This is a genomic window from Melghirimyces profundicolus (assembly GCF_003054245.1).
Classification (GTDB): domain Bacteria; phylum Bacillota; class Bacilli; order Thermoactinomycetales; family DSM-45169; genus Melghirimyces; species Melghirimyces profundicolus.
In genome coordinates, this window is the sequence record NZ_QBKR01000019.1 from 1 (window position 1) to 56,445 (window position 56,445).

Sequence of the window (56,445 nt, forward strand, 5' to 3'; positions counted from 1 at the left end):
ACAAGTCTCGCCTGGGTCGCTCGCTCCCCGGTCTCGCTATGCACTCACAGAGCACAAGTCTCGCCTGGGTCGCTCGCTCCCCGGTCTCGCTATGCACTCACAGAGCACAAGTCTCGCCTGGGTCGCTCGCTCCCCGGTCTCGCTATGCACTCACAGAGCACAAGTCTCGCCTGGGTCGCTCGCTCCCCGGTCTCGCTATGCTGTCCTGCAGAGATGCAGGAACTGTCCGCTCCGAATCATCCTGCTGCGGGCAGGGGCAAAACGCCTTCGGATGCAACACAGAGAAGCTTTTGCCCCTGAACGCCCTTGCAGGCTGATTCTCCGCCGGGCAGGACAGCAAAGTCTTATTTTGGGTAAACGCTTCCCCTTTTCTCGAAACGAACATAAAATCACAACGCTTATAGGGGTTGGCAGGAAAGGGGGGAATGCCGTGAAACGCTTGTTGAAACTGGTTTTTCCCGTCGTCTTTTTGGGGACGGTCCTGTTCGTGATGATCGGATTCCGTCATTTGGAAACCCTGGACGCACAGGAGTTGCGGGTGATCGAGGAGTTTCGCAAGCGGATGAAACTGGAGGCTCAGGGAGGAGCGCTGGACGAAGGGCGAAAACAGACGGTGGGAGAGTGGCCTCTGTCCGTCAACGCTCATGGTTACTTCGGGCCGGATTATCAGACCCATCCGGCCGGAGACGGGTCGGGTATCTTCACTTGGACATTCCGGGTGAAACAAGCCGGAAATTATCAGATCTTCGTGAATTACGCCTCGGCCCCCGATCGGGCGAGTAACGCCCCTTATACGGTTTACTACCATGGAGGGCAATCAAAGACGGTGATCGTCAACCAGAAGACCGGCGGCGGTCAATGGGTGTCTTTGGGGACCTTTCCTTTTCAAAAAGGGGATCAGGGGAAGGTGGTCCTGACGAACCGGGCCGATGGGTTTGTCATCGCCGACGCGGTAAAGATCGTCGGAACCCAAAACACTTGGGCGCGCCTGATCCTGGATAACCGGAATGCTTTGAAGACGGCTTCCGGTTCCGGCGGCAGATGAAGAAAGTCCATACCAAAACGCCGACCTCCCCGGGAGGCCGGCGTTTTTTCTATCCCGCGTAACGCATCAGCACTCGGTCCACTTCAGAGCCGTAGGTCTCGCCGAAGAGGTTCAGGTGAACCAGAAGGTAATAGAGCTGGTAAAGCGGCTTTCGGTCTTCGTATCCGGGAAGCGCCGGACAAATTTCCCGGTAGGCGTCGTAAAAGCGGGTGGGAAATCCGCCGAAAAGTTCGGAGAAGGCGAGATCGACTTCGCCGTGTCCGTAATAAACCGCGGGATCGATCAGGCAGGGAAGGCCGCCGGGTCCGATCATCCAGTTGCCCCCCCACAGGTCCCCGTGGAGCAGGGCGGGTCGGATGGACGGGATGTCCAGCCAACGGTCCAGGCGGTCCATCAGACGTGTCAGCATCCGTTCCCGACGGGAAGGGAGCCGGTTTTGTTTCCGGGCGATTTCCATTTGGGGCCGAAGTCTTTGTTCCCGGTAAAACTCGGTCCAGCTTCCGTGAGGCGTGTTTCGTTGGGGCAGAAGTCCGATGAAATTGTCCGATTCCCATCCGAAGGACGAAGAGGACAGGCAGTGGATGGCGGCCAGGCCCTGTCCCAAGGCTTCTGCCGGATCCGGGCCGGAAGAGGCATTTTCCGGCTCCAGCCAGTTCATCAGGATCCAGCCGACCCCGGTTTGTTCGGGACCCCGGTGGTCGATCACAGTGGGAATGCGGACCGGACCGCCGCCCCGGGCGAGAGCTTCCAGGCCTTGGCGCTCAGCAGTGAAAAGTCCCGCCGGTGCTTTGTCCCGGTACTTGAAAAAGTACCGGTTTTCCTTTGTTTCCAGGCGGAAGGCCTCCCCGATGTCCCCGCCGGTGACCGAGCGGGCGTGGAGAATCGGGCCGGGATCCCCTGCTTTTTGTCGAAGGGCTTCTTCCGCGGATTCCTTTAAAGAGGCGGGAAGCATCAGAGATCTTCCCGCTCCCGGAGCATGCGGATGATCCCCCGGCAACCGGACTCCACCAGGGAGTAGGTTTCTTCAAAATCCCCGGTGTAATAAGGGTCCGGAACTTCCTTGTACCGGGATTCGGGAATGAAATCCACCAGCCGGTGGACGCGGGCTCCCGTTTCTTCGGCCAGCCGGTTGACATCCCGGTAGTTGCTCTCGTCCATCACGATGATGTAGTCGAATTCCGACAGGTCCTTCTTCTCAATCTGGCGGGCCCGGATGCCCTTGTCGGAGATCCCGCGTTCGGCCAAAAGGGACCGGGTTCCATGGTGGGGGGGTTCTCCGGCATGCCAACCACCGGTACCGGCGGAATCCACCCGAACCCGGTCATCCAGCCCTTCTTCCCGCAATTGGTGTCGCAACACCGCTTCCGCCATCGGGGAACGGCAGATGTTGCCCAAACAGACGAACAGCACGGAAATCAATGCAAACGCTCCTTTCCTCCGGCGGGTTTTTCATAAAATGATCTTAACATTAAACCGAACCCGAATGCACGGAGGGATCCCGATCCCTATTCGATGGCAGCACTTTAAAAAAACTTAATAAAATTCAGTCTTGCAAAGCGGGATTGCCCCCTTTATAATGTCCTTTATAAAAAAACATATGTCTTTATCAGGAGGACGGATGGATGAGCCGAGAGGAAGAAACCTATTTTCTCATCCGTTCCGATATGCTTCCGGAAGCGATCCTGAAAACGGTGAAGGCCAAGTCCATGATCGCCTCCGGGGAAGCCCGGACCGTGCAGGATGCGGTCGATCGGGTCGGGATGAGCCGCAGTTCTTTTTATAAGTACAAAGACGGGGTCTATCCCTTCAATGCCCTGATGAAGGAGAAGATCGTCACGGTTACCCTTACCCTGGAGCACCGGTCGGGGGTGCTCTCCGGGCTGTTGTCCTACCTGGCACAGAAGAAGGGGAACGTGTTGACCATTCACCAGACGATTCCATTGCAGGGGGTGGCCAGCGTCACCCTGTCCCTGGATACGGGGCAGGTCACGGAAGAGATCACGTCCCTGATCGACGGCCTGAACGAGTTGGATGGAGTGCTCCGGGCGGCTTTGGTCGCCAGGGGCGAATAAAGAGACATCATGACCGAGGGGTGGAGAAAATGGCGGAAGAACCGATCCGGGTGGGATTGATGGGCCTCGGAACCGTTGGGTCCGGAGTGGTCCGGCTGATCGAAGACCATCAGAACGACCTCTGTCACCAGACCGGTCAGGGAGTTTCCATCGAGAAAATCCTGGTCCGGGACAGGCAGAAGGAGCGGAAAGTGGCCGTGGATCCCTCACTGTTGACGGAACGGCCCGAAGAGATTCTGAAGAATGACCGCATCGATCTGATCGTGGAAGTGATGGGGGGGATCGAACCGACACGGTCGTATCTCCGGGAAGCCTTGGAAAACGGCAAACACGTGGTGACGGCCAACAAGGACCTGATGGCCCTTCACGGAGCGGAGCTCCTCTCCGTCGCCGCGCGAAAGGGTTGTGACGTATTTTACGAAGCCAGCGTTGCCGGCGGAATTCCCATTCTCCGGGCGTTGGCGGAGGGATTTTCGTCCGACCGGATCACCAAGATGGTGGGAATCGTCAACGGAACGACGAATTACATCCTGACAGAGATGGCCCGCAAAGGAACCCCCTTTCAAAGCGCCTTGGCCCGGGCGCAAGAACTGGGATACGCGGAATCGGACCCCACTTCCGACGTGGAAGGGATGGATGCCGCACGTAAAATGGCCATTTTGGCCACTCTCGGGTTTCATATGGACTTGTCTTTGGATGAAGTGACGGTTCGGGGGATCTCCGGAGTGACACCGGAGGACCTTCGATTTGCAGCACAACTGGGTTATGTGTTGAAGTTGGTGGGAATCGCCGCGCGGAACGGGGAGAAGGTGGAAGTGGTTGTGGAACCGGCTTTGCTTCCACAGGCTCACCCCCTCGCCGCCGTGGACGGGGTGTACAATGCCGTCTGCGTTTACGGGGAAGCGGTGGGAGAGACGATGTTTTACGGCCCCGGTGCCGGGGCCATGCCGACCGCCACCGCCGTCGTCTCCGACCTGGTCACCGTCGTGAAGAACATGCGTTTGGGCGGGAACGGCCGGGCGATCGTGGCTCCCTACCGTGAAAAGCGGGTCAAAGGGGCTGACGAAATTTTCGCCAAATACTTTCTCCGCCTTCGGGTGGAAGATGAAGCCGGGGTGCTCGCCAAGCTGACGCTGATCTTCGCCGAAGCGGGAGTCAGTCTCGAGAAGGTGCTTCAGGAACCGGGGTGTAGTGGCGATGAAGCGGAAATCGTCTTGGTCACCCACACAGCCAGCCGGGACCGATTGGATGAAGTGTTGCTCCGGATGGAGGAGCTGCCGGCTGTGCGCAGGATCATGAGCCATTACCGTGTGGAAGGGGGAGAGTGATGAGCCAAGACGGTCTGATTGCCCGCTACCGTTCGTTTTTGCCGGTGACCAAAGAAACGCCGGCCCTCACCCTTCACGAGGGAAACACCCCGCTCATCCGGGCACACCGTCTCTCCGAAGAGTGGGGAATCGATCTTCGTTTCAAAGCGGAGGGATTCAATCCCACCGGTTCTTTCAAGGACCGGGGGATGGTCCTCGCGATCTCGAAGGCGGCGGAAGCCGGAAGCCAGGCGGTCATCTGCGCCTCGACGGGCAATACCTCGGCATCCGCTGCAGCCTATGCCGCCCGCATGGGGATGCGCTCGATCGTGGTCATCCCCGACGGCCATGTCGCGCTGGGAAAACTTTCACAGGCGGTGGTCTATGGAGCGGAGGTGCTGGCCGTACGCGGAAACTTCGATCAGGCACTGGAGATTGTTCGGGACTTGGCGGAAACCCATCCCGTCACCTTGGTCAATTCCGTCAACCCTTTCCGCATTGAAGGCCAGAAGACGGCAGCCTTTGAAGTGTGCGAACAGTTGGGTGACGCCCCCGACATTCTGGCCATCCCGGTGGGCAATGCGGGGAACATCACCGCTTACTGGAAGGGATTCAGGGAATTTCAGCAGGCCGGCCGCAGCCGGAAACTTCCGCGGATGTGCGGGTTTGAGGCGGAAGGAGCGGCGGCGATCGTCCGGGGGAAACGGGTGGAACAACCGGAGACCATCGCCACCGCGATCCGGATCGGAAATCCGGCCAGTTGGAAACCGGCGTTGGCCGCGGCGGAAGAATCCAAAGGAATGATCGGCAGCGTGAGCGACGAAGAAATCCTGGAGGCTTACCGGGACTTGACCCGGAAAGAGGGCATTTTCGCCGAGCCCGCTTCCGCCGCCTTGTTGGCGGGAGTGAAACAGCTTCGGCGTGCCGGCAGGATTCCGGATCAGGCTCAAGTGGTCTGCGTCCTGACGGGGAACGGACTGAAAGATCCCGCCACCGCCATGGAAGCGGTACCGGTCAAACCCAAGGTGCTTCCCTGCGACCGGGAGGCGGTGTTAGAGGCGATCCGGGAAAGGAAGGAGGCTCACCATGGATCCGTTTCAACCCTTTGAAGTGAAAGTGCCCGGAAGCACCGCCAACCTGGGGTCCGGTTTCGACTCCATCGGGATGGCGGTCGACCGCAACCTAAGGCTGCGGGTTTCCCCGTCGGAACGCCTGTCCGTCACCGTCCGGGGAGAAGATTTGAAGAACATCATGAAGGACGGGGACAATCTCATTCTGGAAGTGATGAGAGAAACCTGCCTCCTGTCGATGAAATCCCTTCCGCCCCTACATTTGGAAGTGGAAAGCGACATTCCGTTGATGCGGGGACTCGGAAGCAGCGCGGCTGCCATTGTGGCGGGTCTGGTCGCGGCCAATCACCTTTTGGGCCGTCCTTTCGACCGGCAGACTTTATTTCAACAGGCGGTAAGGAGGGAGGGGCATCCCGACAATGTCGGTGCCTCCCTGTTCGGGGGTGTGGTGATCTCTTCCTGGGACGGAGAGAAAGCTTACGCCGTCCGGACACCCGTTCCGCCGTTTTATTTGGTGGCGGCGATCCCCGGGGTTCCCCTGGCCACCGCCCGCGCCCGGGAGGTGCTTCCTGATACCCTGAGTCACCGGGAAGCCGTCCTGGGCAGCAGCCGCGCCAACCTTTTGACAGCGGCTCTTCTCACCCGGGACTGGGAAGCGTTCCGGGTCGGTTTGATGGACCGATTCCACCAGCCGTTCCGCGCCCCCTTGGTCCCGGGGCTGAACCGGGTGCTGAATGAGGCCGTGGAACACGGGGCCCTCGGTGCCGCACTGAGCGGTGCGGGCCCCACGGTGGTGGCCTTCGCCTTGGATCCGGAACCCGTCCGGCAGTTTATGGAGAGGGTGTTCGAAGAAGAGGGAGTGCCGGCGGAAATCATGGTGCTCCGACCGGGCGAAGAAGGGGCTCGTGTCCGGTTGACAGACAAACATGATCGTAGTACATTGATTGGAAATTTAAAAGGAGCGAGACGATGAACGAACCGGCAGCCTATCTCGGACCGCGGGGCACCTTCACTCATGAAGCGGCCCAAGCCTTGTTTCCCGAACCCCATTTCCAGAATACACCCTGTGACTCCATCCCGGATGTGCTGACAGCTGTGGACCGGGGAGAATTCAACTTCGGAGTGGTTCCCGTGGAGAATGCCATCGAAGGGTCCGTCAACCTGACCCTGGATTGGTTGGTGCACCATGTGGACGTCCGGATCACCGGAGAACTGGTCTATCCCATCACACAAAACCTGATGGTTCATCCGAACCATGCGGGACGGCCGCTCCGCGGGTTCACACGGGTGGTGTCCCACCCTCAGGCGGTGGCCCAGTGCCGATCCCATTTGAGGAAACATTTGCCTGAAGCGCGGGTCTCTTATGTGGACAGCACCGCTGAAGCGGCACGTCATGTGGCGGCCCATCCGGAAGAAGCCTGGGTGGCGATCGGGCCCCGGAGTGCAGGGGCTCTTTACGGGTTGTCCATACTCGAATCCGGCATCCAGGATTACCCCAACAACTTCACGCGTTTCATCGCTGTGGGAAACGCCTGGGATCACCCATTGGCGGATCCGGCGGGGATGAAGAGCAGCCTTTTGGTCACCCTTCCCTCCGACTTTCCCGGAGCGCTGCACCAGGTGCTGGCCTCTTTTGCCCGCCTCGGGGTGAACCTCACCCGGATCGAATCCCGGCCCACGAAGAAAAAGCTGGGAACGTACCACTTTTTCATCGATGCCGAACAGGGGGCGGAGGAGAGCGCCATCGACAAGGCCGTCGGGGAAGTGGAATCCCGGGGATGTCACGTACGGCGTTTGGGGTCCTATCCCTGTTACAGTTTCGACAAAATCAACGGCATGCGCCCGGTTGACAACGGTCTTTAAAGGACCTATAATCATCTTTAAATTTAATATTTTGAATGATTGGTTTGATCAGGAGGATACCTAGGGTTCCGCTTTGCATCGGCAAAGGTCTGGTCCGAGCGGTATCAACGCCGGCCCCGGCGTACACCGTGGGGAAAAAAGCCCCTGGCGGCAGGTTCTGATTTTGGTTCAGCCTGCGCAGGGGTTTTCGTTATAGCCAATATTTTTGAATATCCGGGGGTGCGATCCATGGAAGAGCGTTGGGTGTACATGAATGGGAAATATGTGAAGAAGAGCGAGGCCACAGTCTCCATTTTCGATCACGGATTCCTGTACGGGGACGGAGTGTTTGAAGGGATCCGGGTCTATGACGGGAACGTTTTCCGTCTCCGGGAGCATCTGGAGAGACTGTATGAGTCCGCCCGATCCATCCTTTTGGAAATTCCTTATTCCATCGAGGAACTGGAGGAGGCGGTGGTGAAGTCGGTCCGGAAAAACCGGCTGACCAACGCCTACATCCGCCTGGTGGTTTCCCGAGGGGTGGGAGAGCTCTGTTTGGATCCCACCAAATGTTCTGATCCCCGGGTCATCATCATCGTGGACCAGGTAAAGTTGTTTCCGCAGGAGATGTACGACAAGGGGCTCGAGATCGTCACGGTTCCCACCCGGCGGAACGTTCCGGATGCCCTCAACCCGAAAATCAAATCTCTCAACTATCTGAATAATATTCTGGTCAAAATCGAAGCGAACCGGGCCGGGGTGGGGGAAGCCCTGATGCTGAACAGCGATGGTTACGTGGCTGAGGGTTCCGGGGACAACGTCTTCATTGTGAAACGGGGCACGCTCTACACGCCCCCGGGATATGTCGGTGCCCTCGATGGAATCACCCGCCGTGCGATCATGGACCTGTGTGACCGGCTCGGTTATGAGGTGAAGGAGCAGCCCTTCACCCGCCACGATGTTTTTGTGGCGGACGAATGTTTCCTCACCGGAACTGCCGCCGAGGTGATCGCTGTGGTCAACGTGGACGGCCGCCCCATCGGTGACGCCAAGCCGGGACCGATCACCCGCCGGCTTCTGGAAGAGTTTCGGAAGCTGGTCAAGGTCGACGGAGTTCAGGTTTATCCCGAGAAGGATGAAAAAACCAGGTCGGAATCCTATCCCAAAAAAGAAGTGGTCAGCCCGGCCGGCTGACAAGATCACCCCAAAGCCCCGCTCCCGTTCACGGGAGCGGGGCTTTTCAGTGTCCTCAACGGCGAAAACCTAATTTTGGAAAATAAAAAGAAATGAAAAAAATGTGAAGCTTGGAAAGGAGTTTCACCTTTCCAGGTAGAATCCTTATCTGGCGATCCAAAAGGGAGAGGAAAAAGCGGGAACCACCCGGAGCGAAGGGGGGTTTCCCTTTCCGGGTCCCGGATCGCCTCGGACTACATATCTTGGTGGGAAAGGGGTGCCCATGCGTGAAAATGGGGAAAACGCTGACCGGCTTGTTGTCGGCCGCCCTTATTCTGGGGGCCGTCGGAGCGCCGGCCGCCTCGGCGGCTCCCGTGGGCGACGGGAAGGCCGAGGAGCAAGAACACCGTTTCGTTGACTGGGGGACAGTGGATGTGGAGAGACTGTCCAAAGCGCTGATGAAGAGGGGGGAAATCGATAAAGAGACCACTCCCGAAGAAGTGGAGAAAGCCGTCAAACGGTACGTGGAAAAGAGAAAGATCCCCCATGGGATCGACACCTCCACCAAATGGGGAAGCAAGGCCGAAAAAGGCCTGAAATCCGTTCAGTCGAAGAATATCAAAAAAGCGAACCGAAAAGGCAACTGGAGCGATCGAATGTACAACAGGGCTCATAAGGATAATATTGTTCTGGCCCTGATTGAATTCCCCGATTATCAACACAACTCGATTGAACAGGAAGAAGGCAGCCTGTACACCAAGGATTTCAGCCCGGAACACTACGAAAAAATGCTCTTCAACCCCAAAGGGTACACCACCCCCGAAGGGCTGGATCTGATGACGATGGCGGAGTATTACCTGAAACAGTCCGGCGGCACCTGGACCGTGGACGGGACCGTCACGCCCTGGATCCAAGCGGAACAGGACGCGGCTTATTATGGGGGGAATAACCAGTACCACAACGACAAAGCTCCCCGGGAACTGGTTCACGAAACCCTGGAACAGGTGGGAAAAGCGGTCCAGGGGAACGAAGAAAGATATGACCAGCGGGATCCCTATGACCTGGACGGCGACGGAAACGTCATGGAACCGGACGGCCTCCTGGACAACCTGATGCTGGTTCACTCCGGAATCGGTGAAGAAGCCGGCGGAGGGGAACTGGGAGAAGACGCCATCTGGTCCCACCGCTGGACATTGAAGCAGCCGACGGAAATCCCGGGGACCTCCCTGAAAGCCTACGATTACATGATCCAGCCGGAAGACGGGGCGGTGGGGGTGTTCGCCCACGAATACGGACACAACCTCGGGCTCCCGGATCTGTATGACACCATCCGCTCCGGGCTGGGCTCTCCGGTCGGGTCCTGGTCGCTGATGTCCGCCGGCAGCTGGAACGGAAAGATCCTCGGGACCGAACCCACCGGTTTTGATCCGTGGTCCAAAATGTATCTCCAGGCCACCTTCGGCGGGAAATGGATCACCCCCGTTGAAGTCGATTACGAAGACATTCAGGGCAAGCAACAGGTTTTCCTCAACCAGGCCAGCAGTCTCAATCCCCGACGGACGGTGTTGAAAGTAAACCTTCCGGATGTGGAGAAAGAGCCCCCCACCCAGCCCCAGTACGGGGACCACGCTTACTTCTCCGATTACGGGGATGACCTCAACACCAAGATGACTTCCGGTGAGATCGATCTGACGGGCGCCGACTCAGCGGCGTTGAGCTTTGACAGCTGGCGCCAGATTGAGACCGGCTACGACTATCTCTACATTCATGTAATCGACACCGCCACCGGCGAGAAGACCCAACTCAAAGCCTACGACGATACCACCGGCGGCGAGTGGATCAAGGAGGAGCTGGACCTTTCCGACTTTGTCGGGAAAAAGATTCAACTGCAGTTCAACTATGTGACGGACGGCGGCTTGGCCATGGACGGCTTCTATGTCGATAACATCGCGGTGGAGGCCGACGGAAAAACCGTGTTTGAAGACGACGCCGAAGGAGAGCCCAAATTCCAGCTGGAGGGTTTCAAACACTTCGACGGCAGCGGGGAGATGTTCCCCAGTTACTACTTGGTGGAATGGCGCACCCATCACGGAACAGATAAGGGGCTGGCCCATTTGCGCCGGGGCAGCAGCTTCATCACCTACGATCCGGGAATGCTGGTCTGGCATTACGATGGACGTTACGCCAAAGGAGCGGATAACCACACCGGCAACCATCCCGGGGAAGGGTTCTTCGGCGTAGTGGATGCCCATCAGCGCGTGCACTACTGGAACAACGATCCGGACAGCCCCGCCACCGACCGGTACCAGGTATTGGATGCCGCTTTTGGTTTTAATGAAACCTCGGGTGTGGACATCGAAAACTATTACACCTATGGTGACATGCACTATCCGTCGCTTCCCGGAATCCCCGTTTTCTATGACGGGAACGACTATTCCATGCCGGGCGCGGAAGATGTGGGCAAAATCCTTCCCCAGCTGGGGCTTCAATTCGAGTTGAAGAAGGAGCTCAGGAAAGGAAAGAGTGCCCTGATCGAAGTTTCCAAGCGGTGAACAAGCCCCCGGCCCCGGCGTTCGGCTTCGGTTGAACGCCGGGGTTTGTTTTGCATCCCATGTGACTTTCCATGCGGGGAGTGAGTCACGGATTGACATCGGGTACGAATCAAAGGTATGATCGGAACAGCTGAAGCCCTTTTTGAAAGGGCTTTCTGTTTGGAGGGCAACTTGTATATACAAGTATGCAAGATTTTGAACTTCCCGGGTTTAAACCGGGGATACGAAACGTTGAAAATGAAACGGGAGCGTGAAGGACCGTGCTGAAGAGCCGAAGAATTCCATTTGATTTCTTCCAGCGGGTCGGCCGTTCCATGATGGCCGTCGTGCTGATTCTGCCGCTGGTCTCCATCCTGATGGGGCTGGGGGGGGTGCTGTTGAATCCCAATGTCCACCAGATTCTGCCGTTCCTGGCCGGAGACGGATTCCAGGCGGCCGGGGAGCTGATGCAGAGGGCCGGACAGGCGGTCTTCAACAACCTGCCGGTTCTGTTTGCCGTCGCCATCGCCATCACTTGGACCGGAGCGGGGATGGCCGGGTTTGCGTCGTTGATCGCCTTCTTCATCATGCATACCGTGCTCGGAGCCCTGATTGATATCACCGGTTTGAAATTGAACGAAAAGATGATGGGGGACGAGCTGGGGATCGAAACGATGCAGACCGGGGTGTTCGGCGGCATCCTGATCGGATTTCTGACCGCCTGGCTGTATAACAAATTCCATCGAACCGAACTCCCCGACGCGATCTCGCTCTTCAGCGGGGAGCGTCTGGTGCCGATCATCGCTTCCTTTGCTGCCATCGGTGTGGCCGTTGTCTTTTATTTCATCTGGCCTGCGGTGGGGATGGCCATCCTGACTCTCGGCCAGTATGTGGCCACTCATACCAACCCCTTGGTGGTCGGTCTGTACGGGGGGATCGAGAAACTGTTGATCCCCTTCGGCCTGCATCACATCTACAACACGCCCCTTCTCTTCACGGAGATCGGAGCCCATTACGAAACATTGGACGGCTCCCGGGTGGTCGGAGATCAGAACGTCTATATCGCCCAGGTGATCGACAAGCTGCGGGATCCTTCCGTGGCCATCACCGGAGGCACTTACATCGCCGGGAAGTTCATCCCTGTCATGTTCGGGTTGCCGGCGGCTGCGCTGGCGATGATCCGGGTGGCCCGTGAGGACCGGAAGGCGAAAGCCCGCTCTCTGTTGATCGCCGCCGCGGTGACGGCTTTCCTCACCGGGATCACCGAACCTCTGGAGTTCACCTTCCTGTTCGTGGCTCCACTCCTGTACGGAGTTCATGCTCTGCTGACGGGACTGGCTTTCGGTCTGGCCAATTTTCTCGGCATGAAAGCCGGCTTTGCCGGCGGATCGGGCTTGATCGACTTCGTTCTCTTTAACGTGTTGCCCAACCCTTCCAACGCATGGATTCTGACCATCGGTCTGGGTCTGGTGTTCGGAGTCGTCTATTACTTCGTCTTCCGTACCCTGATCCTGGCTCGGGACTTGAAGACGCCGGGGCGGGAAGAAGAAGGGGAGGAAACCCGCTTGTTCACCAAGGAAGAAGCCCGGGAGAAGATGGGAATTACCAAGGGCGGACACCGGAAGGCGGACGAAAAAGCTGATGACAGCCGGGCCGCCCGCATCCTGACCGCTTTGGGCGGAAAGGGCAACATCACCAAACTGGACGCCTGCATTTCCCGGCTTCGCGTCGGGGTGAAGGACCGCGACCGGGTGGACGAGGCAGCCCTCAAACAAGAGGGGGCCTCCGGTGTCCTGCGCGTGGCCGACGGGGTGCAGGCCGTCTTTGGTACCCGCTCTTCCGTCATTAAGGAAGAAATCCGCGAGCTGCTGGAGAAGGAGGAATAAGATGAAGGAATGGTGGAGAAAAGCGGTGGTCTATCAAATCTATCCCAAGAGTTTCAAGGATACCACCGGAAACGGGACGGGGGATCTCCCCGGGATCATCGAAAAGCTGGACTACCTGAAGGAGTTGGGGGTGGACGTTCTCTGGTTGACCCCCATCTATGCCTCTCCGCAGCGGGACAACGGTTATGATATCAGCGATTACTACCGGATCCACGAGGAATACGGGACCATGGAGGATTTTGAGAACCTCCTCCGAGAAGCCCACGAACGGGGATTGAAGATCATGTTGGATATCGTGGTGAACCACACTTCCACTGATCATCCCTGGTTCCGGGAAGCCCGGAAATCCAAAGACAACCCCTACCGGGACTTCTACATCTGGAAAGAAGGGAAAGACGGAACCCCCCCCACCAACTGGCGCTCCAAATTCGGCGGATCCGCCTGGGAAAAAGAGGAATCCACCGGTGAATACTATCTCCACCTCTTTGACGTGACCCAGGCGGACCTGAACTGGGAGCATCCCCCCGTCCGCCGGGAAGTCTACGAGATGATGCGCTGGTGGCTGGACAAAGGCGTGGACGGATTCCGGCTGGATGTGATCAACCTGATCTCCAAGGATCCGCGTTTTCCGGATGACGATGGATCGGTACCCCCGGGGGACGGACGGAAGTTTTACACCGACGGACCCAGGGTACACGAGTATTTACAGGAGATGAATCGGGAAGTCTTTTCCCGTTACGACATGATGACGGTGGGCGAAATGTCCTCCACAAGCATTCCCGAGTGCATCCGGTATACCCGTCCCGACCGCCGGGAGCTGAATATGACCTTTAATTTCCACCACCTGAAAGCAGACTACCCCGGAGGAGAGAAATGGGTCCGGGGAGAGCTGGATTTTCCCGCTCTGAAGCGGACCTTGGCCGAATGGCAGACGCGGATGAGTGAAAACGGCGGATGGAATGCCCTTTTCTGGTGCAACCACGACCAGCCTCGGATCGTCTCCCGCTATGGCGACGATGGACGCTACCGGAAGGAATCGGCCAAGATGCTGGCTACGGTGATCCACTTGATGCAGGGGACGCCGTACATCTACCAGGGAGAAGAAATCGGGATGACCAATCCGGACTTTCACTCCATCGACGACTATCGGGACGTGGAAACCCTCAACATGTACCGGATTCTGTTGGAGGAAGGCCGGAGTGAAGAAGAAGTGATGGAGCTGATCCGGGAGAGGTCCAGGGATAATTCCCGGACCCCGATGCAATGGGATGCTTCCGAAAACGCCGGGTTTTCCGACGGCACCCCCTGGATCCGGGTGGCCGCCAACCACGGTGAAATCAACGTGGAGGAGGCCCTTGCCGATCCGGACTCCATCCTTTACCATTATAAAGAACTGATCCGCCTCCGGAAGGAATGTGACATTGTCACCACCGGGGACTTCCGTCTGCTGCTGGAGGATCACCCCGATCTGTTCGTCTACCTTCGAAGCGGGGAAGGGGAAAAATGGCTGGTGGTGAACAACTTTAAGAAACATGAGGTTTCTTTCTCCCTGCCGGCAGAAGTCGCTTCCTTGTCGGGATGGAAAGGGGAGCTTCTCCTTTCCAATTATCCCGATTCCCCAAAGGAGCTTCGGGAACAGACGCTTCGTCCCTTTGAATCGGTGGTATACCGTTTGAAGCCTGCTGGAGAATGAGAGTGCGGGACCGGAGCGGGTCGGTACATCGGAAGGGGAGCAAGGATGGATACCAAATATCTGGCCATTTACAACCATTACGTGGAAAAGATCGAATCCGGCCAGCTTCGCCCCCGGACCAAACTGCCCTCCGAACACGAATTGACCCGGATGTTCCACACGTCCCGGGAGACGGTTCGGAAAGCGTTGAACCTGTTGGCCCAGAACGGATACATCCAGAAGGTGAAAGGGAAAGGATCCTTTGTCCTCCAGGTGGACCGGTTTGAGTTTCCCGTTTCGGGGCTGGTCAGTTTCAAGGAGCTGGCCGCCCGGCTCGGCAAGGAATCCCGCACGAGGGTCCTCTCTTTGAAGGCGACGGCTCCCGAAGGGGAGATGGTCAACCATCTGAACATTTCCCCTTCCCAGCCGGTATGGCAAGTCGTCCGAACCCGGACGATTGGCGGGGAGACGATCATTCTGGACAAGGACTGCTTCCGGCAGGACATCGTGCCCGAACTGACGGTGGAGATCTGCGAAGACTCCATCTACGAGTACCTGGAAAGAATTCTGGAGAAGAAGATCAGTTTTGCCAAAAAAGTGATCACCGTCGAAGAACCGACCGAAGAGGACCGGAACCTCCTGGACCTGGACGGCTATCCGATGGTCGTGGTCGTGGAGAATTACGTTTACCTGGAGGATGCCACGCTCTTTCAATACACCGAATCCCGACACCGGCCGGACAAGTTCCGCTTCGTGGACTTTGCGCGCCGCCATCAGTGATCGAGTACTTCCCCCCCTTCCCGGAAACCACCGGGGAGGGGGATTTTGATGGCAAAGGAATTCCGGTCTCCTCAGTCGAAATTCCAAATGGAGAAAAGGAGGGGAGGGGAACCGATGGGATCGCAGGACGACCCGATGATGTTACGACGTCCTCCGGGAGGTGCCGAACAGCAGCGCCCCGGATGTGGAAGTGAAGAACCGCCGACGGGCGAGGGACCGTTGAGCCCGTTTCCGGAGGGGCTCCGGTTTGACATCCGCCCGTCGGGGGAGATCTCCCGCTGTTTCCGCAAACTCGGAGTCCCGGATTTTCCGTCGGCAATCCGCTATGTCCACCGTCTCCCCTACGGGAGGAATACGGACCGCTCGGATTACCGCTTGGTTTTGACGGAAAAGAAAGGTACCTGCAGCACGAAACATGCCCTTCTCGCCCGGCTGGCGGAAGAGCAGGACCGGCCGGTCCACCTGATGGTGGGAATCTACAGGATGGACGGGAAAAATACGCCGGGGGTGGGGGTTGTACTGAAAAAGCATCGGCTCTCCTGCCTTCCGGAAGCCCACTGTTACTTGAAATTCCGGGGTCATCGGCTGGATGCCACCCGGGTGACGGAAGCGGGAAGTGACCCCTTTGATTTTCTCCTGTCCGAGCGGAGGATCCAGCCGGAGGGGATCGGGGAACCGAAAGTAAAATGGCATCAGGCGTATCTGAGGGAATGGGTAAGGACGCAAGGCATGAAACCGGAGGAGTGGAAGCGGGTCTGGGAAGCCCGCGAAGCGTGTATCCGGGCGTTGGAAGAAATTTAACGGAAAGCGACCGCGAAAAGGGGGTGGATGTGATGATGACTCTGCCTCACGCGTTGCGTCGATGGACGGCCGGCATGGAGTGGAGACGGGAATCCGTCGGGAAATCCGGTGCGATGGTTTTTCGGCTGGAAAAGGGAAGGCAGGTTCAATATTTGAAGGTTCGCCCCCGGGACAACCGGCTGGAACCTCTGTCCCGGGAGCGGGAGGTGCTGCGGTGGCTGGAAAGACGGCTCCCGGTTCCCGAGGTGCTTGATTATGAGGAGACCCGCAGCGCGGAGTTCCTCCTGATGAGCGGAATCCCAGGCAGGATGCCGATGGACCTCAGGGTGGATAAGTCCCGGATCGTCCGGTGGCTGGGGGAAGGATTAAGATATATTCACGAATTGCCCCCGGATCCGTGTCCCTGGTCACGTCCCAATGACCTCCTGGTGAAGGTGGCGGCCGCGCGGGTGGAAAAAGGATGGGTGGACGAATCGGATTTTGATCCCCACCGGCGGGGACGGACGGCGGAAGAACTGCTGGACGAGCTGTTGCGGACCTGTCCCCGGGAGGAGGACCCGGTGTTCACTCACGGAGATTATACCCTGTCCAACATCCTGATGACGGAAAACGGGATTTCAGGGTTGATCGACTGGGGACGGGCAGCGGTGGCCGACCGATACACCGACCTGGCCATCGGCTCCCGGAGCCTCGCTTCCCACCTGGGAAGCGAATGGGTTCCCTTCTTCTTCAAAGCCTACGGGCTGAATGGGGTGAACTGGGAGAAGCTTCGGTTTTACCGGCTGCTGGATGAGTTTTTTTGAGGAGGCTCGTGATGAACGCGGATGGATACCGGTATGCGGCGGAGATGACGGACCGGTTGACCACGGTGATCCCCCGGGATGGGTGGGACCGGAAGCTGGTTCCCGAACTGGGCTCTCCCGCCCGGTTGTTTGCCCATCTGATCCGGGTGCGCGGGGTGTACCGGGACGGCTTTTACACCGGGGAGCTTCGCTTTCCGGGAGAACGGGTGAAATCCGGGACGGGGCTGGAAGAGGGCCTGGCGCGGAGCCGGGAGGAGCTGGCCCGGGCGATCGAGGTGCCGGAGGTGGAGAAAATCCGTTTCGGAAAGGTCGTGTTGACTCTGGACGAACTCCGGGCCACGGCGATTCACCATGAGGGCATTCACCAGGGACAATGGCAGGTGGCGTTGAAACAAGCCGGGCTTCCCCTTCCGGCGAGCTGGAGGGAGGAATGGAGGCTATAAGGAGGAGGGTATGCAAGAAAAAGAAGCCGTCGTAAAGAGACGGAAGAAGAACGAAAGAAATAAGAGGAACAAGACAGCGCGGAAAAGCCGTCCGAAGTAACCAAGTCCCTTCCGTGTCAGTCGGTAAGTAAAAAAACCCCCTAAAAGCGTTGTAAAAAAGTGAGCGGCAGCATTTACCCAAAGCCGCTCCGGCTGCACTCACAGAGCACAAGTCTCGTCTGGGTCGCATCACTCCCGGTCTCGCTATGCACTCACAGAACACAAGTCTCGCTTGGGTCGCTTGCGCTCCCCGGTCTCGATTCGGATCATGAAGGGTTTCAGGGTTGATTTCTCCGGGAAATCTGTCATAATAGAGTGACAATAACAGTGTAGCAGGGAGCCGCAGGGTGTGATACATCTTGCGGCTTCTCCTTTTCGACAAGAAAAAGAACCCGTCGCATTTCCTCCCGGGCTCCTCATTTCTTTTCCGTCAGGATGACGGGGCCGTCTTCCGTGACCCAGACGGTGTGTTCATATTGGACGCAGATGGAGCCGTCCGCTGTGCGGGCGGTCCAGCCGTCGTCGTCCATGCGGGCTTTCCAGTCTCCCAGGGTGATCATCGGTTCGATGGCCAAGGTCATCCCCGCTTGAATCCGGGGGCCCGTTCCGGCCTGGCCGAAGTGGGGGATCTGGGGGCTTTCCCAGAGCTCCCGGCCCACCCCGTGGCCGCAGAACTCCCGGACGACGCCGTAACCGAGAGGTTCGGCGAAGGACTGGATGGCGTGGCCGATGTCCCCGATCCGGTTTCCGGGGCGGGCTTGTTCAATGCCCAGAAAAAGGGCTTTTTCACAGGCTTCCATCAGATGGCGGATGTCGGGGGACACCTCTCCGACGGCGTAGGTCCAGGCGGAGTCGCCGTGGTACCCCTCGACCTGAGCCCCGATATCGATGGTGACCACGTCCCCCTCCGAGAGCGGTTGTTTCCGGGGGAAACCGTGGCAGATCTCGTCGTTCAGGGCGACGCAGATGGAAGCGGGGAAACCGTGATGTCCCTTGAAGCTGGGAATCGCTCCACTCTTCCGGATATAATCTTCCACCCGTGCGTCCAGGTTGCGGGTGTCCGCGCCGGGCCGGATCTGTTCGGCGAACAGGGCGTGGCATTCCGCCACGATGGCGCCGGCCCGGCGCATATACTCGATCTCGCGGCCCGCTTTCCAAACGTTCATGTTTACACCACCTGAAAAGGATCCGTGAAAACGCAATCATTTCATGTAGCCCCATCATAATGGATGTGGCGGATTTCATCAAGAAAGAAGCCCGCTTCCGGTGGGAAGCGGGCCGTGTATGACGGTTATTTTTCCAGCCATTCGGTGTGGAAGGTGCCTTCCTTGTCCACCCGCTGGTAGGTGTGGGCTCCGAAGTAATCCCGCTGGGCCTGGAGCAGGTTGGCGGGAAGGCGTTCGGAGCGGTAGCTGTCGTAATAGGAGAGAGCGCTGGCCATGGCGGGCACCGGGATGCCGCTGTGGATGGCCAGGGCCACCACTTTCCGCCAGGAATCCTGGTACTGTTCCACGGCCTTCCGGAAGTAGGGGGCGAGGAGGAGGTTGGAGAGCTTGGGATCTTCATCATAGGCTTCCTTGATGTTTTGCAGGAAGCGGGCCCGGATGATGCAACCCCCGCGGAAGATCATGGCGATGCTGCCGTAATCCAGGTCCCAGCCGTACTCGTTGGAAGCGGCCCGCATCTGGGCGAAGCCCTGGGCGTAGGAGCAGATCTTGCTGGCGTAGAGGGCCTGCCGGATCGCTTCGATCCATTCCTTTCGGTTCTCCGTCGAGATCGCTCCGGAATCGGGTCCGGTCAGCACTTTGCTTGCCTTGGTCCGCTCTTCCTTCATGGCGGAAAGAAAGCGGGCAAAGACGGATTGGGTGATCAGGGTGAGGGGCTCGCCCAGGTCGAGGGCGCTCTGGCTGGTCCATTTCCCGGTCCCTTTTTGTCCGGCGGTGTCCAGGATGACGTCGACCAGCGGTTTGCCCGTCTCCTCGTCCTTTTTTGTGAAGATATCCGCCGTGATTTCGATCAGGTAGCTGTCCAGTTCTCCCTGGTTCCATTCCCGGAAGACCTGGTGCAGCTCATCGGTGGTGAGGCCCAGAACCTCTTTCATCAGATGGTAGGCTTCACAGATCAGTTGCATGTCGCCGTATTCGATTCCGTTGTGAACCATTTTGACGTAATGGCCCGCTCCATCGGGACCGATGTAGGTGGTGCAGGCATCCCCGTTCACTTTGGCCGCGATGGCGGTCAGGATCGGTTCCATCTCCTTGAAGGCTTCTTTGGGTCCTCCGGGCATGATGGAGGGGCCCTTCAACGCTCCTTCTTCTCCGCCGGAGATTCCGGTTCCCATGAAGCGAATGCCTTCCGCTTCCAGCGCCCGGGAACGACGCAGGGTGTCTTTGAAATAGGAGTTTCCGCCGTCGATCAGAATGTCTCCTTCGGAGAGGAGTGGTTTCAACTGTTCAATGGTGGCGTCCGTCGGATCGCCGGCTTTCACCATCAAGATGATTTTACGGGGTTTCTCCAGGGAGTTCACGAACTCTTCCAAGGTGAAGAACCCTTGGACGTTTTTCCCTTCCGCTTCTTTCAGGAATTCTTCGGTTTTCTCCCGGGAACGGTTGTAGATGGAGACGGGAAAGCCTTTACTCTCGATGTTGAGGGCCAAGTTTTTTCCCATTACCGCCAGACCCACCACTCCGATTTTCTGTCCGGACATTTGCATCGCCCTTTCTGTGTTCGGTATTGCTGGATACGCACATAAAAAGATCCCAATCGCTATTTTTCCCGATCAGGCCGGGATCAACCCTTATTTATTTCATTAGTCCGGGCTGAGTCATTACCCCATTTTTTCAGTTTTTACGGGGTTTGTCCAGTCCCCCGGATAAGGAGCACGCCCGGCTTCCCGCGGGAAATGGGCCGGGCGTGGCGAAAAACGTCCGGGGTCTGTTTACCGATGTTGCTGGCAAACCATCAGGATGTTGCCGTCGGGGTCCCGGAAGTTGAAAAAGGAGACGTCGGAATAACGCTCGATTTCCCTTACGATCTCCGCCCCCTGTTCCCGGAGGAAACGATGGGCTTCATCGATGTCCGGGGTGCTCAACATGGCGGAGGGGAGGGGGGTGTCTGTCGGGGTGTTCCGGTTGTCGTCCAGCAGGAAATGGACCCCGTTTTCCATCTCGATGACGTGGACCGGCCCTTCCACCGAACTTTCCGGCCGAGGCAGGCGGAAGAGTTGGTGGTACCACTCCACGGCCCGGGGAAGATCTTTCACATGGATGAAGACAGCTTGCACTTGTTTCAGGATCGGGTGGCTCATTCGTATTCCTCCCGAAAAATGGAGGGTTGGCGATCGAACATATGTTCATTCTACTATGAAAAGGGGAACGATCCAATCTTTTTGTATCCAATCTGCCGCTCCCATTAACCGAATCTTTCCATTGCAAATCATCGTCATCTCCCGTATACTGACAAACGGTGATCAATCGAATACTTTTCCTCATCATAAGGGTGAGGTAGAGGAGCGGTACCGATGAGTAGCCGGCAGGAGGTCCGGGGAGACCGGGGATGGCCGGTGAAAGGCGGGATCGCCGAAGTCCGCGCGTGTCCCTTGCACGTGCGGGCTGGGCCCGTCTCCGAACAGGGGCGGGACTGTCACACCGGAGGTATTCCGGTGTGGAGCGCTATCTCGGAAGGTGATGCGGGTGGAACGACACCGCCGATTCCTTTCGGTGGTGTTTTTTTTATCCAAGCCCACTCCTTCCGGGCAAGATCAAGAGAAGGAGTGTATGAAACCTTGAGTACGGTATCGAGGAACGGCATTCAAACGGAATCCCGCGGCCAAGGCGGGCTCCGCCGGGAACTGAAAGCCCGCCATCTGTCGATGATCGCCATCGGCGGGGCCATCGGGACCGGGCTTTTTGTGGCGAGCGGAAGTTCCATCGCGACGGCGGGTCCCGGCGGGGCGCTGGCTGCTTACGTCGCGGTGGGAATCATGGTGTACTTTTTGATGACCAGTCTGGGGGAAATGTCCTCCTATATGCCGGTGGCGGGTTCCTTCAGCACTTATTCTTCCCGCTTTGTCGATCCCGCCCTCGGCTTTGCGATGGGGTGGAACTACTGGTACAACTGGGCGATCACCATCGCCGCCGATCTGTCGGCGGCGACGCTGGTGATGAAATTCTGGTTTCCCGACAGCCCCTCGGTGTTGTGGAGTGCGCTGTTTCTCCTCCTGATGTTTATTCTGAATTTCCTTTCCGTCCGCGGTTTCGGCGAGGCGGAATACTGGTTCTCCATGATCAAAGTGGGAACCGTGGTCATTTTCCTGATCGTGGGTCTTTTGATGATCGTGGGAATCATGGGCGGTGAGGCGGTCGGACTCAAAAACTGGACCATCGAAGATGCGCCGTTCCACGGCGGCGGGGCGGCGATTCTGGCCGTTTTCATGGTGGCCGGCTTCTCCTTCCAGGGGACGGAGTTGATCGGGGTGGCCGCCGGCGAGAGCGAGAACCCGCGGCGGAACGTCCCGCGGGCCGTCCGGCAGGTGTTCTGGCGCATTCTTCTCTTTTATGTGCTGGCCATCTTTGTGGTGGGTCTGCTGATCCCCTTCACCGATCCCAAGCTGTTGAACGATGACGTTCGGAATGTGGCGGTCAGCCCCTTCACCATCATCTTTGACCGGGCCGGGGTCGCCTTTGCCGCCTCCGTGATGAACGCGGTGATCCTGACGGCGGTGCTTTCCGCCGGAAACTCGGGGATGTATGCTTCCACCCGGATGTTGTGGCATCTGGCGAAGGAGGGGCACGCTCCCCGCTTCTTCGCCCGGGTGAACCGGCGCGGAATCCCGGTCTTCGCACTGCTGGCGACCACGGCCGTCGGGATGCTGGCTTTTTTGGCCTCGGTTTTCGGGGACGGGGCGGTCTACACCTGGTTGCTGAATGCTTCCGGGCTGTCCGGTTTCATCGTGTGGCTGGGAATCGCCATCAGCCACTACCGGTTCCGGAAAGCTTTTGTGGCCCAGGGGAAAGATCTGAGCGAACTGCCCTACCGGGCCAAGTGGTTTCCCTTCGGACCGCTTTTCGCTTTTGCCCTCTGTCTGATCGTGATCGGCGGGCAAAACTACTCCGCCTTTACCGGCGGACAAGTGGACTGGTACGGCATTCTGGTCTCCTACATCGGATTGCCCCTGTTTTTGGCCCTGTGGTTCGGGTACAAATGGATCAAAGGAACCCGGGTCGTGCCGCTCAAAGAATGCCGGTTTGACGATTCGGAATGAAGAAACGGGAAAAACCCCCGTGGCGGATGTTCGCCGCGGGGGTTTTTTCATGCCAGTACGTCCCGCCTCACAAACACTGTAAATGCCACCACCAGTCCGACAAGAGACCAGAGTCCCAGGATCGTCAGGGAGAAGGGGAGGGTCATTCCCTCGATCATGGAGGGCTCTCCCGAAAGATAATCCGTCAGCCGCAGATTGGTGAAGGCCAAATATTTGAGTGCGGTCCAGGTGGGGGCCAGCTGGGTCAGGAGACTGCCGGAGATCAGGGCCGCCATCATGATCCCGATGCTGGCGGCGGTGCTTCGGACCAGAACCGACACCATGAAGGAGAGGGTGGCAACGGCGATGCAGGAAAACCAGGCGAGACCGTATCCCATGAGGATGTATTGCCATTGGGGAATGAGGTGGACGCTTTCGGTATTCAGTTCCCCGCCGTTTGCCTGAAAACCGGTAAACACCGGCATATCCCATCCCCCGTAACCGAAAATGACCCCGGAGATCAAATATCCCAGGACAGCGGTGGAGGTCATGATGAAGGAGACGAGCAGCAACAGGGCCAGGTATTTGGACAAGAGAATCCGCCACCTTCGTACGGGCCGGGTCAACAGCAGTTTGATCGTCCCCGCGGAATGTTCCGAACTGACGATGTCCGAGGCGACAACGACCACCAGCAGGGGAAGGAACAGGGAGACCGCTTCCTCGACAAATCCCCGGACGAAGGTGGGGGCGCCCGGTGCTGTCGGGTTAATGTCGTGGTCCAAGTAGTACTGTTGCTGCTGGATGTTCAACTTGATCTGTTGTTTCCATTCCTCCGGCAACCGGCTGGAGGAGAGGCGGTTTTGGGCATCGATGATCCGTTGTTGCAGAAGAGAGCGCCAGTCTGAAGTTCCCATCTGTTCCACGGTGTTTTGAAGAGAACGGTACTCCCCGTAAGTAAAGATGGGGATCAAAACGGCGGTGATCAAAAGGACGACGAGAACCCGTTTTTTCTTCACCATTTTCAACAACTCGTTATAGACGAGGCCGATCCAGTTACGCAATGGAATCCCCCTCTGTCATCTGAAGGAAAATGTCTTCCAAGGTGGGCGTTTTGCGGCGGATGGTGTTCACCCGGATCCCGGCTTCCGCCAGAATTTGGTTCGCTTCGCCGATCCGGTCCTCGGGGATGCGGGTGAGAACCCGGCCTTCCGACAACCGTTCCAGGGCGGTGATGTAAGAAAGGGAACGGAGGAGGTCCACACCCTGTTCGAGGGGGGAGAATTCCCATTCGACAGGGGGATCGCCTTCCAACAGACGGCTGACGGCACCGGTCCGGATGATCCGGCCTTTACTGATGATGGCCACCCGGTCACACAGCATTTGCACTTCATGGAGAATGTGGCTTGAAATAAAAACGCTGATCCCTTCATCCCGGGCCAGCCCATGGATGAAATGGCGCATTTCCCGGATGCCGGCGGGGTCGAGACCGTTGGTGGGTTCATCCAGGATCAGGAGGCGTGGCCGGCCCAAAAGGGCCTGGGCGATCCCCAGCCGTTGTTTCATCCCCAGAGAGTAGGTTTTCACCTTGTCGTCGATCCGATGGCCCAGTTCCACCAGCCGGACCACTTCGTCGATCCGTTTCGGGGAGACATCCCCGGTCATGCGGGCGAACAGCTCCAGGTTCTCCCTGCCGGTGAGATAAGGGTACAATTCCGGGTTTTCCACGATGCAGCCGACATGCTGCAAAGCCTTCAAGGGCTCTCTCTCCAGGTCGTGTCCGGCGATTCGGATCGTCCCTTCCGTCGGTTGGATCAGACCGACGAGCATCCGGATCGTGGTGGTTTTCCCCGCCCCGTTGGGACCCAGAAAACCGTAGATTTCCCCTTGTTTCACTTCGAAGTCGAGATCCCGGACGATCATCCTCTTGCCGATCCGTTTGCTTAATCCCTCGACGCGAAGGACCGGGGGGTTCGCTTCAACGGTCATCAGCGGATACCTCCTCCGCTTGCCGGTGCAAGGCCTGCAACAGACGGACGGCCATGAATTCATACCCTTGCCGGTTGGGATGGAACCGGTCGGAGTACAGAACCTTTTCCGGATTCAACTGGAAGATGTCGTAGACGGGAACGACGACCACCTTCTCGTAATCCCCGGCCACTTCGGAAAGGGTCCGGTTCCATTCCCGCACGAGTCGGTTGCTGATTTCTTTCTCTCCCAGATCTCCGAAAGGGTTGTACAATCCGAACATGAACACCGGGGAGGACGGGTTTTCCTGCCGGATGACGGAGAGGATTTCATTCAAGTTTTGACGGTAAGCTTTGCGGGCTTTTTCCGCCCCTTCGGGATCCAGTTCTTCCAGGGCCCCGCTGTTGCGGAAGAGGTCGTTTCCTCCGATGGTCAGGGTGATCCAGCGGGCGTCCCCGAGAAGAGCGCGCACCCGTTTCTTTTTGACTTGCCGCTTCAACTGGTCCGAAGTCTGCCCCTTGACGGCGAGATTGACCGCGCCGAGAGTTCCGTTTTTCTCCCGGAGGGCTTCTTTGACCCTGGAGACGTAGCCCTGCCCGCTGGTATCACCGGTCCCGCGGGTAAGGGAATCCCCGAGGCTGACCAGGAGGGCTTCTTTCGATTTCCCGCGTCCGGCGGCTTCCTGCACTTCCCCGGCGGGGATCCGGTCTGAGGAGGGACGTAGCACGTCTTTGACCGCCCACCCGAAGCCGGTGGCCAGCACCAAGGTTGCGAAGAGGGAGAAAAGACTGAACGCGATCCATACAGGATGTCCTTTAATCCTCATAACATACTCCTTTACTGTGAAATCAGGTTGAATGTCGGAGGGAAGGTGGAGAGGTACCGAAATGAAGGAACCGCAGTCCGGTCGCAAATTTACCATACGGGTTGTCCGGTGGGGCGTCAACTCCTTTTCATATCTTTTCCTTCGACAGAGGGGGGCAAACCGCCCGTGGGCGCATATATATAGAACGTATTGTCTTCTAAAGGAGGGAAATCGATTTGAAACTGCATGTTGTTCAGCCGGGGGATACCCTGAAGAAGATTGCAGAGCGGTTTGACATCCCTTTTGAACGGCTGACCGAGGCCAACCCGGACCTGGAACCCGATCGATTGGAACCGGGAGCGAAGGTGCGTATTCCCGGAAAGAAGGTTCCGGTGAACCGGCAGAGACGGAGCAAAGCGTTCACCTCTCGTGAAAAAGAGGTTGAAAGTCCGGAGTCGCCCGAATCCCCGGAATCTCCCCGGGAGAGACCTCTGCCCAAACGACCCGGGTCGTCTCCGCTGATGCCCCCGATGCCGAAAGCGCCCGAATACCGGTCCGAGCTGCCGGGCGGCATGATGCCGGGGATGCCGATGCCACCCTACCCGCCTTCCCAAAAAGGGGGGTGCGGCTGCGGGTCCCGACCGTTTCCGATGCCTTACACACCCTATCCCGGAATGCAACCTATGATGCCTTACCCGTATCCGGTTTACGGACCCCCTCGACAACCGATGGCTCCCTATCCAGGTTACGGAGCACCTCAACCACCACGGACTTACCCCTGGCCGGGGTTCGGCCGGTCCGGGCACATGCGGCAACAACAGGCCGAAAGTCAACAGGAGCAACAGCAGCCGATGTTTCCGTTCCCCTTCCCGCAACTGCCCGAGCGGGATCAGGACCAAGATCAGCAACAGGAGCCGATGTTTCCATTTCCGTTCCCCTTCCCGCAGCCGCCCGAGCGGGATCAGGACCAAGACCAGCCACAGCAGCCGATGTTCCCGTTCCCCTTTCCGCAGCCGCCCCGGCGGGATCAGGACCAGGACCAGCAACAGCAGCAACCGATGACACCGTACCCTTACCCGTTCCCCGGGTTCGGTCCACCGCCGGGAACCCGGGGCCAAGGTGAACCCTACCCGTCTTATCCCGCGGGTAAGGTTTCCCCCGTAACGGAAGCTCCCGGAAAAGAGGAAGAAAACCATCCGGACTTTTCCTCTCTTCTCTACGAGGAAGAAAAGAGCTGGAAGGAAAGTTCGTCCGAGAAGTGAGAGAGGCGGGGGAGGATGCTGGAGATGAGTGGAGCGGACCTTGCGCAATGGGAAAAGGCCTTGGGCGAAAAAATTCACGATGTCCGAAACTACCGCAGATATCGGCTTCTGGAAACGGATTCGGGAAAATGGGTGGTGAAAGCCAGTCGTCACCCTTTCCATCTCCGGTGGTGGGCATGGGTGGATCGAGAGCTTCGGCAGAGAGGGTTTGACCGGATGCCTCTTTACCGCACTGACGGTTGCAAATGGCTCTTGACCGCCTGGGTGGATGCGCAGCCGGCCACGTATCAAAACCCCGGGGACATTCGGAAGGCGGCAGGGCTTCTCTCCCGGTTTCACCGGGCCGGACGGGGTCTTCTCACTCCGCCGTCCTCTTTCCATTCTCATTTATTGGAGGAGCGGATCGAATCCCGATACCGTTCCTTTTCTCTTTTGATGAAGAACGTGACAGAGACAAAAGGAGAATTCGGAGACCTTTTGAGGCAATACGGCCCGGTGTTTCTGCAGTTCGGAAACGAAGCCCGAAGGCGTTTGAAAGGGATGCCGTTGAAAAACCTGATCCAGTGGGAAAGGGGGATGCGTTGTCTTACCCATCGCGATCTCGCCTGCCATAACTTTTTAATCGACAGGAAGGGGGAGGGATGGCTGATCGACTTTGAAACAGCGGAGTACGATGCACAGGTGGGAGATCTTTGGCAGCTTCTTTCCCGGGCACTGACCGTACAGCGGTGGGATGCCTTCCTTTTTTCGGAAATCCTCCGGGTCTATGAGTCTCATCGGCCCCTGACACCGGTGGAACGGGGAATCCTTGCCATTCTTCTCGGTTTTCCCAACGAGTTTCTACGGGAATCCCTCGGCCTTGCCCTGAACAAAAAAGGGTATGCCTGCGACAAAACCCTTCCCTACCTGGAGAGAATCGCACAGACGCTTCCCCGATACCGGGAGTTTCTTCATCGATGGGCCGGTTGGTAGATTCCAGTACTTGTGATATCATGAGAGAGGCAGAAAACGCCGCGAAAGTTGCGGGACGACAGCGGGATCCGCCCGGTCCGGCATCGGGCGGATCGGTCTTGGGAGGTCCGCCATGCCGATTCCGGGCAGGTGGACTTTTGTTTACACCCGGAGATCCGGACGTCAGTCCTCTTATGTTAACGGCGTTCCGGATGCATCATGTTTGAACCGATGGTGAAGAGGTGATGGTTGATGGCCGGTCATTCCAAGTGGAAGAACATCCAACATCGAAAAGGCCGCCAAGATGCGCTCCGTGGAAAGCTGTTCGCCAAGCTGTCCCGCGAGATCTCGGTGGCGGCCAGAGAAGGAGGCGGCGACCCCGCCCAAAACCAGCGCCTGCGCCTGGCGATCTCCAAAGCCCGCTCCCAAAACATGCCCAACGACAATATTGAGCGGGCGATCAAAAGAGGGACCGGAGAGGAAGGAGGGGGCAATTACGAGGCCGTCACCTACGAAGGATACGGTCCGGGGGGCGCCGCGGTCATGGTGGAGGCTCTGACGGACAACCGCAACCGGACCGCTGCCGATATGCGTCACATTTTTTCCAAGCGTGGCGGCAACCTGGGCGAGAGCGGCTGTGTGGCTTGGATGTTCGACCGGAAGGGATTCTTAAGGATCGACCGGGAATCCGCCGGTTTGGATGAAGACGAGATGATGCTGAAGGTGTTGGAAGCCGGGGCGGAAGATTTTGAAGCGACAGAGGACAGTTTTGAGATCACCACCTCCCCCGACCAGTTCGAAGAGGTGAAAAATGCACTGGAAAATGAAGGGATCCGGTTTTCCACCGCCGAGGTGACCCAGATTCCTCAGAACACCGTCGACCTGACAGGGGACGATGTGAAAAACATGCTCCAGTTGATGGAACAGTTGGAGGACCACGATGACGTGCAGAACGTTTATTCCAACTTTGAGATCGACGATGCCGAATTGGAGCAATACGATGATTGATCCGCTGTTGTCAGGAAAAAGGGTGCGCCTGACGGCGATGGAAGACGGAGACCTCGGTGCCGTCGCCTCTTGGCACGGGGATGCGGGGTTTATGCGGCGATTGTCCGCGGCCGCCTCTTTTCCGAGGTCCGAGAGCGAGTTGAAAAAGTGGCTGGAGAAAAGCCGGGAATCACCACTGCTGGTCCGCCGAAGGGTTCCGTTTCGAAGGGTTCCATGCCACTCCCGACTCCCTCGATGAAGTGATATGGCCCTGGTCTCCGGTGGAGGAGTTGAACCGGCTTCGACGGGAGGAAGATACCGATGTGGCGGTCTTCGGGCATGTCCACCATGCCTTTGTCCGGTGCACCGGCGGTGTTACTGTCGTCAACACCGGCAGCATCGGCCTTCCCTTCGACGGAGATCCCGTCATTGATCTCAACCTCACCGGGGCGGCGGTCCAACTCCGCCGGGTGAACTATGACCGGGAAAAGGCGATCCGGGTCGCAAAAGAACGGGAGATGCCGGATGTGGAGCTGTTTGAGGAAGGGTTGCGGACCGCTTCTTATCCGTACTTCAAGCGGGTACAGAAGGTATAGATGGTTTCATTGGAAGTATTGTGATTTTAGGAGCAGGATCACCGGGATTCTGCTTCTTTTTGTTTATCACACCACTTGTCGACGAGATGGATGATGCTCCCTGTTGAGTGGCAGTGACGAAGACCATAAACCCTCCCCTTTTGAAATCAACTTCTTGGAGGGATGACATTTCGAAGTGCAGGAAACCCATCATCGCTTGGAAGGGCAACAGGGTACAAGAGTGGCAGCATTTTTTAACCCCCTCCGTTGCCGGAGGGGGCATTTGTTACCGATGGTCCACGGCGGTGGCGGTGCGCAGCCGTCGGCGGATCAGCCAGCGGGTGACGACGCCGTGGAGGGGGGAGAAAAGAAAGGCGAGGAGGAAGAAGGTGCCGGCCGCCACGGTCATCGAACCGGCGATGGAGGCGTCGAAGACGAGGGCGAGCCAGTAACCGAAGAGGGAGCTGAGAATGCCCGCCCCGACGCTGATCGCCAGCATGGTTTCCAGTCTGTCTGTCAGCAGATATGCCGTCGCCGACGGCACGGTCAGCATCGCCACCACCAGAATGGCCCCGACGCTTTCAAAGGAAGCGACGGTGGTGACGGAGACGAGGCCCATCAGGAGGTAGTGGATCAACAGGACGGGGATGCCCAGGGCGGCGGCCATCTGAGGATCGAAGGAGACGATTTTGAACTCCTTGAAAAACAGGCCGACGATGAGAAGACTGAGGAGGAAAGCCGTTCCCACTCCCCAGATCGCCTTGGGGCCGATGTTGTGGCCGAATAGAGACAGGGTGTCCCAGGGGACGTAGGCGATTTCCCCGTAGAGGACACAATCCAGGTCCAGGTCCACCTGCCGGGTGTAGAGGGAAACGAGAATCACACCAATGGCGAAGAGGGCGGTGAAGGTCACACTGATCGCCGCGTCGCTTTGAACTCCCTGTGAGCGCAGGCTCTGGATGAAAAAGGTGCACAGGAGACCGAAGGCGGCGGCCCCCAGCAGCATCGGGAGGGAATCCCGGCTGCCGCTGATCAGAAAGGCGATCACAATTCCGGGGAGGACGGCGTGGCTGATCGCGTCTCCCAACATGGCCATGCGGCGGAGAATCAAAAAGCATCCCAGGAATCCGCAGGAGGCAGCCACCAGCGCTCCGGTCACCATAATGGTCAGTCCCATGCTCATGGGGTGATTCCTCCTTCCCCGGCGGGTATGCTTCCCGCATCCGGTTTCCATTTCGGTTCCCGGCCATGCTTGACCAGCAGGTTCCACAAGGGCTCAAACAGATCCGGCGGGATCTCTCCGGTGACAGAACCGGTTCCCTCTTCGCGGAGGTTGCCCCCGATTTCGTTCTCGTGCATCATCCACACTTCGGTCATCCGGGTGCGCAGGACGGTCTCATAGGCTTGGATCCAACCCTCTTCCGTCCCCCGGATGCGGAAGGCTCCGTTCCTTTTGCACACTTGGATCCATCCGTCCCGCATCAGGGACGCGAGGGCAGATTTCAGGCGGCGCCGGGGGATCGGATATTTCTGCAAAATCGTTTCCGTATCCAGCTCACCGGAACCGCCTTGTTCCCGGTTCTCGTAGAGGGAGTGCAACACGCGTTCCCGGGCCGCCTGTTTTCGCATGCGGGCGAGACGGACCGCTTTGGCCAGCAGTCCCCGCCGGGGGGAGAAGATGAGGGAAATCAGGAAGACCACGGTGGCGGCCACCACGATCAAAGGACCGGTGGGGAGGTTCGCCGTGGTCGCACTGAACAGGGTGCCGAGCGCACCGGACATCCCGCCGAGAAGGGCGGACAGCACCAGCATCCTGTCCAGCCGTTCCGTCCAGTACCGGGCCGCCGCCGCAGGGGTGATGATCAGGGCGGCCATCAACACCACGCCGGCGGCCTGGAGGCCGATGACGACGGCCACGACCAGCATCAACATCAAAACCAGGTCCAGCATGCCGACGGGAAAACCCAGGCTCCGACCGAAGCCGGGGTCAAAGCAAAGGAGCTTGAACTCCTTGAAAAACAAGAGGGAGAACAGCAGGAGGGCGATCGCGACTCCTCCCATCACCCAGACGTCGTCTCCGACGAGAGAAGCGGACTGGCCGAACAGGAATTTATCCAGGCCGCTCTGGTTGCCGTAGTTGGTGTGCTGGATCTGGGTGAGAAAGACGATTCCCACTCCGAAGAAGACGGAGAGCACGAGCGCTAAAGCAGTGTCTTCCTTGATCCGGGAGAACCGGGTGATGGCGTTGATCGCCATGGAGGCGAGAATCCCTGTCACCGTCGCCCCGATCAGGAAGAAGAAAGGATTTTTCGAACCCGTCAGCATAAAGGCGAGACAGATTCCGGGTAGAGCGGCGTGGGCGAGAACGTCGCCCATCAGCCCCCGTTTCCGCAAAAAGGCGAAAGAGCCGATCACGCCGCTGGAAAGCCCCAGCAGGACGGTGCCGGACAACACCCAGAGGGTGTTGGGATCGGAGAGAAAATGTGACGCTTGCGACAGGAAGTTCATGAGGATCACCTCGTCACGGCGACAGGATCCGGGAGTTCCGGCAACACGGTCAGTCGTCCGCCGTAGGTTTTCTGCAGATGATCCGCCGTAAACACCCAGGAAGTGGGACCGAAGGCGATTTGACGCATGTTGAGCATCAGGAGCCAGTCGAAGTATTCCCGGACGGTCTGGAGGTCATGATGAACGACCAGCACCGTTTTCTCCTGTGCTTTCAACTCGTTCAGAAGGCGGATGATCGCTTTTTCCGTGGCCGCATCCACGCCGACGAAGGGTTCATCCATAAAGTAGATCCGGGCGTCCTGGGCGAGGGAACGGGCGAGAAAGACCCGTTGCTGCTGGCCTCCGGACAGCTGACTGATTTGCCGTTTGGCGAAGTCGGCCATGCCCACTTTATCCAGGCAGTCCATGGCAAATTCCCGGTCGGCGGCTTTGGGCCGGCGGAACCAACCCAGTTTGCCGTAGCGTCCCATCAGGACCACGTCCAGGGCGCTGGTGGGAAAGTCCCAGTCCACCGATTCCCGCTGGGGGACATAGCCCACCAGGTCCCGCTGTTCTTTATACGGCTTTCCGTAAATCTTCACATCCCCGCTGGTCAGAGGAAGCAGGTTCATCATCGCTTTGATCAGAGTGGACTTACCGGCGCCGTTGGGGCCCACGATTCCGATCAGTTTTCCTTCCGGAGCGTCAAACTGGATGTCCCGGAGGACAGGCTTGCGGTGGTAGGCCACTGACAGGTCCCGGATCGAGACGGGGCTGTGGATCCTTTTCATGGTGGGTGTCTCCTTTCCGATTCGTACTATTTCAGAGCGGATACGATGGTATCCACGTTGTGGCGGACCATGCCGACGTACGTGCCTTCAACGGTTCCTTCTTTGCCCATGGCGTCGGAAAAGAGTTCACCGCCGATGGAGATCTTGTGTCCTTTTTCTTCCGTTCCTTTCACCACCGCCTGGATGGAGCGATTGGGAACGCTGGATTCCACGAACACCGCTTTGATTTCGCGATCGACCAGCAGTTTGACGATGCGCTGTACGTCCTTGAGCCCGTATTCCGATGCGGTGCTGATACCCTGAAGACCGACCACTTCCATATCGTAAGCCTTTCCGAAATATCCGAAGGCGTCATGGGCGGTGACCAGTACGCGCCGCTCTTCGGGGATGCTTCGGATTTGTTCTTCGGCGTACCGGTCCAGTTCCTTCAGTTTCCCGATATAGGCTTCCGCCCGTTTTCGGTAATCTTCCCGATGTTGCGGATCGGCTTTGGAGAGCTCGGTTTCCACCCGTTTCACCGCTTCGATCCAGAGCCCCACATCAAACCAGAGGTGGGGATCGTACTGGTTGTCGGCGGTCCGGATCAGCTTTTTTTCATCGATTCCCTCCGCCACGGCAATCACCGGTTTTTCCCCGGAAATCTTGGCGAGGATGTCCGTCATTTTGCCTTCCAGGTGAATGCCGTTGTAGAAGATCATGTGGGCATCCTCCAGTTTCTTGATATCCCCATGGGAGGCTTTATATAAATGCGGATCCACCCCCGGCCCCATCAACGCGGTCACTTCCACCCGGTCCCCGCCGACGTTTTTGACGGCATCGGCCACCATCCCCGTGGTGGCGGTCACCCGGATCGGACCGTCCTGCGGAATGCCGGAACCTCCATGTACGCCGCAGGCGGACAGGATCAGCATGGCGGACAGAATCAAGCAGAAAACCGGAAACATCCACGTCGTGTACCTTTTCATCTGTTCTCCCCCATTCTTGCTTTCTGCCATTTTTCTTTACCCCACGAAGGAAAAGTAGATGGGTCAATTTTTATTTCCTTAAGGACATAATGTTTGCTGAAGAAATTAATTTTGCCCTTAAGCAAAAATCGTTAAGCTAATTGTATGCGGCGGTTCGAAAAAATGTCAACGATCATTTGCATCTCTTCAAATTTATCTTCGATATTTGAGCGCATATTCATATATTGGTACCATGGAACATGGAGGTGGGGGATTTGGCAACGGAATCATCCGGTTTTCCTCTTCCTGAGGAAACAGTGGAAGAGGTTTCACGAACGTTTAAGGCACTGGGGGATCCGACCCGGATTCGAATTTTACATCTTCTTTCCAGGGGAGAGGCATCGGTGGGACGGATCGCCGGGGCTCTGAGCCTTTCCCCGTCGGCCGTATCCCACCAGCTGGCGTATCTCAGGAACCTGCGGCTGGTAAAATATCGGAGGAAAGGTTCCACGTACCTGTACTCCTGCCTGGATGATCATGTTTTGGCTCTGCTCCATCAAACCATCCGCCACGTGGAGCACGGGTAAGGAGGGGAGAACATGCACCATCACCACCACGGCGACTCCCGTCATCACGGCGATCAAAGAGAGCAAAACAAACAAGGTCTGACCATCGCTTTGGGAATCACGACGGGGATCATGTTGCTGGAGTTTTTCGGCGGTCTCTTGACCAACAGTCTCGCCCTCCTGTCCGATTCGGGACATATGCTGAGCGACGCGGGTTCATTGGCACTGAGCCTGGCTGCCATGTGGTTCGCCGCGCGGCCGGCGTCTCCGAATAAGAGTTTTGGTTTTTACCGCTTTGAAATCCTGGCGGCTCTGTTTAACGGAGTGACCCTGTTCGTGATCGCCGGTTTTATCGTATGGGAAGCGGTGAATCGATTCCTCTCGCCGCCGAAAGTGGCGGGCGGGTCCATGATGATGATCGCTGCCGTCGGCCTTGCCGCCAACCTGGTGAGTGCCTGGTTTCTTATGAAAAAAGGGGATGTCAAGGAGAATGTCAACCTGAAAAGCGCCTTTCTCCACATCCTGGGGGACGCGCTGGGATCCGTGGGGGCGATCGTGGCCGGAGTGCTGATGACGTTGTATTCCTGGTATGAGGCGGATCCGGTGATCAGTGTGATCGTCGCCCTTTTCATCCTGCGGAGCGCCTGGGGGGTGCTTAGTGACAGCATCCATATTCTGATGGAGGGGACGCCCGTCACCATTGATCAGGAGGAGGTTCGGAAGACCCTCGGGGAGATCCGGGGAGTCAACGACGTTCACGATCTTCACATCTGGACGATCACCTCCGGGTTGGATTCCCTGAGCTGTCACTTGGTGATTGAGGATGAGCGGGACGGTCAGGTCATCCTGCAACAGGCGATCCGGAAAATCGAGGAACGCTTTCAGATCCGGCATACCACCATCCAGGTCGAAACGACGGACCTTCAGCACCCTGAGCAGGTGTGTGATCCTCATTCATAAAAAACGCCGCGGCGTACCGCGGCGTTTTTTGCATCCGTTGATTCAAACCCAGCCCAGTCCCCGCACGACCTGAGCCACGGTGAAGGTGACTCCGATGGCGATCCCCGTCGGGATGGCAAAGGCGAGGAAGGTCCATTTGGGGCTTTTGGTCTCTTTGTAGATATTGAAAAGGGTGGTTCCGCAGGGGTAGTGGAGAAGGGAGAAGAGCATCATGTTGAGTGCCGTCAGCCAGGTCCACCCATGGTCCAGAAAGATTTGCTTCAAGGCGGCCATGTCCTCCACTTCGGTCATTGCCCCCGTGGAGAGATATCCCATCAGCAGGATGGGAAGGACGATTTCGTTGGCCGGCAAACCGAGGATGAACGCCATCAGGATGTACCCGTCCAGCCCCAGCGCCCGGGCGAAGGGATCCAGGAATGCGACGATATGCTCCAAGATGCTCATGTCCCCGACGAAGAGGTTGGCCAGGATCCAGGTGATCACCCCGGCCGGGGCGGCGATGATGACCGCCCGCTTGAGGACGAACAGGGATTTGTCGAGGGTGGCCCGGATCACGGTGTTCCAGAACTTCGGACGGCGGTAGGGGGGAAGCTCCAGCGTATAGTGGGTGGGAACCCCTCTCAGGGCCGTTTTGGAAAGCACCCAGGAGACCGTCAGGGTAACGACGATCCCGAAGAGCACGATGCCCAAGACCACGGCGGCGGTGACGAAGGTTTGCAGCCCGCTGGCCACTCCGGCGGCCATAAACAGGGAGGAGAGCACGATCAATGTGGGCCACCGTCCGTTGCAAGGGACGAAGTTGTTGGTCAGGATGGCCAGCATCCGTTCCCGGGGGGATTCGATGATCCGCGTGGACATAATGGCCGCCGCGTTGCATCCGAAGCCCATCGCCATGGTCAGGGACTGTTTCCCATGTCCGCCGGACCGCTTAAACAGACGGTCCATGTTGAAGGCGACCCGGGGGAGATAGCCGAAGTTTTCCAGGAGGGCGAACACCGGGAAGAAGATGGCCATCGGCGGCAGCATCACACTGACCACCCAGGAAATGCCCCGGTACAGACCCAGAACCAACAGACCGTGCAACCAGTCGGGTGCGTGCACCGCTTGAAACGCGAGGGTGATATAACCCTCCAACCAGGCGAAGGTTTCGGCCAGCATCGACGACGGGACGTTGGCTCCGGCGATGGTCAGCCAGAAGACTGTGGCCAGCATGGCCAGCATGATGGGGTAGCCCCAGATCTTGGACGTTAAGATGCGATCCAACCTTTCGGAATGCTGCCGTTGTTGTCGGTCCGTGTATTGGACCACGTCGCCCACGATGGCTCGGCTGGTTTTATAAATGCTGGAGACCATGTTGTCCCGGTTGTCCGGGTCCGCCAAAGACCGGGCTTTGGAAGCCAGGGTGTCCAGCTGGTTATGCTTCGGCCGGATAAGGGGGTTGAGCGATGGCTCCATCGGTGGATTCCTCCTTTCCGATCCGCTTTTTAAGGGCCTCCGTCAGGGAAGGATCCCCGTCCAGCAACCGGAGAGCGATCCAACGGCTCGGCAGATCGTTCCCGAAGATTGTCCGGATATCCGCCTCGATCGTTTTAATTTTCTCTTCCATTTCATCACTGTACCGGATCCGGAAAGGCCGGGTCTGGATGTGTCCACGGGCCACCCCTTCGACGGTCTCCTTCAGTTCCGTCAGTCCCTTGCCGTCCCGGGCCGCTGTTTTCACCACCGGGACCCCCAGCTTGGAGGAGAGTTTCCGGTCATCGATCCGGATGCCCTTCCGGTTGGCTTCATCCATCAGGTTGAGGCAAACGACCACCCGTTCGGACATTTCCAGGACCTGCAGGGCAAGGTTGAGGTTCCGTTCCAGGGAGGTGGCGTCCAGGACGACGACGGTGACGTCCGGTTGTTCAAAGACGATGTAATCCCGGGCCACTTCTTCGTCCGCCGAGTTGGAGTAAAGGGAATACGTGCCCGGAAGATCGATCACCGTGTAGGTCACATCCTTGAAAGAATACGTTCCCTCGGCACGGAGGACGGTTTTGCCCGGCCAGTTGCCGGTATGTTGCCGCAGTCCGGTCAAGGCGTTGAAGAGCGTACTCTTCCCGGTGTTGGGGTTGCCGGCGAGTGCGACGCGAAAGCGGGTGGTTTTCCCCTTTTGATCGGAAGGATTCTTATGATGGCAGGATGCGCCGTTTTCGCAACAATGCCGCATCATCCTTCACCTCCCGGGAGTTCCCCGAAGATCTTGGAGCTTTCTTCTTTCCGCAAAGCGATTGTCGTATGGCTCACCCGAAAAGCGACGGGGTCACCCAGTGGGCTTTTCTGCAACACATAGACCTCCGCTCCCGGTACGAACCCCAAGTCCAGCAACCGACGGCGCATGGTTCCGTTGAGTTCCAGCCGCCGGATGCGAAGGGTTTGGCCCGGGACGGCTTCAGACAGTGGAATAACGGTAGTCATGCCGGTTCCCTCCGTGTGTTTCAGGCAAAAAATGCCCATAAGCATTTTTGTTTTATAAAGCAATTATTTTTTCTCGGGGAAATTATTTTTGCCCTGATGCAACAACTCTTACCTCATATTTTATGTGGGAGGGCGGATTTGTGTCAACAAAATCCGATTTCCAGGTCGCATTAAAAATCCGGCGGAATCACCGCCGGCGAGGTCATGGATTGGGCATATGAACCGGTGGTGTTCCGGTGAAATGCGAACATCGATCAGACCCGTTGGACGGTGTGAGCCCCACTCACGGGACCGTCCAGTGTTTATGGATTCCCGGTGTTGTCCTTCTTCGATATTTTCTCTTCCCGTTTCAACTCCTCCCGGTCATAAGGGGTGGGGCCGTAGGATTCCTGAATGGAAGAAGTGACGGCGTGGGGGTTGTCTTCGCCCGGGTTCCGGATCCCTTCGTCGGAATAAGCCAACCGATGTCGGTTGTCGGTGTGGGTCCGTTGTTTTTCAGGTGTCATCATGGCAACTCCTTTCTTCCATGCTTACGGTGAGTTTGTGCCAAAAGGGGGGGATCTACCCGGAGACCGGGGTATAAACCCTGCCGCAATGGGAATCATGGAACAAGATTGGAGTTTTCGGAGAGGGGGGGGCCGATGCTTCACGGCAAACTTCTGCTGGTCAAATTCATCGCCACGTATCTCAGCCTGATCATCGCCTTGGGTTGGGTGCAGAATTTAAACTGGCTCCATCTGGCCGTCGTCAGTCTGGTCCTGACGGTGGTGGGCTACATCCTCGGGGAAGTTTGGATCCTTCCCCATGTCAACAACACCGTCCTGACCCTGGTGGACGTTGTTCTCGCCCTTCTGGTCATCGGGTTTGTGGGAAACCGGCTGTATGCCATGGACCTGACCCTGACCAACCTTTCTTTTTTCCTTGGAGCGGCGTTGTTTATCGCGGTGGTGGAATGGATCATCCATGCATATGTTCAGAAAAATGTGCTGAAGAGAGCGTTGTGACACCTGTTGGGGATCACCGACCGGCTATTCGGCCGGTTTTTTCTTTGCAACTTTTCCGCAAGATTTCTGTTACCTTGCACATGAAAAGAAAGCCGTCTCTTCTTTCGCTGATCCTTCTTTCACCCCTGGAGTCCTGGTGGGTTACAACACCTCCGGACAGGAAAATATGGACAACGAAAATAAAGATCAAGAGATAGAGAAGAGAATCTGTGAAGCAACCCAAAAAAAGCGAACCGTCCTCTCCAAGGACGGTTCGCTTTTTTGTCGGCACAGGGTTTTGTTTATTGGGGCAGGCGTTGTTGGTTGGCGGCTTGCCGGTTCTGTTGACGCACTTGTTGGACGTCGGTTTGGCTGTAAGCCGGAACCGTATTTTGACCGGCGTAGGACTGTGCGTTCCTGTAAGCTTGCTGCCCGTAAACCTGCTGAGCCTGAGGTTGAGGTTGGGCACCCCCATAGGCTTGAGGCTGGGCGCCGTAGTTTTGAGGTTGAGCGTAGTTTTGAGCTTGGGCTTGGACCTGGGGAATCGCTCCCTGCAGCTGTTGGGCGGCTTGCTGGACCTGGTTGAGTTGTTGGACGGCGTTTTGCTCGCGGGCTGCGAAGTTGGGTGCGGATTGGCCCTGCTGGAACTGAAGGGCATTTTGTGCTTCCTGCTGCTGCAGCTGTTGGGCAATCTGTCGGATCTGCTGAAGTGCTTGCTGTGCCTGGTTAGCGGCATTTTCAATTCGATGCGGCATGATGAGAATCCTCCTTGTGCTTGAATTACAGAAAGTATGGTCTCTCGGAAATGGACGAAGTATGCGGAAATGGACGGTGAGGTAAAAGTTGGAACAAGGTGCGGGGGATCGAGGCCGGTTTTTGTCCCAAACAGGGATTCCACCTGCCGAAAAGATGGAAACGGGGATGGTCGGAGGGGTTCGACAGAAAAAGGAAAGGACATGCCGGACTCCCTGTTGAAAGAGATCATGATCCCCGTGATCCGCCGTTGTTCAGGGGTTCTCCACCCGTTTCCAGGTGAGGGCGGGATATTCCCGGACATACCGCTGGTAGGCATCGTTACTGATGTAGCCGCCCCGGGTTTTGTCGTAGTTCTGTTCAAACTTGACCACCTTCCATCCAGTGGGCGACCGCTGGACACGGACTTTGTAATCCCGCTTGTCCGATGGGCGGTGGATCAGGATGGTTTTGGATGCCATCTGGGAATCGGTGGGGGAGACGGTGACCAGGATGGGCGGGTTTTTTCTCTCCGTGTCGGCGGTCTGTGCCACCCTCCAGCGAAGATCGGTTTCATCCTGCCGGTTTTGCAGCATCCGGCCCGAGTGGTTCATGTCCCCTTCCACCCAAACCTCTTTGTAGAAGTCGACGGCCGCCCTTTCCGGGGCGGAAAGGCGGTTTCCTGCGCAACCGGTGACCAGAGCCGCCAACAGGAGCATCTTGATTCCGTATCGCATGGGTTCCTTCATGTTGGCACCCCTTATATTGATTTATGATTAGTCATTTGCGGGAGAGAAGGAAATCATGCGGTGGGCGGCCCTTTTTCTCCATTGTCGAAAATAAGATGGAAAGGATGGGAAGGGTCATAACTGGGTCGGAAGTATGATATAATCAAGCAGTTGCAAAGAAGAGAATGAATGTTCGCGAATGGGGAGGAAAAGGCGTGAGGATTATGGGGATCGACCCAGGGATCGCCATCGTCGGTTACGGGGTGATCGACCGGCGGGGGAACCGGTTGACCCCGATCGATTACGGAAGCATCCAGACGGAAGCGGGGCTTCCGACGGGGACCCGACTCAAACAGATTTATGATGGGGCCACAACGCTGCTGAGACGGTACAAGCCCGATGTGGTGGCCATCGAGAAGCTGTTTTTCAACCGGAATGTCACGACCGCCTTTACCGTGGGTCAGGCCCGCGGGGTGATGATGCTGGCGGCGGAAGAAGCCGGTGCCCCCATTACCGAGTACACTCCCCTCCAGGTGAAGATGGCGGTGGTGGGATACGGACAGGCGCAAAAGCGGCAGATTCAGGAGATGGTTCGGATGCTTCTGGGTCTGTCCGATATTCCGAAGCCCGACGACGTGGCCGACGCCCTGGGAGTGGCCATCTGCCAGGCCCACTCCACCACGTTTACGGACCGGGTTGGAGGGGGGAGGAGACGAAAATGATTGACTACATACGGGGAAAGGTGGTATATCACACCCTGGACGCGGTGGTTGTGGAAGTGAAAGGAGTGGGGTACCGGATTTTTTGTGCCAATCCCTTCGAATGGGGGGAAGGGGAAGAGGTCCGGGTATATACCCATCAGGTGGTCCGGGAAGACGCCCACCTGCTGTACGGGTTCCAAGACCGGGTGACCCGGGATCTTTTCCGGATGTTGCTGGAGGTGTCCGGGATCGGGCCAAAGGTGGCTCTCTCCATCACCGCGGCCGGCTCGCCGGAGCGGCTGGCGGAAGCGGTGGAGCAGGAGAACCTGAACGTTCTCACCCGGCTTCCGGGAATCGGAAAAAAAACGGCCCAACGGCTCGTGCTGGATCTCAAGGATAAGTTGAGAAAGGCGGAGTGGGCCCGGCCGCTTTCCCGGTCACCGGAACCCGCAGGGAGGCTGTCGGGTGAAGGGCGTGCCCTGGAAGCGATTGAAGCCCTTAAGGCCCTGGGATATAATGAGGAAGAAGCTTCCCGTTCCGTCCGGGAGGCCCGGGAAGGATTCGGTGAGCGGGAACCCGGCCTTGACGAGTGGATCAAACGCGCGCTTCAGCTTTCGATGAAGGGCTAAAAGTATTGTGGAAAAGTGAGCGGCAGCGTTTACCCAAAGCCGCTCCGGCTGCTGTCCTGCAGAGATGTGGCACTGTCCGCTCCGAATCATCCTGCTGCGGGCAGGGGCAAACGCCTTCGGATGCAACACAGAGAAGCTTTTGCCCCTGAACACCCTTGCAGGCTGATTCTCCGCTGGGCAGGACAGCAAAGTCGCTATTTCGGGTAAACGCTTCCCTTCTTCTGAGCCTAAAAGTAAATCACAACGCTTCAAGGGGGATGCGGGATGGATGAACGAATTGTTTCTTCCCACCTGTCGGCGGAAGACGAACCGGTGGACCTCAGCCTGCGTCCCCGGTATCTGGATGATTACATCGGTCAGACGCGGGTGAAGGAAAACCTGAAAGTTTACATAGAAGCGGCCCGGATGCGGGGGGACACTCTGGATCATGTGTTGCTGTACGGTCCGCCCGGTCTGGGGAAAACCACTTTGTCCCATATCATTGCCAATGAGATGGGGGTCCATGTTCGCACCACCTCGGGTCCGGCCATCGAGCGTCCGGGAGATCTGGCTGCGATCCTGACGAATCTGGAACAGGGAGACCTCCTTTTCATCGATGAGATCCACCGCCTCAACCGGAGCGTGGAGGAAGTCCTCTATCCCGCGATGGAGGATTTCGCCCTCGACATCGTGATCGGGAAGGGGCCCAGCGCCCGATCCGTCCGTCTCGATTTGCCCCCTTTCACCCTGGTGGGGGCGACCACCCGGGCGGGCTCCCTCTCCTCGCCCCTGAGAGATCGGTTCGGGGTGGTCAGCCGGCTGGAGTATTACACGCCGGAGGAGTTGACTCTGATCGTGATGCGGGCGGCCGACTTGTTGCAGGTGACGATCCGGGAGGACGGGGCGGAGGAAATCGCCTGCCGGGCACGGGGTACCCCCCGAGTGGCCAATCGTCTCCTGAAACGCGTTCGGGATTTTGTCCAGGTGCAGGGAGACGGGGTGATTACGTCAGTCACCGCCCGTGACGCATTGGACCGGATCCAAGTGGACAAACTGGGACTGGATGAAGTGGACCATAAACTTCTGAAATCCATCATGGAGCACTTCGGCGGGGGGCCGGTCGGTTTGGAAACGATCGCGGCCACGATCGGGGAAGAGTCCCATACGGTGGAAGATGTTTACGAACCTTACCTGATGCAGACCGGTCTTCTGCAGCGGACCCCCCGGGGTCGGATGGTGACCCCCCGCTGTTACCAACATTTTGGGGTGGAGTTGCCGAAATGAGTCCGATGCCAAAAATGCTGATCTTCCTCGGGGTGCTTTTGGTGGCGGTGGGCCTGATCTGGCAATTGGGCGGCCGTTTCTTCAACCTGGGGCGCCTGCCCGGGGACATCGTGGTCGAGAAGGAAAACTTCAAGTTTTATTTTCCGGTGGTAACCAGTATCATCATCAGCGTGGTGCTGTCCCTCCTGCTGTACCTGTTTCGCCTGTTCCGGTGAGAGCGCAGGTTGAAAGGAGAAATCGAGAGTCCATCCGCAGCGCTGGATGGACTCTCGCGGTTTTTGACCAGACCGTATCGGACGCAACGCGGGTTACGGGATCGGCCCATGAGGAAAGGGGGGGCTCGGTCCCGAACAGAGATCATTTCCCGCTTTACTTCTCACCTCTTGCCATATACGATAGATGAGCGGTGACGGGGACAACAGATCGGTTTCCCGTTCTTGTGACCGATGGACGGATCTTTTGCCTTGAATTTTTTCGATTGGAGAAAGACCCATGGACGTATCCTTGTTCGATTTTGAGTTACCCGAAGAGTTGATCGCCCAGGAGCCGGCGGCGGAGCGGAGCGGCTCCCGTCTGATGGTGGTGGACCGGGACCGTGGAACGGTGTCGCACCGCCGGTTTCCCGACCTCTTGGAATACATGAATCCCGGAGACGTGCTGGTGTTGAATGACACCCGCGTCCGGCCCGCCCGCCTGATCGGGACCAAGGAGGGAACCGGAGCCCGGGTGGAGCTTTTGCTCCTGAACCCCTTGGGAGAAGACCGGTGGGAAGCGTTGGTAAAGCCGGCCAAAAGGGTGAAAGAGGGAACCGTGATCCGTTTCGGGGACGGGTTGCTCTCAGCGGTGGCGAAGGAGAAGACCGAGGCGGCGGGAGGACGGGTATTTCAACTCCGGTACGGAAGTTCAGACTTGGATAAGCTGTTGGAAGACTTGGGGGAAATGCCCCTTCCTCCCTATATTCGCAAGCAATTGGACGAACCGGAGCGGTACCAGACGGTCTACTCCCGTGTCGTCGGCTCCGCCGCCGCTCCCACGGCCGGTCTGCATTTCACGCCGCAACTTTTGGATCGGGCAAAGCAAAAGGGAATCCGGTTGGCCCCGATCACGCTCCATGTCGGTTTGGGCACCTTCCGTCCCGTAACGGCGGAGAATGTGGAAGACCACCGGATGCATGCCGAGTACTATGAGGTGTCGGAGACCTCCGCCGGGGTGATCCGTTCCGCCGGACAGGAAGGCAAACGGGTGGTGGCGGTAGGCACCACGTCGGTACGGACGCTGGAAAGTGTGGCCCGGGAGCATGGAGAGATCCGGGCGGCCCGCGGCTGGACCGATATTTTCATCTATCCGGGGTATCGCTTTCGGGTGGTGGATGCCTTGCTCACCAATTTCCACCTGCCCCGTTCGACGCTGTTGATGTTGGTGAGCGCTTTCGCGTCAAGGGAGTTGATTCTTCAAGCCTACCGGACGGCCGTGCGAAAGCGGTACCGTTTTTTCAGCTTCGGCGACGCCATGTTGATCCTGTGACCGATTGGGATGGAACCGCCCGTTTATCCGCCCCCCGTCTTAAGGTATAATGGTACGAGTAGGAGGAAGCCCATTGGCTGTACGATATGAGTTGATCAAAACCTGCAGACAGTCCGGCGCCCGGCTCGGCCGGTTACATACGCCCCACGGCACCGTGGACACCCCGGTGTTCATGCCCGTGGGGACCTTGGCCACGGTGAAGACCATGAGTCCCGAAGAGCTGAAAGAGATGGGGAGCGGGATCATCCTGGCCAACACCTACCATCTCTTCCTTCGTCCGGGGCATGAAGTGGTCCGGGAAGCGGGGGGATTGCATTCGTTCATGAATTGGGACCGGGCCATCCTGACCGACAGCGGGGGTTTTCAGGTATTCAGCCTTTCCGATTTGCGCAAGATTACCGAAGAAGGGGTTTCATTCCGTTCTCACCTGAGTGGGGAGCCTTTGTTTCTCAGCCCGGAAAAATCGATGGAAGTTCAAAACGCCCTGGGCGCGGATATCATCATGGCCTTTGACGAGTGTCCGCCCTACCCGGCGGAGCGGGATTATGTGAAAGCTTCCACGGAACGCACCTACCGGTGGTTGAAGCGTTGTGTGAAAGCCCACGGACGCAAAGAGGATCAGGCTCTTTTCGGTATCATTCAGGGAGGCATGCATCGGGATCTTCGGGAAGAGAGCGCCCGGCAAATCACCTCCGTGGACCTTCCGGGCTATGCCATTGGGGGATTGAGTGTCGGGGAACCGAAGGAAATGATGTATGAGGCCCTGGAGTGGACCACTCCCCTGATGCCCGAAGATAAACCCCGCTACCTGATGGGGGTGGGATCTCCCGATGCCCTGGTGGAGGGCGTGATCCGGGGGGTCGACATGTTCGATTGTGTCCTGCCCACCCGCATCGCCCGCAACGGTACCACCATGACGAGCCAAGGCCGGGTGGTGGTGCGGAACGCCAAATATGCCCGGGATTTTTCTCCCTTGGACCCGGAATGCGACTGTTACACCTGCCGCAACTATTCCCGGGCGTATCTCCGCCATTTGATCAAGTCCGATGAGACCTTCGGCCTCCGGCTGACCACGTACCACAACCTGTATTTCCTTCTCAAGCTGAAGGAACAAGTGAGGCGGGCGATCAAAGAGGACCGGCTCCTGGACTTCCGGGACCGTTTCTTTGAACAGTACTACGGTTCAACCGAACCAACCCGAAATTTCTAACCCAGCTGCAGCTTGGAATAAACAATATGACTGACAGGAGGATTTACCATGGAGGGTTTAGCCCAGTTTCTGCCGCTCATTCTGATTTTTGCCGTCTTTTATTTCCTGTTGATCCGTCCCCAGCAAAAGCGGCAAAAGGAGCGAAACGCGATGCTGTCCGCTTTGAAAAAGGGGGACAAAGTGATCACCATCGGGGGGCTGCACGGAACGATCCTGGACCTGACCGATGATCGCATCACCCTGAAGGTGAACGAAAACACCCGATTGGTTTTTGAGCGCTCGGCCGTTAATGCCGTCGTTAACCAGGAGGATGGATCGAAAGAAGAGAAGCAGGACAAAGAGAGCTGATCCTGGTCGTATCTACATACGCAGGATCCCCGGAACAAGGGCGGACCGGAAGGTGCGTCCTTTTGTCAGGGCTTCTCTGGATGGAAAAGATAAGAAACAGGATGGAATAAGAGACACCTGACGGGGTGTCTCTTTTATTTAAGAGAGGTTGGACATCTGTTCGGATGCTTTTCGGCGGGAGAGTTCCAGTTGATGCGTTCCCAGGGGAATTTCGCACAAACGGGAGGCGAGGCTGACGCTGACCGATGCGAGAACGAGGCCTGCGATCAGGTCCAGGTACCAGTGGATGCCCAGGTACAGGATGGCGAACAGAACGATTCCCGCCGACAGGGCGCTGACTCCGGCCAGCCTTCGGTTTTGGGATTGCCAGGCGATGATCGCCATGGTGACCGAAATGGAGGTGTGGAGGCTGGGAAATGAATTGTTCAGTCCGGAAAAGTGGCGGTACTGCTCTTCAAAATCCGGGTATACCGTGGGAATCAGAAACTGCACATCGGGATGGCTGCTCCAGGCTTCTGCAACTGGAGCGAAAAGGAAAAAAGGGATGGCCAGAAGATAATTGATGCTGATTCCGTAGATCAGGGTGTACCAGGAGCGATAATCCCGGTTGTGATGATAGACGAACAGCGAGGCGAACATGAGTGTGCTGAACACGATCACATAGAAATAGGTGGTGACGCAGGTGAGGAGAGGGGTCTTGAATAATTGCTGCACCAGCGGGGTGACATTCTCCTCGAACACCTTGATATACGGGGTCCAGTCACTCACATTTGGATCCAGGTGGGGTTCCATGATCAGTTCCAACTTGTTCAGAAGCAAAATGCTCATACCACCAAGAAGATGAAACAACATCACACGGCTTTGTATCAAATCCCGGAAGAGAAAAACCATCGAATGGAAGGGGTTTTTCCTCAGACAGAAAGCCAGGATGATGAGGAATGTTGCCAACCCGGTCGCGAAAATGGCGGTGGTGGATTGAAACACGGCTCACACTCCTTGCCTTTGGGTGGCTGATTCGGAAACAGAAAGGCTTCGGTCCCGGCAACCGAAGCGGAGGGTGGATGGTAAATGATTTCCACTTGAGCCGTGTCCTGAAACCTGCCACGTTTATCGGACAGAGGTGTTGACCCCGAAGATGCCGCCCAATGCACTCATCCCCGTCGCACAGACGGTGAAGAGAAAAGGTTGGACCCGCATGCCGGTGTCGAACGCCAAAAATCCGATGATGAGCACGATAAGGACGTATAAAAGCCCTGTCAGGCCTCCGTACAACCAGCCTTTCTGTCCGGCTCTCCTTCCCGCCATCCACCCCCCCGAAATCAAGGCCACACCGTTGATCCCGTAGGTGAAATACGGAAGCGAGGCTTCCGCAACTCCCGTGAAACGGATCAAGAGCGCGGTCAGGACCGAACCGACCAAAACCGTTCCCAGCACAATGCTGATCCCGGTAAGCAAAGGGGAACGGAAAAGGGGGCGGGCGGACTCACCCATACTGCTTTGTTTCATTTGTATACCTCCCGGCGGTGTTTGTACATGGGTATGAGCGTGTCTCCCTTTTTATGCCGGGCCTCTCCCCGCCGGAAGGAGATAAAAACCGATTCATGCATGACTTCTTGTTCCGGGGTGGAAAACCCTCCATAAATATGGATTTTTATTCAAATCGAATCTCGACCGGTCATAAATCCCGGTTACGGGGTGAAGACTAGAAGCGTTGTGAAAAAGTGAGCGGCAGCATTTACTCAAAGCCGCTCCGGCTGCACTCACAGAGCACAAGTCTCGCCTGGGTCGCTTACGCTCCCCGGTCTCGCTATGCTGTCCTGCAGAGATGGTTGCACTGTCCGCTCCGAATCATCCTGCTGCGGGCAGGGGCAAACGCCTGCGGATGCAACACAGAGAAGCTTTTGCCCCTGAACGCCCTTGCAGTCTGATTCTCCGCTGGGCAGGACAGCAAAGTCGCTATTTTGGGTAAAAGCTTCCCTTCTTCTGAGCCTAACAATAAATCACAACGCTTCTGGACCGGGAGGGAGGGTGCAGTCCGGAGATGCTGACGATTCTGTTGCGATCTTTGTTTATTTATCTGTTCGTTTTGTTTGTGATGCGGTTGATGGGAAAACGGGAAATCGGCAAGCTTTCCGTTTTTGACCTGGTGGTTTCCATCATGATTGCCGACTTGGCGGTCCTGTCCATTGAAGACACCCGGATGCCTTTCATCCACGGCCTCATGCCGATCGTGGTGATGATGGCCGCCCAGATCCTGTTTTCCTGGCTGTCTCTGAAGAGCCCCACCCTCCGGCATCTGATGGACGGGAAAGGCACTTACCTGATCAAGAACGGAAAGATTCAGGAAGAGGAGATGAAAAAACACCGTTATAACATCGATGATCTTATGATTCAGCTCCGGGAGAAAAACATCGCAGACCCGGCCGACGTGGAGTTTGCCATCTTGGAAACGTCGGGGAAGCTGAGCGTGTTTCCGAAGGAGGGAAAGCAACCCCTGACAAAAGAGGACGTCATGAACCCGCCTTTTCCCCGGATAATGAGACTGCCCGTGGCGTTGGTGATCGACGGCAATGTGCAGGAACATTCGCTTCACCGTATCGGCAAGGATTCATCCTGGCTTCGGGAGGAGCTGAGAAAATACGGTTACCACGACCCGAATCAGGTCTTTTTTGTGAGCGTGGACCATACGGGAAGACTTTATATCGATCCCCGAAAGGACTAACGGGGAAGGAAGGGACTGAGCCACCGGCCGAGGTAAGGGATCCGTTTGACGTCCTCCCGTGTGACGAGGGAGAGAAACACCAGGGCCGCCAGATAGACGGTGAAACTGGCTCCCAGTGACAGGAGAACCCGGAAGACGGTCCCGCCGCCGGTAAGGAGGAAGATCCAGTGGGCCATATATCCCATCCCTCCCACTGCCAGGGACAGCTTGATGAAGTCGCCCCCCATCAGGGTAAAGGGGATGTAACGCAAGACACTGAGAAAGTGGAGAACGGTCACGATGACAATGCCGCAATTGATGGCGATCACCACGCCGTCAATTCCCAGGAAGGGCTGGGAGCCCAAGAAAAAGATCAGGGTCGTTTTGACCACGGCTCCGAAGATGGAATTTTTCATGGCATCCTTGGCTTTGTCCAATCCTTGGAGGACGGCGGAGAGAGGTCCCTGAAGATAAAGGAACACGGCGAAGGGAGCCATGATCCGGAGCAGTCTCGCCACCGACACGTTGTTATACAAAAGGTCGGTCAGCGGGGCGGCCAGGACGAACATGACCGCGGCACAGGGTCCCCCCACCACCAGGGAGAGGCGCATGGCCTGATTCAATCGGTGTTCCACCATCCGCTGTTGTCCTTTGGCCGCCGCCTCCGAGATGGCGGGAACCAGGGAGACGGAGAGAGCATAGGTGATAAAGGCCGGGAAGAAGAGAAGAGGAATGGCCATCCCCTCCAACCGTCCGTACATGGCCGTGGAGGCGGCCACCGAGATCCCGGCGAGAGCCAGGCTTTGAGAAACGACGATCGGTTCGACGGCATAGGAGAGGGATCCCACCATCCGGCTGGCGGTTACGGGGACGGCCAGCCGCATCAGGCGGACGGTGGTGTCCCGGAAACGTCCCCATTGTTTCAACTTCAGCGCTTCCCCCGGCCGGAAACGGATCGGGGGACGGTGGGGATCTTTTTTGTATGATCGCAGCAGGAACAGCATCCCGGCGAATTCACCGATCACCATCCCGATCATCGCCCCCGCTGCGGCGAATTCCACTCCGAAAGGAAGCAGAAACCGGGCCATCAGGATCACGGTGAAGATGCGGGTGACAGTCTCCACGATCTGGGATATGGCGTAAGGACTCATCTGTTGTCTGCCTTGGAAGTAGCCCCGGAATATGGAGGAGACGGCGATGATGGGCACGATGGGAGTGATCCCCATCAGGGAATAGACCGCCCGTTCATCCGTTAACAGCGTACTGGCGATCAACGGGGCGGTCACCAGGACGAGAAGGGTGAAAAAGAGGCTGGAACAGGTGACGATCAGGATGGAGACGATCAGAATGGACCGGATGCGCTGTTCATCGCGGTTCGCCTCCGCTTCGGATACCAGTTTGGATATGGCCACCGGCAAGCCTGCCGTGGTGATGGTGATGACGAAGATCAGAATGGGAAAAGCCATTTGAAAAAGGCCCATTCCTTCATCCCCGATGAGGCGGGACAGGGCGATCCGATAGATAAATCCCAGCACTTTGGTGACGAATCCGGCGCCGACCAGAATCAAGGTGCCGTGCAAAAAGGTTTGCTTGGTCAAAAACAGGCCCCTTCCTTCTTCTCAGGTTGGTTGATACAAGCTTATGCGCTTGTCCCCCGAATCCATGACTGGAAAGAAGGGGTGGGGATCACGCGGCTGCCGGAGGATTGCGGATCGCTCTTGCCGTCCGTCCGTCACGGTCATATAATAAGTCCTAAGGGTGAATATTCTGTGGCGTCGTTACCTATGAAACACGGGATCACCCCGCAGGGGCGGACAAGCCCGGGTGACGGGTCAATTACCCGTCGGTCCGGGTTTTTGCGATTTTTCCGCACTTTGATCCAAAGGGGGGAAAGGGGTTGGCAAGGCAAAATCTGAAACCTGTCAGCCGCAGACGCCGGCAGTCGGTGGAGCTGTTGAGCGAGTCGGAGCTGATGAAATGCATCGAAGATCTTTGCAACAGCAAGGCCGAAGAATTTCGGTATTACGGTTACGAAAACGTGACCGGTGAACAGGTGTGGGCCTGTGTTTCCGAGAACTACCGCAGGGGTTGGCCCCGGTTGAACCGTCTGGTCAACGATATCATGTCCTTGAAAGCAACGCGGTTTATGAATTGGTTGATGGTGAGCGTTTATAAAAATCCGGGCGATTAAAAGGGCGCCCGTTTTTTTTTGCGATCACCACAAATTGACACGGATGTTCCGTGTTGGGATAATGGAAATGGTTGTCTTCAAAAGAGAAGGAGGAGCATCAGCATGAGGGTTCGCAAGGGAAAAATCGTGATCTTTTCCCTCCTGGTGATCGCCATCCTGGCCACGGCCGCCCTGACCGGACCGCAAGTGGCCAAAAGCATCACTCTGGGTCTGGACTTGCAGGGCGGGTTTGAAGTCCTGTACCAGGCGAAAGCGGAAAAAGGGCAAAAAATCACGCGGAAAGTGTTGAACGATACTGCCCAGGCGTTGAGCCGCCGGATCGACGTCCTGGGCGTGACGGAACCTCAGATCTCGGTGGAAGGGGAGGACCGGATCCGGGTGCAGTTGGCCGGGGTGAAAAACCAGGACAAGGCCCGCGAGGTCCTCGGAAAGCCGGCGAAACTCACGTTCCGCAGTCCGGACGGAAAGAAAGTGTTAATGGATGGAGCGGACCTGAAACAAGGAGGGGCCAAACAAGACTACGACCCAAACAACCAGCCCGCGGTGACGGTTCAGTTTAAGAACGCGGAAAAATTCCGGGAGCTGACCCGGAAATACGTCGGTCAGCAAATGCCGATCTACCTGGACGACCAGGAACTTTCGGCTCCTGTCATCCAGGAACCGATCCCCAACGGGGAAGCGATCATCAGCGGAAACTTCACCGTCGAGGAAGCGAAGGAACTGGCGGAACTTTTGAACGCCGGATCTCTCCCCGTCGACCTGAAGGAGATCCACAGTTTCGCCGTGGATTCCGCTTTGGGGAAAGAATCCCTGAAAATGAGCATGGAAGCCGGGGTTTACGGGATCATCATCATTTTTATCTTCATGATCGGCTTTTACCGGATGCCGGGCTTGGTGGCGGTCCTGACCCTGATCTCCTACGGGTATCTGGTTCTGCTCGCTTTTTCACTTCTGAATGTGACCCTCACCCTCCCGGGGATCGCGGCCTTCATTTTGGGGGTCGGGATGGCGGTGGACGCCAACATCATCATGTACGAACGGATCAAGGAGGAAATGCGCTACGGGAAGAGTATCCCATCGGCACTCCGATCGGGTTCCCGCCGTTCCTTCCTGACGATTTTCGACGCCAACATCACCACCATCATTGCCGCGGCGGTTCTCTTCTACTTCGGGACTTCCTCCGTGCGCGGCTTCGCCGTCTCCCTGATCACCGGAATCGTGGTCAGCTTCTTGACGGCCGTGGCCCTGTCCCGAATCATGATGACCCTGCTGGTCCGTTCCAATCTGCTTCGGCGTCCCGGCTGGTTCGGTGTGAAGGAGAGTGAGATCGGTGAACTTTAACCTGGATTTCGTCGGTCGACGGAAGCTGTTTTTGATGATTTCCGCCGTCCTTTTGGGATTGGGGTTCCTCTCCCTCCTCTTTCAGGGGTTGAACCTCGGAGTGGACTTCGTGAGCGGGACCCGTGTCGACATCAAAATCAACAAGCCGTACGACCTGGAAGAGGCCAAAGATCAACTGGAAGAGCTGGGATACCAGAGTCCCGATGCGCGCAAGGCCGGACCGAAGAACGAGTACTTGCTCTTTCGGACCAGCCAGGTGCTCTCCCCGGACAAGGTGAACGAAATCGAAAAGAAATTCGAGACGGTCTATGGGGATAACGTTGCGGTGAACGAACAGAAGGTGGACCCGATCATCGGGCGGGAACTGGCCCGGAACGCTCTCATCTCCGTCCTGATCGCTTCCGTCGGGATCATTCTCTATGTCACGCTGCGTTTCGAGTACCGGTTTGCGTTGTCGGCGGTGTTGGCTCTGATCCATGACGCCCTGTTCGTGATCGGCATGTTTTCCCTGTTCCAGTGGGAAGTGGATCTGGTCTTTATCGCGGCGGTGCTGACCATCGTCGGTTACTCGGTCAACGACACCATCGTGATCTTCGACCGCATCCGGGAAAATCTCGATTTCAACAAGCCGAAAACATGGGAGGAACTGAAAAAAACCGTCAACGACAGCCTGCACCAAACCTTGGTGCGCTCGCTGAACACGTCGTTGACTGTGGTTTTCGCCGCGCTGACGCTTTTCCTCCTCGGAGGGGAAAGCATCCGCTACTTTGCCTTGGCGCTGCTCTTGGGGCTGGCAGCGGGGACGTATTCCTCCATTTTCGTCGCCAGCCAGATCTGGGTGTCGTGGAAATGGAATTCCATACAGAAAGCCAAACTGAAAGCCCAGACCGCCGAATAAAAACCGTTTGTCGGGTCATAAACTGTATTGAATGAAGCCGCGGGGAATCCGCGGCTGAATTTTTCGGAGGAACGGATCATGAACGGGGATCAGATACGCCAGGCGGAAACAGGGGCCTGGGTGGGAATCGTCGGAAACCTCATACTGGCGGTGATCAAAGGGGTCATCGGTGTGATCGCCGACAGCCGGGCCCTGGTAGCGGATGCAGTCCATTCCGCTTCCGACGTGGTCGGTTCTCTGGCTGTCTTGATCGGGGTCCGGGTGGCCAAAGCTCCGCCGGATGAGGATCACCCTTACGGTCACGGCAAAGCGGAATCGATTGCGGCCATCATCGTTTCCGTTCTTCTGGTGCTGGTCGGTTTGGAAATCGGCTACGGTTCTTTCGAGGCCCTCTTCGAACCGGTGCGGGCGCCGGGCGTGCTGGCGGTGGTGGCGGCATTGGTCTCGATGCTGGCGAAAGAAGGGATGTTCCGGTATAAGTACCGGCTGGGAAAACGGATCGGCAGCCAGGCGCTTATCGCCAATGCCTGGGAACACCGATCCGACGTCTTTTCGTCGATCGCCGCCCTGATCGGAATCGGCGGCGCCGTTCTGGGAGAAAGATTCCACATTTCCGCCCTGGTGTACTTGGACCCGGTGGCGGGGATCCTCGTTTCGCTCCTGGTCATTCGTATGGCGATCCGTTTGGCGAAAGAATCCATTCATTACACCTTGGATCATGTCTTGCACGAAGAGGATGCGAGGGAATTGGTGGAGGCCGCCAAGGGGGTGGAAGGGGTGCTCCGGGTGGATGAACTGCGTGCAAGGGAGCACGGTTTCTATGTGATCGTCGATGTGAAAGTGGCGGTGGACCCCCGTATGACCGTAGAGGAAGGCCATGGAGTGGGGAAAGCGGTCAAGAAGACGTTGATCGAACGTTTTGATCACGTCTCCGACGTTCTGGTCCATATCAATCCCTACCATCCCAACGGGGAGACCTAGAAGCTTGTGATTGAATGTTCGTCTCGAGAAAAGGGGAAGCGTTTACCCAAAATAGCGACTTTGCTCCTGCCCGGCGGAGAATAGACTGCAAGGGCGTTCAGGGCAAAAGCTCCTCTGTGTCGCATCCGAAGGCGTTTTGCCCCTGCCCGCAGCAGGATGATTCGGAGCGGACAGTTCCACCATCTCTGCAGGACAGCATAGCGAGACCGGGGAGCGTAAGCGACCCAGGCGAGACTTGTGCTCTGTGAGTGCATAGCGAGACCGGGGAGCGAAGCGACCCCAGGCGAGACTTGTGCTCTGTGAGTGCAGCCGGAGCGGCTTTGGGTAAATGCTGCCGTTCACTTTTTCACAACGCTTCCAGGAGAAGGGGCGGTCCCGTTTGAAGGGGTTGATGGGAGGGAGAAATCTTGACTTCCGTTTCTCCGGGCAGACTTTGGTGTGCTATAATGAAAGGCGGCAAGCGAGGTGAACCCCGAATGCTGCAATCGAAAACCCGTTGGCAGCCGGTGGAGGCCGACGAGTCACGGGTGAAATGCTTGACGGAAGAACTGGGTGTGCATCCCCTGACCGCCCGTCTCCTGATCAACCGGGGTTTGAGCGATCCGGATGAAGCCCGCCGTTTTCTCTGGGTCAGTCAGGACGCCCTCCACGACCCTTTTCTGATGGACGGGATGGATCAAGCGGTGAAAAGGATCCGGAAAGCCTTGGACCGGGGGGAGAAAATCCGGATATACGGGGATTACGACGCCGACGGTGTCAGCAGCACCAGTTTGATGATGAAAGTGTTTCAAAGCCTCGACGCCCATGTCGACTATTACATACCCAACCGTTTTACCGAAGGATACGGCTTGAACGAAGGAGCCCTCATTCAGGCAAAAGAGGCAGGGATCGACTTGGTCGTCTCCGTCGATACGGGGATCAGTGCCGCCGCGGAAGCCGAAATCGCCAAAGAGCTGGATCTGGACCTGATTGTGACGGACCACCACGAACCCCCGGACGTTCTGCCTGATGCATACGCGGTGATCAATCCCAAAAAACCGGGGTGTTCGTATCCCTTCGACATGTTGGCCGGAGTGGGGGTTGCTTTTAAGTTGGCTCAGGCCCTTTTAGGCCGCTTTCCGGAAGAATTGCTGGAAATTGCCGCCCTGGGAACGATTGCCGACCTGGTCCCCTTGGTCGACGAAAACCGGGTACTCACCGCCTTGGGACTGGAACAGATGAACCGGAGGCAAAATGTGGGTCTGTCCGCCCTGATGGAGGTTTCCGGAGTGGACGGGGACGTGGGAGCCGGCCATGTCGGTTTTTCCCTCGGTCCCCGGATCAATGCCGGCGGCCGTCTGGATACAGCGGAAACCGCCGTGGAACTTCTCTTGACGGAGGATCCGGAGGAGGCCCGCACCATGGCGGAAGAGTTGGACCGGATGAACCGGGAACGGCAGAAGCTGGTGGAGGAAATCGCACAGGAAGCCTGTGCGATGGTGGAAGCCGAACCTGACAAGCACCGCCGGTTCATCGTGGTGGCCGCTCCGGGGTGGAACGTCGGAGTCATCGGGATCGTTGCCTCCCGTCTGGTGGAGAAGTATTACCGTCCCACCATCGTTCTGGGCATCGACGAAGAGACCGGGATGGCAAAAGGTTCGGCCCGCAGCATCACGGGATTGGACATGTACCGGGCCCTGACGGAGTGCGCCGATCTCCTTCCCCATTTCGGCGGACATGAGATGGCGGCGGGGATGTCGCTTCCCCGGGAGCATCTCCCCGACCTCCACAAGCGGCTGGACCGGGTTGTAGGTGAACGCCTCAGCCAAGAGGATTACATTCCCCTCTCCAAGGTGGAGGCGGACCTGGGCGTTGCCGACGTGGATGTGAAGTTGGTCGAAGAACTGGAACGCCTGGCCCCCTTTGGGATGGGGAACCCGACTCCGAGATTCCGTCTGAAAGGGGCGCAACTGTCAAAGCTGCAACGGATCGGACGGGAGAAAAACCATCTGAAGTTCCTTCTGGAAGACCAGGAACGGACCTTGGAGGCCATCGGGTTTCGCTTGGGGGAGCTGGCCGAGGAGATCGCTCCCTCGGCCCGTCCGGAACTCCTCGGGGAACTGTCCATCAACGAGTGGAACAACCGCCGGTTCCCTCAGCTGATGGTGAGGGATCTTACGGTCCCCCACTTGCAGGTGTTTGATTGGAGGAGCAACGGAGACAAGAGCGATCGGTTCCGCCGGCTGGCGGGTGAGTCGACTCTGTTCGTCATCGGGGAGGGAATGAAGGGGGCGGATTGGACCGTTGGAGCGCAAACCGTCACCTGGGAAGAAATATCGCAGGGCTCGGTCCTCCCTGTTTCCGGGGAGGTATGTCATCTGGTTTTTGCGGATCTTCCGCCCTCTGTGTCCGTTTTTGAGGGGCTTCTCCGCCGTTTCACCGGAGTGAAGCGCGTCTATTTCGCCTTCGGGGATGCCGAGCTGGACGGAAGTTTGGCCCGGACGCCCGACCGGGAGCATTTCAAGCGGTTGTACGCATCCATGCTGCGAAAATCTGCGTTGCGGCTTCCGTCCGATCTGGAGCGGCTTTCCAGGATGACCGGATTGTCTGCCAACTGGATCTCCTTCATGATCAAGGTCTTTGACGAACTGGGGTTTGTCACGATGGCCGGCAACCGGGTGGAAATGGTCTCCCGGCCGCCCAAACGTCCCCTTACCGCCTCCCGCTTATACCGCGAACAGCGGGAACGGGATGAAGTGCAGCATGCTTTTGTTTATTCT

The 56,445-nt window shown here is 57.5% G+C and carries 55 protein-coding genes, 1 pseudogene and 2 riboswitches (1 of these 58 only partly in view); of the genes and pseudogenes, 35 read left to right on the forward strand and 21 right to left on the reverse strand.

The window, feature by feature from the left end:
- Positions 1–430: 430 nt before the first annotated feature.
- Entirely contained in the window at positions 431–1,045 is a 615-nt protein-coding gene (locus C8P63_RS13070; RefSeq protein WP_108024923.1) for a golvesin C-terminal-like domain-containing protein, read from the forward strand.
- A 49-nt stretch (positions 1,046–1,094) separates the two neighbouring features.
- Here the strand turns inward: C8P63_RS13070 and C8P63_RS13075 are convergent, their stop codons facing one another.
- Positions 1,095–1,997, reverse strand: coding sequence for a fructosamine kinase family protein (locus tag C8P63_RS13075; protein ID WP_108024926.1), 903 nt, complete (start codon positions 1,995–1,997; stop codon positions 1,095–1,097).
- A complete protein-coding gene (locus C8P63_RS13080) occupies positions 1,997–2,464 on the reverse strand; it encodes a low molecular weight protein-tyrosine-phosphatase (protein WP_108024928.1) in 468 nt (155 codons plus the stop codon). The genes C8P63_RS13075 and C8P63_RS13080 overlap by 1 nt, the downstream gene beginning before the upstream one ends.
- 203 nt (positions 2,465–2,667) lie before the next feature.
- Between C8P63_RS13080 and C8P63_RS13085 the strand changes: the two genes are divergently transcribed.
- The 13 genes from C8P63_RS13085 (at position 2,668) to C8P63_RS13140 (ending at position 17,425) form a co-directional block, all read left to right on the forward strand.
- Positions 2,668–3,117: an ACT domain-containing protein gene (locus tag C8P63_RS13085; RefSeq protein ID WP_108024930.1), complete on the forward strand. Its 450-nt coding sequence runs from the start codon at positions 2,668–2,670 to the stop codon at positions 3,115–3,117.
- 29 nt (positions 3,118–3,146) lie between these two features.
- Complete coding sequence (locus tag C8P63_RS13090) at positions 3,147–4,445, forward strand: homoserine dehydrogenase (protein WP_108024932.1); 1,299 nt, start codon at positions 3,147–3,149, stop codon at positions 4,443–4,445.
- On the forward strand, positions 4,445–5,533 hold the full coding sequence (thrC, locus tag C8P63_RS13095) for a threonine synthase (RefSeq protein ID WP_108024934.1): 1,089 nt from the start codon (positions 4,445–4,447) through the stop codon (positions 5,531–5,533). Before C8P63_RS13090 ends, thrC begins: the two co-directional genes overlap by 1 nt.
- Positions 5,511–6,467: a homoserine kinase gene (gene thrB, locus C8P63_RS13100; protein ID WP_108024936.1), complete on the forward strand. Its 957-nt coding sequence runs from the start codon at positions 5,511–5,513 to the stop codon at positions 6,465–6,467. The genes thrC and thrB overlap by 23 nt, the downstream gene beginning before the upstream one ends.
- Positions 6,464–7,357 carry a prephenate dehydratase gene (gene pheA / locus C8P63_RS13105; RefSeq protein WP_108024938.1) on the forward strand — a complete coding sequence of 298 codons (894 nt, stop codon included), beginning with the start codon at positions 6,464–6,466 and terminating at the stop codon, positions 7,355–7,357. The genes thrB and pheA overlap by 4 nt, the downstream gene beginning before the upstream one ends.
- A gap of 49 nt (positions 7,358–7,406) precedes the next feature.
- Positions 7,407–7,509, forward strand: a riboswitch (guanidine-I (ykkC/yxkD leader).
- A gap of 76 nt (positions 7,510–7,585) precedes the next feature.
- Positions 7,586–8,530 carry a branched-chain-amino-acid transaminase gene (gene ilvE / locus C8P63_RS13110; protein ID WP_108024941.1) on the forward strand — a complete coding sequence of 315 codons (945 nt, stop codon included), beginning with the start codon at positions 7,586–7,588 and terminating at the stop codon, positions 8,528–8,530.
- A gap of 272 nt (positions 8,531–8,802) precedes the next feature.
- Positions 8,803–11,061, forward strand: coding sequence for an immune inhibitor A domain-containing protein (locus tag C8P63_RS13115; protein ID WP_245920901.1), 2,259 nt, complete (start codon positions 8,803–8,805; stop codon positions 11,059–11,061).
- A gap of 260 nt (positions 11,062–11,321) precedes the next feature.
- Positions 11,322–12,926, forward strand: coding sequence for a PTS transporter subunit EIIC (locus C8P63_RS13120; RefSeq protein WP_108024946.1), 1,605 nt, complete (start codon positions 11,322–11,324; stop codon positions 12,924–12,926).
- Between the two features lies 1 nt (position 12,927).
- Positions 12,928–14,619: an alpha,alpha-phosphotrehalase gene (gene treC / locus C8P63_RS13125; protein ID WP_108024949.1), complete on the forward strand. Its 1,692-nt coding sequence runs from the start codon at positions 12,928–12,930 to the stop codon at positions 14,617–14,619.
- Between the two features lie 45 nt (positions 14,620–14,664).
- On the forward strand, positions 14,665–15,378 hold the full coding sequence (treR, locus tag C8P63_RS13130; RefSeq protein ID WP_108024951.1) for a trehalose operon repressor: 714 nt from the start codon (positions 14,665–14,667) through the stop codon (positions 15,376–15,378).
- A 114-nt stretch (positions 15,379–15,492) separates the two neighbouring features.
- Positions 15,493–16,179, forward strand: a complete 687-nt coding sequence (locus C8P63_RS18810) for a hypothetical protein (RefSeq protein WP_146172178.1) — start codon at positions 15,493–15,495, stop codon at positions 16,177–16,179.
- Between the two features lie 32 nt (positions 16,180–16,211).
- Positions 16,212–16,982 carry an APH(3') family aminoglycoside O-phosphotransferase gene (locus C8P63_RS13135; protein ID WP_170109648.1) on the forward strand — a complete coding sequence of 257 codons (771 nt, stop codon included), beginning with the start codon at positions 16,212–16,214 and terminating at the stop codon, positions 16,980–16,982.
- 11 nt (positions 16,983–16,993) lie between these two features.
- The gene (locus C8P63_RS13140; protein ID WP_108024955.1) at positions 16,994–17,425 is read left to right on the forward strand and encodes a DinB family protein; all 432 of its coding nucleotides are present in this window, start codon (positions 16,994–16,996) and stop codon (positions 17,423–17,425) included.
- Between the two features lie 455 nt (positions 17,426–17,880).
- Here C8P63_RS13140 and map read toward each other — a convergent pair whose 3' ends face one another.
- The 3 genes from map to C8P63_RS13155 form a co-directional block, all read right to left on the reverse strand.
- The gene (map, locus tag C8P63_RS13145) at positions 17,881–18,630 is read right to left on the reverse strand and encodes a type I methionyl aminopeptidase (protein WP_108024957.1); all 750 of its coding nucleotides are present in this window, start codon (positions 18,628–18,630) and stop codon (positions 17,881–17,883) included.
- Positions 18,631–18,755: 125 nt separating this feature from the next.
- Positions 18,756–20,171 carry an NADP-dependent phosphogluconate dehydrogenase gene (gene gndA / locus C8P63_RS13150; protein ID WP_108024959.1) on the reverse strand — a complete coding sequence of 472 codons (1,416 nt, stop codon included), beginning with the start codon at positions 20,169–20,171 and terminating at the stop codon, positions 18,756–18,758.
- A gap of 231 nt (positions 20,172–20,402) precedes the next feature.
- On the reverse strand, positions 20,403–20,771 hold the full coding sequence (locus C8P63_RS13155) for a VOC family protein (RefSeq protein WP_108024961.1): 369 nt from the start codon (positions 20,769–20,771) through the stop codon (positions 20,403–20,405).
- 189 nt (positions 20,772–20,960) lie between these two features.
- A riboswitch (Lysine riboswitch) is annotated at positions 20,961–21,146 on the forward strand.
- Between the two features lie 189 nt (positions 21,147–21,335).
- Between C8P63_RS13155 and C8P63_RS13160 the strand changes: the two genes are divergently transcribed.
- The gene (locus C8P63_RS13160) at positions 21,336–22,727 is read left to right on the forward strand and encodes an amino acid permease (protein WP_245920903.1); all 1,392 of its coding nucleotides are present in this window, start codon (positions 21,336–21,338) and stop codon (positions 22,725–22,727) included.
- Positions 22,728–22,774: 47 nt separating this feature from the next.
- Here C8P63_RS13160 and C8P63_RS13165 read toward each other — a convergent pair whose 3' ends face one another.
- From C8P63_RS13165 to C8P63_RS13175, 3 genes are read right to left on the reverse strand one after another with little or no spacing between them, the layout of a single operon-like run.
- The gene (locus tag C8P63_RS13165; RefSeq protein WP_108024965.1) at positions 22,775–23,767 is read right to left on the reverse strand and encodes an ABC transporter permease; all 993 of its coding nucleotides are present in this window, start codon (positions 23,765–23,767) and stop codon (positions 22,775–22,777) included.
- On the reverse strand, positions 23,760–24,692 hold the full coding sequence (locus C8P63_RS13170; RefSeq protein ID WP_108024967.1) for an ABC transporter ATP-binding protein: 933 nt from the start codon (positions 24,690–24,692) through the stop codon (positions 23,760–23,762). The genes C8P63_RS13165 and C8P63_RS13170 overlap by 8 nt, the downstream gene beginning before the upstream one ends.
- Entirely contained in the window at positions 24,682–25,497 is an 816-nt protein-coding gene (locus C8P63_RS13175) for a GDSL-type esterase/lipase family protein (protein WP_170109649.1), read from the reverse strand. The genes C8P63_RS13170 and C8P63_RS13175 overlap by 11 nt, the downstream gene beginning before the upstream one ends.
- 215 nt (positions 25,498–25,712) lie before the next feature.
- Between C8P63_RS13175 and C8P63_RS13180 the strand changes: the two genes are divergently transcribed.
- From C8P63_RS13180 to C8P63_RS13200, 5 genes are all read left to right on the forward strand, one after another.
- Positions 25,713–26,738: a LysM peptidoglycan-binding domain-containing protein gene (locus C8P63_RS13180; RefSeq protein WP_170109650.1), complete on the forward strand. Its 1,026-nt coding sequence runs from the start codon at positions 25,713–25,715 to the stop codon at positions 26,736–26,738.
- A gap of 24 nt (positions 26,739–26,762) precedes the next feature.
- On the forward strand, positions 26,763–27,710 hold the full coding sequence (locus tag C8P63_RS13185; protein WP_170109651.1) for a phosphotransferase: 948 nt from the start codon (positions 26,763–26,765) through the stop codon (positions 27,708–27,710).
- Between the two features lie 231 nt (positions 27,711–27,941).
- Positions 27,942–28,697 carry a YebC/PmpR family DNA-binding transcriptional regulator gene (locus tag C8P63_RS13190; protein ID WP_108024975.1) on the forward strand — a complete coding sequence of 252 codons (756 nt, stop codon included), beginning with the start codon at positions 27,942–27,944 and terminating at the stop codon, positions 28,695–28,697.
- Positions 28,690–28,935 (forward strand): hypothetical protein, encoded by a 246-nt coding sequence (locus C8P63_RS13195; protein WP_108024978.1) that lies wholly within the window; start codon positions 28,690–28,692, stop codon positions 28,933–28,935. The genes C8P63_RS13190 and C8P63_RS13195 overlap by 8 nt, the downstream gene beginning before the upstream one ends.
- A gap of 31 nt (positions 28,936–28,966) precedes the next feature.
- A complete protein-coding gene (locus tag C8P63_RS13200; RefSeq protein WP_245920886.1) occupies positions 28,967–29,272 on the forward strand; it encodes a metallophosphoesterase family protein in 306 nt (101 codons plus the stop codon).
- Positions 29,273–29,537: 265 nt separating this feature from the next.
- Here C8P63_RS13200 and C8P63_RS13205 read toward each other — a convergent pair whose 3' ends face one another.
- Genes C8P63_RS13205 through C8P63_RS13220 form a run of 4 tightly spaced genes read right to left on the reverse strand, consistent with a single transcriptional unit; the run spans position 29,538 to position 33,494 of the window.
- Positions 29,538–30,434, reverse strand: a complete 897-nt coding sequence (locus C8P63_RS13205) for a metal ABC transporter permease (protein WP_425437305.1) — start codon at positions 30,432–30,434, stop codon at positions 29,538–29,540.
- On the reverse strand, positions 30,431–31,759 hold the full coding sequence (locus tag C8P63_RS13210; protein ID WP_108024980.1) for a metal ABC transporter permease: 1,329 nt from the start codon (positions 31,757–31,759) through the stop codon (positions 30,431–30,433). Before C8P63_RS13210 ends, C8P63_RS13205 begins: the two co-directional genes overlap by 4 nt.
- 5 nt (positions 31,760–31,764) lie before the next feature.
- Positions 31,765–32,529 carry a metal ABC transporter ATP-binding protein gene (locus C8P63_RS13215; protein WP_108024981.1) on the reverse strand — a complete coding sequence of 255 codons (765 nt, stop codon included), beginning with the start codon at positions 32,527–32,529 and terminating at the stop codon, positions 31,765–31,767.
- Positions 32,530–32,555: 26 nt separating this feature from the next.
- A complete protein-coding gene (locus C8P63_RS13220; RefSeq protein WP_425437306.1) occupies positions 32,556–33,494 on the reverse strand; it encodes a metal ABC transporter solute-binding protein, Zn/Mn family in 939 nt (312 codons plus the stop codon).
- Positions 33,495–33,733: 239 nt separating this feature from the next.
- On the opposite strand from C8P63_RS13220, the gene C8P63_RS13225 reads away from it, so the two are divergent.
- Both C8P63_RS13225 and C8P63_RS13230 read left to right on the forward strand, forming a co-directional pair.
- Complete coding sequence (locus C8P63_RS13225) at positions 33,734–34,060, forward strand: ArsR/SmtB family transcription factor (protein WP_108024983.1); 327 nt, start codon at positions 33,734–33,736, stop codon at positions 34,058–34,060.
- A gap of 12 nt (positions 34,061–34,072) precedes the next feature.
- The gene (locus C8P63_RS13230) at positions 34,073–34,999 is read left to right on the forward strand and encodes a cation diffusion facilitator family transporter (protein ID WP_108024985.1); all 927 of its coding nucleotides are present in this window, start codon (positions 34,073–34,075) and stop codon (positions 34,997–34,999) included.
- 42 nt (positions 35,000–35,041) lie between these two features.
- Here the strand turns inward: C8P63_RS13230 and C8P63_RS13235 are convergent, their stop codons facing one another.
- The 4 genes from C8P63_RS13235 to C8P63_RS13250 all read right to left on the reverse strand — a co-directional run bounded on the left by C8P63_RS13235 (position 35,042) and on the right by C8P63_RS13250 (position 37,962).
- Positions 35,042–36,454 carry a nucleoside recognition domain-containing protein gene (locus C8P63_RS13235; RefSeq protein ID WP_108024987.1) on the reverse strand — a complete coding sequence of 471 codons (1,413 nt, stop codon included), beginning with the start codon at positions 36,452–36,454 and terminating at the stop codon, positions 35,042–35,044.
- Positions 36,414–37,211: a FeoB small GTPase domain-containing protein gene (locus C8P63_RS13240; RefSeq protein WP_245920887.1), complete on the reverse strand. Its 798-nt coding sequence runs from the start codon at positions 37,209–37,211 to the stop codon at positions 36,414–36,416. The genes C8P63_RS13235 and C8P63_RS13240 overlap by 41 nt, the downstream gene beginning before the upstream one ends.
- Positions 37,208–37,456: a FeoA family protein gene (locus C8P63_RS13245; RefSeq protein WP_108024991.1), complete on the reverse strand. Its 249-nt coding sequence runs from the start codon at positions 37,454–37,456 to the stop codon at positions 37,208–37,210. Before C8P63_RS13245 ends, C8P63_RS13240 begins: the two co-directional genes overlap by 4 nt.
- A 302-nt stretch (positions 37,457–37,758) precedes the next feature.
- The gene (locus tag C8P63_RS13250) at positions 37,759–37,962 is read right to left on the reverse strand and encodes a hypothetical protein (RefSeq protein ID WP_108024993.1); all 204 of its coding nucleotides are present in this window, start codon (positions 37,960–37,962) and stop codon (positions 37,759–37,761) included.
- A 135-nt stretch (positions 37,963–38,097) separates the two neighbouring features.
- On the opposite strand from C8P63_RS13250, the gene C8P63_RS13255 reads away from it, so the two are divergent.
- A complete protein-coding gene (locus C8P63_RS13255) occupies positions 38,098–38,460 on the forward strand; it encodes a DUF2512 family protein (protein ID WP_108024995.1) in 363 nt (120 codons plus the stop codon).
- Positions 38,461–38,741: 281 nt separating this feature from the next.
- Here the strand turns inward: C8P63_RS13255 and C8P63_RS19590 are convergent, their stop codons facing one another.
- Complete coding sequence (locus C8P63_RS19590; RefSeq protein ID WP_245920889.1) at positions 38,742–39,194, reverse strand: hypothetical protein; 453 nt, start codon at positions 39,192–39,194, stop codon at positions 38,742–38,744.
- 252 nt (positions 39,195–39,446) lie between these two features.
- Complete coding sequence (locus C8P63_RS13265) at positions 39,447–39,920, reverse strand: hypothetical protein (protein ID WP_108024997.1); 474 nt, start codon at positions 39,918–39,920, stop codon at positions 39,447–39,449.
- 194 nt (positions 39,921–40,114) lie between these two features.
- Between C8P63_RS13265 and ruvC the strand changes: the two genes are divergently transcribed.
- The 7 genes from ruvC (at position 40,115) to yajC (ending at position 45,574) form a co-directional block, all read left to right on the forward strand.
- Positions 40,115–40,621, forward strand: coding sequence for a crossover junction endodeoxyribonuclease RuvC (gene ruvC / locus C8P63_RS13270; protein WP_108024999.1), 507 nt, complete (start codon positions 40,115–40,117; stop codon positions 40,619–40,621).
- A complete protein-coding gene (gene ruvA / locus C8P63_RS13275; protein WP_108025001.1) occupies positions 40,618–41,229 on the forward strand; it encodes a Holliday junction branch migration protein RuvA in 612 nt (203 codons plus the stop codon). The genes ruvC and ruvA overlap by 4 nt, the downstream gene beginning before the upstream one ends.
- 264 nt (positions 41,230–41,493) lie before the next feature.
- Entirely contained in the window at positions 41,494–42,492 is a 999-nt protein-coding gene (ruvB, locus tag C8P63_RS13280; RefSeq protein WP_108025003.1) for a Holliday junction branch migration DNA helicase RuvB, read from the forward strand.
- Entirely contained in the window at positions 42,489–42,707 is a 219-nt protein-coding gene (locus C8P63_RS13285) for a DUF2905 domain-containing protein (protein ID WP_108025005.1), read from the forward strand. The genes ruvB and C8P63_RS13285 overlap by 4 nt, the downstream gene beginning before the upstream one ends.
- Positions 42,708–42,984: 277 nt before the next feature.
- A complete protein-coding gene (gene queA, locus C8P63_RS13290; protein WP_108025007.1) occupies positions 42,985–44,016 on the forward strand; it encodes a tRNA preQ1(34) S-adenosylmethionine ribosyltransferase-isomerase QueA in 1,032 nt (343 codons plus the stop codon).
- A gap of 73 nt (positions 44,017–44,089) precedes the next feature.
- A complete protein-coding gene (gene tgt / locus C8P63_RS13295) occupies positions 44,090–45,226 on the forward strand; it encodes a tRNA guanosine(34) transglycosylase Tgt (RefSeq protein WP_245920891.1) in 1,137 nt (378 codons plus the stop codon).
- 48 nt (positions 45,227–45,274) lie between these two features.
- A complete protein-coding gene (yajC, locus tag C8P63_RS13300) occupies positions 45,275–45,574 on the forward strand; it encodes a preprotein translocase subunit YajC (protein ID WP_108025011.1) in 300 nt (99 codons plus the stop codon).
- A gap of 138 nt (positions 45,575–45,712) precedes the next feature.
- Here yajC and C8P63_RS13305 read toward each other — a convergent pair whose 3' ends face one another.
- Together C8P63_RS13305 and C8P63_RS13310 are read right to left on the reverse strand one after the other, a co-directional pair.
- Positions 45,713–46,558 (reverse strand): phosphatase PAP2 family protein, encoded by an 846-nt coding sequence (locus C8P63_RS13305; RefSeq protein WP_108025013.1) that lies wholly within the window; start codon positions 46,556–46,558, stop codon positions 45,713–45,715.
- 123 nt (positions 46,559–46,681) lie between these two features.
- Positions 46,682–47,080, reverse strand: coding sequence for a TIGR04086 family membrane protein (locus C8P63_RS13310; protein WP_108025015.1), 399 nt, complete (start codon positions 47,078–47,080; stop codon positions 46,682–46,684).
- A 535-nt stretch (positions 47,081–47,615) separates the two neighbouring features.
- Between C8P63_RS13310 and C8P63_RS13315 the strand changes: the two genes are divergently transcribed.
- Positions 47,616–48,296 (forward strand): DUF421 domain-containing protein, encoded by a 681-nt coding sequence (locus tag C8P63_RS13315; RefSeq protein ID WP_108025017.1) that lies wholly within the window; start codon positions 47,616–47,618, stop codon positions 48,294–48,296.
- On the opposite strand, the gene spoVB is transcribed toward C8P63_RS13315, so the two are convergent.
- Positions 48,293–49,873, reverse strand: coding sequence for a stage V sporulation protein B (gene spoVB, locus C8P63_RS13320; RefSeq protein WP_245920892.1), 1,581 nt, complete (start codon positions 49,871–49,873; stop codon positions 48,293–48,295). The genes C8P63_RS13315 and spoVB overlap by 4 nt on opposite strands.
- Before the next feature lie 299 nt (positions 49,874–50,172).
- On the opposite strand from spoVB, the gene C8P63_RS13325 reads away from it, so the two are divergent.
- From C8P63_RS13325 to recJ, 4 genes and pseudogenes are all read left to right on the forward strand, one after another.
- On the forward strand, positions 50,173–50,466 hold the full coding sequence (locus C8P63_RS13325; RefSeq protein ID WP_245920894.1) for a post-transcriptional regulator: 294 nt from the start codon (positions 50,173–50,175) through the stop codon (positions 50,464–50,466).
- A 102-nt stretch (positions 50,467–50,568) separates the two neighbouring features.
- Positions 50,569–52,705: pseudogene (gene secD / locus C8P63_RS20065) on the forward strand (protein translocase subunit SecD).
- Between the two features lie 78 nt (positions 52,706–52,783).
- Positions 52,784–53,686: a cation diffusion facilitator family transporter gene (locus C8P63_RS13335; RefSeq protein ID WP_108025021.1), complete on the forward strand. Its 903-nt coding sequence runs from the start codon at positions 52,784–52,786 to the stop codon at positions 53,684–53,686.
- Positions 53,687–54,162: 476 nt separating this feature from the next.
- On the forward strand, positions 54,163–56,445 hold the 5' portion of the coding sequence (gene recJ / locus C8P63_RS13340; protein WP_108025023.1) for a single-stranded-DNA-specific exonuclease RecJ. The gene runs 57 nt beyond the window's last position; 2,283 of the gene's 2,340 nt are visible here — the first part of the coding sequence; its start codon is at positions 54,163–54,165; the stop codon falls past the right edge of the window.

What these genes read in the sequence shown, in the direction of transcription:
- C8P63_RS13075 (WP_108024926.1), bottom strand. Translation starts at nt 1,997, where the DNA reads ATGCTTCCCGCCTCTTTAAAGGAATCCGCGGAAGAAGCCCTTCGACAA.
- C8P63_RS13085 (WP_108024930.1), top strand. Translation starts at nt 2,668, where the DNA reads ATGAGCCGAGAGGAAGAAACCTATTTTCTCATCCGTTCCGATATGCTT.
- C8P63_RS13090 (WP_108024932.1), top strand. Translation starts at nt 3,147, where the DNA reads ATGGCGGAAGAACCGATCCGGGTGGGATTGATGGGCCTCGGAACCGTT.
- thrC (WP_108024934.1), top strand. Translation starts at nt 4,445, where the DNA reads ATGAGCCAAGACGGTCTGATTGCCCGCTACCGTTCGTTTTTGCCGGTG.
- thrB (WP_108024936.1), top strand. Translation starts at nt 5,511, where the DNA reads ATGGATCCGTTTCAACCCTTTGAAGTGAAAGTGCCCGGAAGCACCGCC.
- pheA (WP_108024938.1), top strand. Translation starts at nt 6,464, where the DNA reads ATGAACGAACCGGCAGCCTATCTCGGACCGCGGGGCACCTTCACTCAT.
- ilvE (WP_108024941.1), top strand. Translation starts at nt 7,586, where the DNA reads ATGGAAGAGCGTTGGGTGTACATGAATGGGAAATATGTGAAGAAGAGC.
- C8P63_RS13115 (WP_245920901.1), top strand. Translation starts at nt 8,803, where the DNA reads ATGGGGAAAACGCTGACCGGCTTGTTGTCGGCCGCCCTTATTCTGGGG.
- treC (WP_108024949.1), top strand. Translation starts at nt 12,928, where the DNA reads ATGAAGGAATGGTGGAGAAAAGCGGTGGTCTATCAAATCTATCCCAAG.
- treR (WP_108024951.1), top strand. Translation starts at nt 14,665, where the DNA reads ATGGATACCAAATATCTGGCCATTTACAACCATTACGTGGAAAAGATC.
- C8P63_RS18810 (WP_146172178.1), top strand. Translation starts at nt 15,493, where the DNA reads ATGGGATCGCAGGACGACCCGATGATGTTACGACGTCCTCCGGGAGGT.
- C8P63_RS13135 (WP_170109648.1), top strand. Translation starts at nt 16,212, where the DNA reads ATGATGACTCTGCCTCACGCGTTGCGTCGATGGACGGCCGGCATGGAG.
- C8P63_RS13140 (WP_108024955.1), top strand. Translation starts at nt 16,994, where the DNA reads ATGAACGCGGATGGATACCGGTATGCGGCGGAGATGACGGACCGGTTG.
- map (WP_108024957.1), bottom strand. Translation starts at nt 18,630, where the DNA reads ATGAACGTTTGGAAAGCGGGCCGCGAGATCGAGTATATGCGCCGGGCC.
- gndA (WP_108024959.1), bottom strand. Translation starts at nt 20,171, where the DNA reads ATGTCCGGACAGAAAATCGGAGTGGTGGGTCTGGCGGTAATGGGAAAA.
- C8P63_RS13155 (WP_108024961.1), bottom strand. Translation starts at nt 20,771, where the DNA reads ATGAGCCACCCGATCCTGAAACAAGTGCAAGCTGTCTTCATCCATGTG.
- C8P63_RS13160 (WP_245920903.1), top strand. Translation starts at nt 21,336, where the DNA reads ATGATCGCCATCGGCGGGGCCATCGGGACCGGGCTTTTTGTGGCGAGC.
- C8P63_RS13170 (WP_108024967.1), bottom strand. Translation starts at nt 24,692, where the DNA reads ATGACCGTTGAAGCGAACCCCCCGGTCCTTCGCGTCGAGGGATTAAGC.
- C8P63_RS13175 (WP_170109649.1), bottom strand. Translation starts at nt 25,497, where the DNA reads ATGAGGATTAAAGGACATCCTGTATGGATCGCGTTCAGTCTTTTCTCC.
- C8P63_RS13185 (WP_170109651.1), top strand. Translation starts at nt 26,763, where the DNA reads ATGAGTGGAGCGGACCTTGCGCAATGGGAAAAGGCCTTGGGCGAAAAA.
- C8P63_RS13190 (WP_108024975.1), top strand. Translation starts at nt 27,942, where the DNA reads ATGGCCGGTCATTCCAAGTGGAAGAACATCCAACATCGAAAAGGCCGC.
- C8P63_RS13195 (WP_108024978.1), top strand. Translation starts at nt 28,690, where the DNA reads ATGATTGATCCGCTGTTGTCAGGAAAAAGGGTGCGCCTGACGGCGATG.
- C8P63_RS13205 (WP_425437305.1), bottom strand. Translation starts at nt 30,434, where the DNA reads ATGAGCATGGGACTGACCATTATGGTGACCGGAGCGCTGGTGGCTGCC.
- C8P63_RS13210 (WP_108024980.1), bottom strand. Translation starts at nt 31,759, where the DNA reads ATGAACTTCCTGTCGCAAGCGTCACATTTTCTCTCCGATCCCAACACC.
- C8P63_RS13215 (WP_108024981.1), bottom strand. Translation starts at nt 32,529, where the DNA reads ATGAAAAGGATCCACAGCCCCGTCTCGATCCGGGACCTGTCAGTGGCC.
- C8P63_RS13220 (WP_425437306.1), bottom strand. Translation starts at nt 33,494, where the DNA reads ATGAAAAGGTACACGACGTGGATGTTTCCGGTTTTCTGCTTGATTCTG.
- C8P63_RS13225 (WP_108024983.1), top strand. Translation starts at nt 33,734, where the DNA reads ATGGAGGTGGGGGATTTGGCAACGGAATCATCCGGTTTTCCTCTTCCT.
- C8P63_RS13230 (WP_108024985.1), top strand. Translation starts at nt 34,073, where the DNA reads ATGCACCATCACCACCACGGCGACTCCCGTCATCACGGCGATCAAAGA.
- C8P63_RS13235 (WP_108024987.1), bottom strand. Translation starts at nt 36,454, where the DNA reads ATGGAGCCATCGCTCAACCCCCTTATCCGGCCGAAGCATAACCAGCTG.
- C8P63_RS13240 (WP_245920887.1), bottom strand. Translation starts at nt 37,211, where the DNA reads ATGATGCGGCATTGTTGCGAAAACGGCGCATCCTGCCATCATAAGAAT.
- C8P63_RS13245 (WP_108024991.1), bottom strand. Translation starts at nt 37,456, where the DNA reads ATGACTACCGTTATTCCACTGTCTGAAGCCGTCCCGGGCCAAACCCTT.
- C8P63_RS13250 (WP_108024993.1), bottom strand. Translation starts at nt 37,962, where the DNA reads ATGACACCTGAAAAACAACGGACCCACACCGACAACCGACATCGGTTG.
- C8P63_RS13255 (WP_108024995.1), top strand. Translation starts at nt 38,098, where the DNA reads ATGCTTCACGGCAAACTTCTGCTGGTCAAATTCATCGCCACGTATCTC.
- C8P63_RS19590 (WP_245920889.1), bottom strand. Translation starts at nt 39,194, where the DNA reads ATGCCGCATCGAATTGAAAATGCCGCTAACCAGGCACAGCAAGCACTT.
- C8P63_RS13265 (WP_108024997.1), bottom strand. Translation starts at nt 39,920, where the DNA reads ATGAAGGAACCCATGCGATACGGAATCAAGATGCTCCTGTTGGCGGCT.
- ruvA (WP_108025001.1), top strand. Translation starts at nt 40,618, where the DNA reads ATGATTGACTACATACGGGGAAAGGTGGTATATCACACCCTGGACGCG.
- ruvB (WP_108025003.1), top strand. Translation starts at nt 41,494, where the DNA reads ATGGATGAACGAATTGTTTCTTCCCACCTGTCGGCGGAAGACGAACCG.
- C8P63_RS13285 (WP_108025005.1), top strand. Translation starts at nt 42,489, where the DNA reads ATGAGTCCGATGCCAAAAATGCTGATCTTCCTCGGGGTGCTTTTGGTG.
- queA (WP_108025007.1), top strand. Translation starts at nt 42,985, where the DNA reads ATGGACGTATCCTTGTTCGATTTTGAGTTACCCGAAGAGTTGATCGCC.
- yajC (WP_108025011.1), top strand. Translation starts at nt 45,275, where the DNA reads ATGGAGGGTTTAGCCCAGTTTCTGCCGCTCATTCTGATTTTTGCCGTC.
- C8P63_RS13310 (WP_108025015.1), bottom strand. Translation starts at nt 47,080, where the DNA reads ATGAAACAAAGCAGTATGGGTGAGTCCGCCCGCCCCCTTTTCCGTTCC.
- C8P63_RS13315 (WP_108025017.1), top strand. Translation starts at nt 47,616, where the DNA reads ATGCTGACGATTCTGTTGCGATCTTTGTTTATTTATCTGTTCGTTTTG.
- C8P63_RS13335 (WP_108025021.1), top strand. Translation starts at nt 52,784, where the DNA reads ATGAACGGGGATCAGATACGCCAGGCGGAAACAGGGGCCTGGGTGGGA.